This window comes from Streptomyces sp. NBC_01288 (genome assembly GCF_035982055.1).
GTDB lineage: Bacteria > Actinomycetota > Actinomycetes > Streptomycetales > Streptomycetaceae > Streptomyces.
The window spans coordinates 8687251-8742869 of the sequence record NZ_CP108427.1 but is presented as its reverse complement, the minus strand read 5'-3'; the positions used below and the strand labels follow the sequence as shown (position 1 = coordinate 8742869).

Annotated in this window: 55 protein-coding genes and 1 riboswitch (2 of these 56 only partly in view); of the genes, 14 read left to right on the top strand and 41 right to left on the bottom strand. The window is 70.6% G+C overall.

Going from position 1 to position 55619, the window contains the following annotated elements; all coding sequences use genetic code 11:
* The 3 genes from OG194_RS39395 to OG194_RS39385 all read left to right on the top strand — a co-directional run.
* On the top strand, positions 1 to 385 hold the 3' portion of the coding sequence (locus OG194_RS39395) for a glycerophosphodiester phosphodiesterase (protein ID WP_327405502.1). The gene continues 383 nt to the left of window position 1, outside the view; 385 of the gene's 768 nt are visible here — the last part of the coding sequence; the start codon falls outside the window, past its left edge; it ends in the stop codon at positions 383 to 385.
* A 40-nt stretch (positions 386 to 425) separates the two neighbouring features.
* The gene (locus OG194_RS39390) at positions 426 to 1775 is read left to right on the top strand and encodes an MFS transporter (RefSeq protein WP_327405501.1); all 1350 of its coding nucleotides are present in this window, start codon (positions 426 to 428) and stop codon (positions 1773 to 1775) included.
* A gap of 255 nt (positions 1776 to 2030) precedes the next feature.
* Complete coding sequence (locus OG194_RS39385; protein WP_003977404.1) at positions 2031 to 2405, top strand: RNA polymerase-binding protein RbpA; 375 nt, start codon at positions 2031 to 2033, stop codon at positions 2403 to 2405.
* A 131-nt stretch (positions 2406 to 2536) separates the two neighbouring features.
* Here the strand turns inward: OG194_RS39385 and fxsA are convergent, their stop codons facing one another.
* From fxsA to OG194_RS39365, 4 genes are all read right to left on the bottom strand, one after another.
* Positions 2537 to 3094: an FxsA family membrane protein gene (gene fxsA / locus OG194_RS39380; protein WP_327405500.1), complete on the bottom strand. Its 558-nt coding sequence runs from the start codon at positions 3092 to 3094 to the stop codon at positions 2537 to 2539.
* 72 nt (positions 3095 to 3166) lie between these two features.
* Complete coding sequence (locus OG194_RS39375; protein ID WP_327405499.1) at positions 3167 to 3979, bottom strand: polyprenol monophosphomannose synthase; 813 nt, start codon at positions 3977 to 3979, stop codon at positions 3167 to 3169.
* Positions 3980 to 4510: 531 nt separating this feature from the next.
* The gene (locus tag OG194_RS39370; protein WP_327405498.1) at positions 4511 to 6112 is read right to left on the bottom strand and encodes an amidohydrolase; all 1602 of its coding nucleotides are present in this window, start codon (positions 6110 to 6112) and stop codon (positions 4511 to 4513) included.
* A gap of 47 nt (positions 6113 to 6159) precedes the next feature.
* Positions 6160 to 6600: an Lrp/AsnC family transcriptional regulator gene (locus OG194_RS39365; protein ID WP_026150833.1), complete on the bottom strand. Its 441-nt coding sequence runs from the start codon at positions 6598 to 6600 to the stop codon at positions 6160 to 6162.
* Between the two features lie 268 nt (positions 6601 to 6868).
* Here OG194_RS39365 and OG194_RS39360 point away from each other — a divergent pair, with 268 nt between their 5' ends.
* Positions 6869 to 7303: a hypothetical protein gene (locus OG194_RS39360; protein WP_327405497.1), complete on the top strand. Its 435-nt coding sequence runs from the start codon at positions 6869 to 6871 to the stop codon at positions 7301 to 7303.
* 10 nt (positions 7304 to 7313) lie between these two features.
* Here the strand turns inward: OG194_RS39360 and OG194_RS39355 are convergent, their stop codons facing one another.
* Together OG194_RS39355 and OG194_RS39350 are read right to left on the bottom strand one after the other, a co-directional pair.
* Positions 7314 to 8408: a phosphotransferase family protein gene (locus tag OG194_RS39355; protein ID WP_327405496.1), complete on the bottom strand. Its 1095-nt coding sequence runs from the start codon at positions 8406 to 8408 to the stop codon at positions 7314 to 7316.
* A 75-nt stretch (positions 8409 to 8483) separates the two neighbouring features.
* Positions 8484 to 9584, bottom strand: coding sequence for a hypothetical protein (locus OG194_RS39350; RefSeq protein ID WP_327405495.1), 1101 nt, complete (start codon positions 9582 to 9584; stop codon positions 8484 to 8486).
* Between the two features lie 258 nt (positions 9585 to 9842).
* Between OG194_RS39350 and OG194_RS39345 the strand changes: the two genes are divergently transcribed.
* A complete protein-coding gene (locus OG194_RS39345) occupies positions 9843 to 9968 on the top strand; it encodes a hypothetical protein (RefSeq protein WP_327405494.1) in 126 nt (41 codons plus the stop codon).
* 67 nt (positions 9969 to 10035) lie between these two features.
* On the opposite strand, the gene OG194_RS39340 is transcribed toward OG194_RS39345, so the two are convergent.
* The 4 genes from OG194_RS39340 to OG194_RS39325 form a co-directional block, all read right to left on the bottom strand.
* The gene (locus tag OG194_RS39340) at positions 10036 to 11217 is read right to left on the bottom strand and encodes an acyl-CoA dehydrogenase family protein (protein WP_327405493.1); all 1182 of its coding nucleotides are present in this window, start codon (positions 11215 to 11217) and stop codon (positions 10036 to 10038) included.
* 230 nt (positions 11218 to 11447) lie between these two features.
* The gene (locus OG194_RS39335; RefSeq protein ID WP_327405492.1) at positions 11448 to 12107 is read right to left on the bottom strand and encodes a TetR/AcrR family transcriptional regulator; all 660 of its coding nucleotides are present in this window, start codon (positions 12105 to 12107) and stop codon (positions 11448 to 11450) included.
* A 65-nt stretch (positions 12108 to 12172) separates the two neighbouring features.
* A complete protein-coding gene (locus tag OG194_RS39330) occupies positions 12173 to 12319 on the bottom strand; it encodes an SCO1431 family membrane protein (RefSeq protein WP_327405491.1) in 147 nt (48 codons plus the stop codon).
* Positions 12320 to 12435: 116 nt separating this feature from the next.
* The gene (locus OG194_RS39325) at positions 12436 to 13803 is read right to left on the bottom strand and encodes a peptidase C39 family protein (protein ID WP_327405490.1); all 1368 of its coding nucleotides are present in this window, start codon (positions 13801 to 13803) and stop codon (positions 12436 to 12438) included.
* Between the two features lie 236 nt (positions 13804 to 14039).
* On the opposite strand from OG194_RS39325, the gene OG194_RS39320 reads away from it, so the two are divergent.
* Together OG194_RS39320 and OG194_RS39315 are read left to right on the top strand one after the other, a co-directional pair.
* On the top strand, positions 14040 to 14660 hold the full coding sequence (locus tag OG194_RS39320) for a uridine kinase family protein (RefSeq protein WP_327405489.1): 621 nt from the start codon (positions 14040 to 14042) through the stop codon (positions 14658 to 14660).
* 434 nt (positions 14661 to 15094) lie between these two features.
* Positions 15095 to 16960, top strand: a complete 1866-nt coding sequence (locus OG194_RS39315; RefSeq protein ID WP_327405488.1) for an AAA family ATPase — start codon at positions 15095 to 15097, stop codon at positions 16958 to 16960.
* Between the two features lie 204 nt (positions 16961 to 17164).
* Here the strand turns inward: OG194_RS39315 and OG194_RS39310 are convergent, their stop codons facing one another.
* The 10 genes from OG194_RS39310 to OG194_RS39265 form a co-directional block, all read right to left on the bottom strand.
* Positions 17165 to 18241, bottom strand: a complete 1077-nt coding sequence (locus tag OG194_RS39310; protein ID WP_327405487.1) for a hemolysin family protein — start codon at positions 18239 to 18241, stop codon at positions 17165 to 17167.
* Positions 18238 to 19572, bottom strand: a complete 1335-nt coding sequence (locus OG194_RS39305) for a hemolysin family protein (protein WP_327405486.1) — start codon at positions 19570 to 19572, stop codon at positions 18238 to 18240. Before OG194_RS39305 ends, OG194_RS39310 begins: the two co-directional genes overlap by 4 nt.
* Positions 19573 to 19747: 175 nt before the next feature.
* Positions 19748 to 20191 (bottom strand): PH domain-containing protein, encoded by a 444-nt coding sequence (locus OG194_RS39300; protein ID WP_327405485.1) that lies wholly within the window; start codon positions 20189 to 20191, stop codon positions 19748 to 19750.
* A 26-nt stretch (positions 20192 to 20217) separates the two neighbouring features.
* The gene (gene hisG, locus OG194_RS39295; RefSeq protein ID WP_327405484.1) at positions 20218 to 21075 is read right to left on the bottom strand and encodes an ATP phosphoribosyltransferase; all 858 of its coding nucleotides are present in this window, start codon (positions 21073 to 21075) and stop codon (positions 20218 to 20220) included.
* Between the two features lie 72 nt (positions 21076 to 21147).
* Positions 21148 to 21420, bottom strand: coding sequence for a phosphoribosyl-ATP diphosphatase (locus OG194_RS39290; protein WP_018534786.1), 273 nt, complete (start codon positions 21418 to 21420; stop codon positions 21148 to 21150).
* Between the two features lie 34 nt (positions 21421 to 21454).
* Complete coding sequence (gene ribH, locus OG194_RS39285; protein ID WP_019059681.1) at positions 21455 to 21940, bottom strand: 6,7-dimethyl-8-ribityllumazine synthase; 486 nt, start codon at positions 21938 to 21940, stop codon at positions 21455 to 21457.
* A gap of 43 nt (positions 21941 to 21983) precedes the next feature.
* Positions 21984 to 23273 (bottom strand): bifunctional 3,4-dihydroxy-2-butanone-4-phosphate synthase/GTP cyclohydrolase II, encoded by a 1290-nt coding sequence (locus OG194_RS39280; protein ID WP_327405483.1) that lies wholly within the window; start codon positions 23271 to 23273, stop codon positions 21984 to 21986.
* Complete coding sequence (locus OG194_RS39275) at positions 23270 to 23914, bottom strand: nicotinamide mononucleotide transporter family protein (protein WP_327405482.1); 645 nt, start codon at positions 23912 to 23914, stop codon at positions 23270 to 23272. Before OG194_RS39275 ends, OG194_RS39280 begins: the two co-directional genes overlap by 4 nt.
* Complete coding sequence (locus OG194_RS39270; protein WP_327405481.1) at positions 23911 to 24513, bottom strand: riboflavin synthase; 603 nt, start codon at positions 24511 to 24513, stop codon at positions 23911 to 23913. The genes OG194_RS39275 and OG194_RS39270 overlap by 4 nt, the downstream gene beginning before the upstream one ends.
* Before the next feature lie 149 nt (positions 24514 to 24662).
* Positions 24663 to 24796: riboswitch (FMN riboswitch) on the bottom strand.
* 403 nt (positions 24797 to 25199) lie between these two features.
* On the bottom strand, positions 25200 to 26618 hold the full coding sequence (locus OG194_RS39265) for an ROK family transcriptional regulator (protein WP_327405480.1): 1419 nt from the start codon (positions 26616 to 26618) through the stop codon (positions 25200 to 25202).
* Between the two features lie 157 nt (positions 26619 to 26775).
* Here OG194_RS39265 and OG194_RS39260 point away from each other — a divergent pair, with 157 nt between their 5' ends.
* Positions 26776 to 27987, top strand: coding sequence for an MFS transporter (locus OG194_RS39260; RefSeq protein ID WP_327405479.1), 1212 nt, complete (start codon positions 26776 to 26778; stop codon positions 27985 to 27987).
* Here OG194_RS39260 and OG194_RS39255 read toward each other — a convergent pair.
* Both OG194_RS39255 and OG194_RS39250 read right to left on the bottom strand, forming a co-directional pair.
* Complete coding sequence (locus OG194_RS39255) at positions 27947 to 28405, bottom strand: acyl-CoA thioesterase (protein WP_327405478.1); 459 nt, start codon at positions 28403 to 28405, stop codon at positions 27947 to 27949. The two genes, OG194_RS39260 and OG194_RS39255, sit on opposite strands and share 41 nt — an antisense overlap.
* Positions 28406 to 28562: 157 nt before the next feature.
* Positions 28563 to 29846, bottom strand: coding sequence for an alginate lyase family protein (locus tag OG194_RS39250; protein WP_442811699.1), 1284 nt, complete (start codon positions 29844 to 29846; stop codon positions 28563 to 28565).
* Between the two features lie 122 nt (positions 29847 to 29968).
* On the opposite strand from OG194_RS39250, the gene OG194_RS39245 reads away from it, so the two are divergent.
* Entirely contained in the window at positions 29969 to 31384 is a 1416-nt protein-coding gene (locus OG194_RS39245) for a uracil-xanthine permease family protein (RefSeq protein ID WP_327405476.1), read from the top strand.
* On the opposite strand, the gene OG194_RS39240 is transcribed toward OG194_RS39245, so the two are convergent.
* A complete protein-coding gene (locus OG194_RS39240) occupies positions 31366 to 32484 on the bottom strand; it encodes a glycoside hydrolase family 6 protein (RefSeq protein WP_442811822.1) in 1119 nt (372 codons plus the stop codon). The two genes, OG194_RS39245 and OG194_RS39240, sit on opposite strands and share 19 nt — an antisense overlap.
* Before the next feature lie 147 nt (positions 32485 to 32631).
* On the opposite strand from OG194_RS39240, the gene OG194_RS39235 reads away from it, so the two are divergent.
* Both OG194_RS39235 and OG194_RS39230 read left to right on the top strand, forming a co-directional pair.
* Positions 32632 to 33318 (top strand): DUF5995 family protein, encoded by a 687-nt coding sequence (locus tag OG194_RS39235; protein ID WP_327405475.1) that lies wholly within the window; start codon positions 32632 to 32634, stop codon positions 33316 to 33318.
* Between the two features lie 93 nt (positions 33319 to 33411).
* On the top strand, positions 33412 to 34341 hold the full coding sequence (locus OG194_RS39230; protein WP_327405474.1) for an LLM class F420-dependent oxidoreductase: 930 nt from the start codon (positions 33412 to 33414) through the stop codon (positions 34339 to 34341).
* A gap of 25 nt (positions 34342 to 34366) precedes the next feature.
* On the opposite strand, the gene OG194_RS39225 is transcribed toward OG194_RS39230, so the two are convergent.
* Together OG194_RS39225 and OG194_RS39220 are read right to left on the bottom strand one after the other, a co-directional pair.
* Complete coding sequence (locus OG194_RS39225) at positions 34367 to 36079, bottom strand: flavin monoamine oxidase family protein (RefSeq protein WP_327405473.1); 1713 nt, start codon at positions 36077 to 36079, stop codon at positions 34367 to 34369.
* Between the two features lie 62 nt (positions 36080 to 36141).
* A complete protein-coding gene (locus tag OG194_RS39220) occupies positions 36142 to 36930 on the bottom strand; it encodes a carbon-nitrogen hydrolase family protein (protein ID WP_327405472.1) in 789 nt (262 codons plus the stop codon).
* 224 nt (positions 36931 to 37154) lie between these two features.
* Here OG194_RS39220 and OG194_RS39215 point away from each other — a divergent pair, with 224 nt between their 5' ends.
* A complete protein-coding gene (locus OG194_RS39215) occupies positions 37155 to 38054 on the top strand; it encodes a DUF1963 domain-containing protein (protein WP_327405471.1) in 900 nt (299 codons plus the stop codon).
* A 455-nt stretch (positions 38055 to 38509) separates the two neighbouring features.
* Here OG194_RS39215 and OG194_RS39210 read toward each other — a convergent pair whose 3' ends face one another.
* The 5 genes from OG194_RS39210 to OG194_RS39190 are packed head-to-tail and all read right to left on the bottom strand — an operon-like array spanning position 38510 to position 43967.
* On the bottom strand, positions 38510 to 39985 hold the full coding sequence (locus OG194_RS39210) for an HAD-IA family hydrolase (RefSeq protein WP_327405470.1): 1476 nt from the start codon (positions 39983 to 39985) through the stop codon (positions 38510 to 38512).
* A gap of 42 nt (positions 39986 to 40027) precedes the next feature.
* Positions 40028 to 41107: an ABC transporter ATP-binding protein gene (locus OG194_RS39205; protein WP_327405469.1), complete on the bottom strand. Its 1080-nt coding sequence runs from the start codon at positions 41105 to 41107 to the stop codon at positions 40028 to 40030.
* A 3-nt stretch (positions 41108 to 41110) separates the two neighbouring features.
* Complete coding sequence (locus tag OG194_RS39200; RefSeq protein WP_327405468.1) at positions 41111 to 41929, bottom strand: ABC transporter permease; 819 nt, start codon at positions 41927 to 41929, stop codon at positions 41111 to 41113.
* Positions 41914 to 42813: an ABC transporter permease gene (locus OG194_RS39195; RefSeq protein WP_327405467.1), complete on the bottom strand. Its 900-nt coding sequence runs from the start codon at positions 42811 to 42813 to the stop codon at positions 41914 to 41916. The genes OG194_RS39200 and OG194_RS39195 overlap by 16 nt, the downstream gene beginning before the upstream one ends.
* The gene (locus OG194_RS39190; protein ID WP_327405466.1) at positions 42810 to 43967 is read right to left on the bottom strand and encodes an ABC transporter substrate-binding protein; all 1158 of its coding nucleotides are present in this window, start codon (positions 43965 to 43967) and stop codon (positions 42810 to 42812) included. Before OG194_RS39190 ends, OG194_RS39195 begins: the two co-directional genes overlap by 4 nt.
* Before the next feature lie 212 nt (positions 43968 to 44179).
* Here OG194_RS39190 and OG194_RS39185 point away from each other — a divergent pair, with 212 nt between their 5' ends.
* Positions 44180 to 44920 (top strand): GntR family transcriptional regulator, encoded by a 741-nt coding sequence (locus tag OG194_RS39185; protein ID WP_327405465.1) that lies wholly within the window; start codon positions 44180 to 44182, stop codon positions 44918 to 44920.
* Positions 44921 to 44941: 21 nt separating this feature from the next.
* Here OG194_RS39185 and OG194_RS39180 read toward each other — a convergent pair whose 3' ends face one another.
* The 6 genes from OG194_RS39180 to OG194_RS39155 all read right to left on the bottom strand — a co-directional run bounded on the left by OG194_RS39180 (position 44942) and on the right by OG194_RS39155 (position 50707).
* The gene (locus tag OG194_RS39180) at positions 44942 to 45370 is read right to left on the bottom strand and encodes a VOC family protein (protein WP_327405464.1); all 429 of its coding nucleotides are present in this window, start codon (positions 45368 to 45370) and stop codon (positions 44942 to 44944) included.
* A 44-nt stretch (positions 45371 to 45414) separates the two neighbouring features.
* Positions 45415 to 45867: an Lrp/AsnC family transcriptional regulator gene (locus tag OG194_RS39175; RefSeq protein WP_019059706.1), complete on the bottom strand. Its 453-nt coding sequence runs from the start codon at positions 45865 to 45867 to the stop codon at positions 45415 to 45417.
* Positions 45868 to 45877: 10 nt separating this feature from the next.
* A complete protein-coding gene (locus OG194_RS39170; protein ID WP_327405463.1) occupies positions 45878 to 47353 on the bottom strand; it encodes an amino acid permease in 1476 nt (491 codons plus the stop codon).
* A gap of 428 nt (positions 47354 to 47781) precedes the next feature.
* Positions 47782 to 48177: a hypothetical protein gene (locus OG194_RS39165; protein WP_327405462.1), complete on the bottom strand. Its 396-nt coding sequence runs from the start codon at positions 48175 to 48177 to the stop codon at positions 47782 to 47784.
* A gap of 15 nt (positions 48178 to 48192) precedes the next feature.
* Complete coding sequence (locus OG194_RS39160) at positions 48193 to 48717, bottom strand: GNAT family N-acetyltransferase (RefSeq protein ID WP_327405461.1); 525 nt, start codon at positions 48715 to 48717, stop codon at positions 48193 to 48195.
* A 547-nt stretch (positions 48718 to 49264) separates the two neighbouring features.
* Positions 49265 to 50707, bottom strand: coding sequence for a GuaB1 family IMP dehydrogenase-related protein (locus tag OG194_RS39155; protein WP_327407353.1), 1443 nt, complete (start codon positions 50705 to 50707; stop codon positions 49265 to 49267).
* 205 nt (positions 50708 to 50912) lie between these two features.
* Between OG194_RS39155 and OG194_RS39150 the strand changes: the two genes are divergently transcribed.
* Positions 50913 to 52532: an LPXTG cell wall anchor domain-containing protein gene (locus OG194_RS39150; RefSeq protein WP_327405460.1), complete on the top strand. Its 1620-nt coding sequence runs from the start codon at positions 50913 to 50915 to the stop codon at positions 52530 to 52532.
* Between the two features lie 12 nt (positions 52533 to 52544).
* Here OG194_RS39150 and OG194_RS39145 read toward each other — a convergent pair whose 3' ends face one another.
* The 5 genes from OG194_RS39145 to rpe all read right to left on the bottom strand — a co-directional run.
* A complete protein-coding gene (locus OG194_RS39145) occupies positions 52545 to 53156 on the bottom strand; it encodes a hypothetical protein (protein WP_327405459.1) in 612 nt (203 codons plus the stop codon).
* 35 nt (positions 53157 to 53191) lie between these two features.
* Entirely contained in the window at positions 53192 to 53509 is a 318-nt protein-coding gene (locus OG194_RS39140; protein WP_327405458.1) for a barstar family protein, read from the bottom strand.
* Positions 53506 to 53892: a ribonuclease domain-containing protein gene (locus OG194_RS39135; RefSeq protein WP_327405457.1), complete on the bottom strand. Its 387-nt coding sequence runs from the start codon at positions 53890 to 53892 to the stop codon at positions 53506 to 53508. Before OG194_RS39135 ends, OG194_RS39140 begins: the two co-directional genes overlap by 4 nt.
* A 91-nt stretch (positions 53893 to 53983) precedes the next feature.
* Complete coding sequence (locus OG194_RS39130; protein ID WP_200688342.1) at positions 53984 to 55030, bottom strand: sugar-binding transcriptional regulator; 1047 nt, start codon at positions 55028 to 55030, stop codon at positions 53984 to 53986.
* Positions 55031 to 55108: 78 nt separating this feature from the next.
* On the bottom strand, positions 55109 to 55619 hold the 3' portion of the coding sequence (rpe, locus tag OG194_RS39125; RefSeq protein WP_327405456.1) for a ribulose-phosphate 3-epimerase. The gene runs 176 nt beyond the window's last position; only the last 511 of its 687 coding nucleotides appear in the window; the start codon falls outside the window, past its right edge; it ends in the stop codon at positions 55109 to 55111.

The following is a 55619-nucleotide window of genomic DNA, read 5'->3' as shown; positions in this document are numbered from 1 at the left end:
GCGCACCGCCTCCTGGAACCGCGTCCTCGTCGGCTCCTTCTCCGAGAAGCGCGTGGTCCGCGCCCAGCACCTGGCCGGGCCGCGCCTGGCCACGTCGTTCGGCACGCGCGGGGTGCTGAATCTGCGGCTGCGGTCCTGGGGCGCGCCTCTCCCGGTGCGCCGTTCGGCGGTCGCCGCACAGGTGCCCGAGGAGCAGTCGGGCGTCCCTGTGGTTGACCGGCGCTTCGTGCAGGCCGCACACGCGCGTGGAGTGCAGGTCCACGTGTGGACCATCAACGAGGCCGATCGCATGCACCGGCTCCTGGACCTGGGGGTCGATGGCATCATGACCGATCACATCGACACACTGCGCGAGGTCATGGTGGAGCGGGGCGTCTGGGCCTGAGCCCCCGGGGCGACGCGTCCACGGAGAAACGAGGGCACGGGTGGGTACCGACACCCTGCGGTCACAGCCGGCCGACGAGGCCGACGAGCGGCGGCGCGAGCAGCGCGGCTGGTACTTCTACGACTGGGCCTGCTCCGTCTACTCGACGAGCGTGCTCACCGTGTTCCTGGGCCCGTATCTGACCTCGGTCGCGAAGGCGGCGGCGGACCCGGACGGGTTCGTGCATCCCCTGGGGATACCGATCCGGGCGGGTTCCTTCTTCGCCTACACGGTCTCCGCGTCCGTCATCGTGTCGATCCTGGTCATGCCCCTCGCGGGCGCGGCAGCCGACCGTACAGGCCGCAAGAAGCCACTCCTGGCGCTCGCCGCCTATGTGGGCGCGACCGCCACCACGGGCCTGTTCTTCCTGGACGGCGACCGCTATCTCCTCGGCGGCTTCCTGCTGATCGTCGCCAACTCCTCCGTGGCCGTCTCGATGGTCGTGTACAACTCCTACCTCCCGCAGATCGCCCCTCCGGAGGAGCGCGACGCGGTCTCCTCCCGCGGCTGGGCCTTCGGCTACGCGGCCGGCTCCCTCGTCCTCGTCCTGAACCTGATCCTCTTCACGGCCCACGACTCCTTCGGCCTCTCCGAGTCGATGGCCGTCCGCATCTGTCTCGCCTCGGCCGGGATCTGGTGGGGCGCCTTCACCCTCGTACCGCTGAACCGGCTGCGCGACCGCGGCCGTACGACGTCCGAGGCGCCGACGGCGCAGGGCTGGCGGCAGCTCGCGGCGACCGTGCGGGACATGCGCGGCAAACCACTCACCCTGTCCTTCCTGTTCGCCTACCTGATCTACAACGACGGCATCCAGACGGTGATCTCCCAGGCATCCGTGTACGGCTCCGAGGAACTGGGCCTGAGCCAGTCCACGCTCATCACGGCCGTCCTGATGGTCCAGGTGCTCGCGGTGGCCGGCGCGCTCGGCATGGGGCGACTCGCCCGGACGTACGGGGCCAAGCGGACGATTCTCGGCTCGCTGGTCGCGTGGACGGTGACGCTGGCCGCCGGGTACTTCCTGCCCGCCGGGGCGCCCGTCTGGTTCTTCGTGCTGGCCGCCGGCATCGGCCTCGTCCTGGGCGGCAGCCAGGCGCTGTCCCGGTCCCTGTTCTCCCATCTCGTGCCGCCCGGGAAAGAGGCCGAGTACTTCTCGGCGTACGAGATGAGCGATCGGGGCATGAGCTGGCTGGGCCCCCTTCTGTTCGGGGTGACCTACCAGCTGACCGGAAGTTATCGGGACGCGATCATCTCCCTGGTGGTCTTCTTCGTGGTGGGATTCGTGCTGCTCGCGCGGGTTCCGGTGGCGCGGGCGATCAGCGACGCGGGGAATCCTCTTCCCGAGAGGATTTAGCGCTGGAGACGAAAGGGCGGTAGTGTACGCGTTTGGCCTGCCTGGCGTACCGTTACTGCGCGTCAAAGATGACGAATCGCTAGGTGACATCTGCTAGTAGATGTGACAAACCGGGCGCTGGTGGGTACAACAAGGGGCGGCTACGACGGCGACGCATGACCCCGTACGGGAATCTTTACCGCCGACCGGACGTTGACCGGATGACGACGACAGCGACACCTGTCCTGTGGGCGACAAGCCCGGGAGGCACGATTCATGAGTGAGCGAGCTCTTCGCGGCACGCGCCTCGTGGTGACCAGCTACGAGACGGACCGCGGTATCGACCTGGCACCACGCCAGGCCGTGGAGTACGCATGCGAGAAGGGACATCGCTTTGAGATGCCCTTCTCGGTCGAGGCGGAGATTCCGCCGGAGTGGGAGTGCAAGGTCTGCGGGGCCCAGGCACTCCTGGTCGACGGCGACGGCCCTGAGGAAAAGAAGGCCAAGCCCGCGCGTACCCACTGGGACATGCTGATGGAGCGGCGCACCCGCGAGGAACTCGAAGAGGTCCTTGAGGAGCGTCTTGCCGTTCTCCGTTCCGGCGCGATGAATATCGCGGTTCACCCGAGGGACAGCCGCAAGTCGGCCTAGTCCTGAAGGTCCGGAGCGGTTCTACCGCACGAACAAGTACAAGCAAGTAAGCGCGGGCGCCGTACGAACATGTACGGCGCCCGCGCTTTTGCGTGTCCAGGGTCCCGGTGTCCCGGTGTCCGGGAGGAGCGTCAGCGGGTGAGCGGCGGGCGCGGGCCCTGAGGGGCGTCACTGCCGGGCTCGTCGCGGATGACCTCGCCCTGGACGACCTTGCCGTCCGGCCGGTGCATACGGGCCTGCTGGAAGGCGTCTCCCAGGGTGCCCGGGGCGGCCTTGCCGAGCTTCCGCTCGACCACGCGCTCCGCGTAGCGTCCCAGGGCCTTCTGGACCGGCGGGATCAGCAGGAGCAGGCCCAGGGCGTCCGAGATCAGGCCGGGGATCATCAGCAGCAGACCGCCCAGCATCATCAGGCCGCTGCCACCGCCGCTGGCCGGGGCGGTGCCCTGCTGCACGGCCTGGCTCAGGTTCTGGAAGGCCCGGCGGCCCGCCCGCTTGATCACCACGGCGCCGAGCACGAACCCGGCGAGGAGCAGCAGGAAGACCGTGAGACCGCTCGACGCGCCCGCGACCACCGTCAGCAGCCAGATCTCCAGCACCAGCCACACGGCGATGCCCAACGGCAGGAACGTACGCAGCCGGGAACGCGGAGGCCGGGCGGCGGAGGAAGGGGTGGGTGCGCCAGTCGTCATACGTCCAGTGTGCCTGGGCCCGGCTCAGTGCGGGATAAGCGGACGATCAACGAGGCCTGTGAAGTCGTGGGGCTACGGCTGTGAAGGCTTTCTCCCGGGGTTGCCGCGGCCTCGGAGTTTACCGACGCGCTCGCCCACGCCCCACGTAGTGACCCGCCACAGGGCCTCGATGAGGATGTCGCGGCTCATCTTGGAGTCGCCGAGTTCGCGCTCCACGAAGGTGATGGGGACCTCGACGACGTGATAGCCGGCCCGGACCGCGCGGCGGGCCAGGTCGACCTGGAAGCAGTAGCCCTGAGAGGCCACGTCGTCCAGGCCGAGGCCTTCGAGGGTCTCGCGGCGGAAGGCCCGGTAGCCGCCGGTGATGTCGCGCAGCGGCAGGTCGAGGGCCACGCGCGAGTAGAGGCTGCCGCCGCGGGAGATGAACTCACGGGACTTCGGCCAGTTCACCACCCGGCCACCAGGCACCCAGCGGGAGCCGAGCACCAGGTCCGCGCCCTTGAGCGCGGTGAGCAGCCGGGGCAGCTCCTCGGGCTGGTGGGAGCCGTCGGCGTCCATCTCGATGAGGACGCCGTAGCCGTTGTCCATGCCCCAGTGGAAGCCCGCCAGGTAGGCGGCGCCGAGGCCTTCCTTGCCCTTGCGGTGCAGCACCTGGACCTGTTCGTCCTCGGCCGCCAGCTCGTCGGCCAGCTTGCCGGTGCCGTCGGGGCTGTTGTCGTCCGCCACGAGGACATGAGCCTCGGGGACCGACTGCCGCACCCGCCGGACGATGGACTTGATGTTCTCCGCCTCGTTGTAGGTCGGGATGATCACCAAGGCCTTGCCGAGCGGGCCGAACTTCCGCCCCTGGGCCTGTGCCGCGAGGGCTCCGTCGCCGTCGTTCACTGCTGCCCCTTCATGTCCGTACGCAGGCGTCCACCATAGTGGCCGCGGCCTGGCATGACGTGCCACGTCGTTCGTACGGCGGTGTCGATTCGACAAGAACGGGGTAAGAACGTCCTTTTCGGTATCCAGTGCTGCGGATGGGGGCCCGGCGCCCTTCGGGCCGACCTGGGACCCGCCGGCTGCGGGTCGACCAAGGCCGTTGTCTACTGAACGTCCGGGCCCCACCCGGGTCACACCAGCCGACCGGCCGGAACGTTCCCTCGCCGTGGCGCGGGCGCTGAGCCTGGCTCCCAGTTTCGGTGCCCGGTGCGGCACACCGACCCTGACCCAGCGGCGCTTCGGCGATTGCTCGGAGGTTCCCCGGTCGGGCGTCCGGTGGTGGACTCGGACGAACCTACCGGCCCCCTGCGGCCGCCTGTCAACAGCCGTTTGACCTGGCCTTTCTCCCTCAACCGGCTGGTCAGGGCAGAGGATGCGCAGGTCGCGCGACAGGGCGGCGGCCGTGGATCGGGGGCGCGCCACCCCGGGAGATCACTCGCCCGGCCGTACGAACACCGTCCGTCCGCCCACGACGGTGCGCAGGCAGACGGGAAGGTCGCCGCCGGGCGTCAGGTCGGGCAGTCCGGGTGTGCCGGAGCGCGGGTCGGTCGACCAGCGCGCGACCCGGTCGTCGGGCGCCTGCACCACCAGGGCGTCGGTCCGCCAGACGGCGTAGTCGGCGGGTGCGCCCGGCACCAGAACACCCGCGTCGTCCCGTCCTACGGCCCGCCAGCCGCCCCGCGTATGCGCGGTGAACGCGGCCCGCACGGAGACCCGATGTTCAGCCGTCCGGTGGAACGCGGCGGCGCGAACCGTGCCCCAGGGGTCGATCGGCGTGACCGGGCTGTCGGAACCGAAGGCGAGGGGCACACCGGCCCGCAGCAGGGCCGCGAAGGGGTTCAGGGCACGCGCCCGCTCCGCACCCAGCCGCTGGGCGTACATGCCCTCCTCGCCGCCCCACAGCGCGTCGAAGGCGGGCTGCACGGAAGCGGTCAGACCCAGCTCGGCGAAGGCCGCGATGGTCTCCGGGGTGAGCATCTCGGCGTGTTCGACGCGGTGGCGGGCGGCGCGGACGCGGCCCAGGCCGACCTTCTCCGCGGCTGCCCGGAAGCCGTCGACCACCGCGGTCACCGCGGCGTCCCCGATGGCGTGGAAGCCCGCCTGGAGGCCCGCCTCGGCGCACGCGACGACATGGGCGGCGACGGCGTCCGCGTCGAGGTACGCGATGCCGGTGTGCCCGGCGTCGGTGTACGGCTGGTGCAGACAGGCGGTGTGCGAGCCGATGGAGCCGTCGACGAAGAGGTCCCCGGCAGCCCCTACGGCGCCCAGCTCCCGCGCCTTCGCCACGTCCTGCTCGGCCCAGTAGCCGACGACGCGCGGCCCGAGCTCCTCACGGGCGAGCCGCAGCAGGCCCGTGAAGTCGTCCTCGGAGGAGATGTCCGGTCCCGCGCACTCGTGGACCGAACCGACGCCCAGGGACGCCGCGCGGGCCAGGGCGGTGCGCTGGGCCACGACGCGCTGCTCCGGCGTGATGGCGGCCAGCGCGGTGGCGCGTACGGCGTGGTGGGCGTCGGCGGTGAGGGGGCCGTCCGGCGCCTCGAAGCCGGGGACCAGGTCGAGCAGGGCCGTGGTGACGACCGCCGAGTGGACGTCGATGCGGGAGAGGTACAGCGGGCGTCCGCCGGTCGCCGTGTCGAGTTCGGCGCGGGTCGGCGGGCGGCCCCCGGGCCAGCGGGCGGCGTCCCAGCCGTGGCCGAGCAGGACGCGGTCGGCCGGGCGGGCGGCGGCGAAGTCCCGGACGAGGGACAGGGCCGCCTCCAGGGAGGGCGCGTCGGACAGGTCGAGGCCGGTGAGCGCGAGGCCGGTGGCGGTGGTGTGGACGTGTGCGTCCGTGAACGCCGGGGTGACCAGCCCGCCGTCGAGGTCGACCACCTCGTCGACGCCGTCCGCGAAGGCGTCGGCGGCGCCCTCGGAGCCGACCCAGGCGACCTGGCCGCGCTCCACGACCATCGCGGTCGCGAAGGGGTCGGCGGGGCTGTGGACTTCGCCGCGGCGGAGCAGGACGGTCGACGGCTCGGGGGTGCGCTCACTCATGGGGAACAGTCTCGCGCCTCACCGGCGCCGCCCCGAACGCAGGTCCGTCAGATGCGCGGCGGGCGGGCCTCGTACGGCGTCGACAGCACCACGGTGGTCCGGGTCGAGACACCGGCCAGGCCGCGCAGCCGGGCCAGCAGCTCCTCCAGTTCGTGCGGGGTGGAGACCCGCACCTTGAGGATGTAGTTCTCGTCGCCCGCGACGCTGTGGCAGGCCTCGATCTCGGGGACGTCGGAGAGGCGGTCCGCGATGTCGTCGGGGGCGCTGGGGTCGAACGGTTTCACCGAGATGAAGGCGGTCATGGGCAGGCCCACCGCCTCCGGGTCGACGACCGCGGCGTACCCGCGGATGACGCCCCGCTGCTCCAGCCGGCGCACCCGTTGGTGCACGGCCGACGTGGACAGACCCGTGGCCTTGCCCAGGTCTGTGTAGCTCATCCGCCCGTCCTTGACGAGCAGCTGCACGATTTGTCGGTCCAGCTCCTCCATGACGCAAGAACCTACAGTGCGGCTGATCTCCTCCGATACCTAGGCGGCGCAGGTCATACCCGGTTCGTGATGTGGCGGAGGGCGACCCGTACGGCGGCCGGGGACAAATCCGCCGCCTCGGGCATCTGCGGGCGGCATGTGACGAACACCACAGCCCCCGGACGGTCTCCGTGATGGTCTCGTGATTACCGCGGAGACGGGACGGGAAGTGCTTGCTGTGGTCGAGGCCGCAGCGCCTTCACGGCCCAGCCCAGTAGGGGGAGAACCCATGCAGAGTCTTAAGCGCCCTGGACGCACCGCGCCCAAGCGGCCGCAGCTCGTCGTCGACTCCGAGCCGGAGGGCGTCGAATCCGACGATTTCGACGCCGAAGAGCTCGACGCGTACGACACCTTCGAGATGTACCGGGTCATCTGCCCGGACTGCGTGCAGCCCATCGCGCTCCTCGCCGACGAGGAGGTGCTGCCGGAGCACGCGCTGTGTGCCTCGCCGTGGAACCCCTTCGGGCTGACGGTCTGCGCCGGTACGGGTCGTGAGGCGTCCGACGCCCGGTCCGCCGACGAGACGGCGGAGCCCCAGGAGCAGGACACCGCGCTGCTGTTGACGCTCCCTCAGGGCCTCGACTGGCGGACGCAGCCCTTCTCGCACGTCGGTGGCCCCAGCTCGCGCCCGATGCGGGTGCCCGTCATGCGCCCCGCCGCCTGAGCGCTCCCGCTCAACCCCAGTAGCTGCCCTGCACCATGGCCCGCAGGCTGTCGTGGTGCAGGATCAGTGTGTCCGGGTCCGCCGGGACGGTCACCTCGCCGAAGTGCACCTGCCGGTAGGCGATACGGAGCATCACGATCGCGTGCCGCAGGGCCGCGTACAGGGTGTAGAAGTCCATGTCGCGCGGGGTGTGACCGGTGAGTTCGGCATACCGGGCCTCCACCCGGTCCCGGCGGAAGAACTCCGGCAGCCCCGGCTGGCCGAAGGCGACCGTCAGGTCCTGGAAGAAGCGGTGCAGATAGACGGTCCAGCCGAGGTCCACCTCGCGCGGGGCCGGGGCCGCCATCTCCCAGTCGAGGACGGCGACGGGGTCGAACCCGTCGTAGACGACGTTCCCGATGCGCGCGTCGCCCCAGTTGAGGACCGGTTCGCCGGGGTCGGTCGGCCAGAGTTCCGTGAGCCGGTCGAAGGCGCTCTCGATGAGCGGTGAGCGGGCGAGCCCGTCAACCACCCATGCGTAGTAGGCACGTTGGGATGCGACATGACGGTGGAGGGCATCGCCGTCGCCCGGGAGCGCGGGGAACTCGGCCTCGGACAGCGGGACTTGGTCGTGGAGGCGGGCGATGAGCGCGACCGAGGCGGCCTCAAGATGTGCGCGTTCCGCGTCGGTCGCCGCGTGCAGCCAATTCCCCTCGTACGTATAGGGCATGACGTCCGGCGGCACCCGTCCCTCGGCACGCTCCATGACGAAGAACGGCGCGCCGAGCGGCCCCGGGTCCTCCTCCAGCCAACGCACTTCGGGTACCGGCAGATCGGTCCGGTCGGCGACCAGCCGCATCGTGCGGAACTGGCGCGGCATGTCGTAGACCGGGAAGACGGTGTACGCCGCCGGGTCGGCCGCGAGTCTCAACGCGCAGGCGTGGAGCGGGGGTTCGGGGTGCTCGATGTCGAAGAGCAGGGTCTCGCTGGACATGCCGTTCGAGGAGGGGACCCTGACGTCTACCGCCTTGGCGCCGGGCAGGCGGGTGTCGAGCCAGGCGGTGAGGCGGTGGGCGAGTTCCTCCGGGTCGCGGGTGGTGGTGCGGGGGCGGGGTGCTGTCGCCATGTCTCAACTCCCTTACGGGGCGGTCCACATCACCTCGGCTCCCTACGGCGCCGCCGAGATGTCACCTCAACTGCCTTACGGGGCAACCGAGTCGAAGCCGGTGAAGCCGCTCGGGTCGTGGCGGCCGAAGGAGCCGTGCTCGAAGATGCCGTGGCCCACCTGGCCGTCGAGGCGGAAGCGGGCCGCGTGGTCGGTGACGCCGTAGGCGGCGAGCGGGGTGGGCTGGGTGAGGTCGTAGGTGCGGCTGTCGGTCCAGGCTCGGCCGCGCCAGGTGCCGTGTTGCCAGTCGTCGGCGGGTGGGTAGCCGGCGCCGATCGCCAGGGGTGAGGAGGTCAGGATCTCGACGTCGAGTTCCTGGGGTTTGCGTGCGTCGCCGAGGTGGATGAGGGCGCGCTCGGGGTGGCGGGTGCCGGAGCCGTAGGTGATCTCGGCCCGGGGCCAGCCGAGTTGGCGGTCGCGGTGGCCGGGGCGGACGACGGTCGCCTCGTTCAGGGTGCGGTAGCCGTCGGCGTCCTCCTGGACGATGACCATCAGGAAGCGGTCCTCGAAGCGGACCGGGCACCAGATCCAGTGGAAGCCCTCGGTGGGGTGGTCCTCGCCGAGCCGGCCACCCTCCTCGCCCGGGATCGGCCGCACGCCCCAACTCCTGTCACGGGTACCGGTCCAGCCACCGGCGGAGACCCGGAACTCCTCGTCGCCGGCGCGGATCACGCCCTCCACACCGCCCGCCTGGACGAAGCGGCGTCCTTCGAGGGTGAGCCGGTCGCCGCGGTACTGGACGTGGTGGGGTTCCCAGAGGGCTGGGAAGTCTGCGGTCCAAGTGAGGTCGTACGAGAGGGAGTTGTCCTCGCAGCGGAGGCGGAGGCGGTGCAGGGGCTCCTCCACCTCGATGCGCAGCGGGCCGACGGCCAGGTGCATGCGGTCGTCGCCGAGGGCGTCCGAGGCGCGGACCGCGTGGAGTACGTCTCCGGTGCGGAGGGTCGCGTAGGCGTCGATCACCCCGACGTTGGGGTAGACGCCGAGGCCGAGGATGAGCAGGGCGCGGCCCTCGTGGTCGAACACGTGGAAGATGCAGCGGTCGTAGGCGTTCCGGTCGCCGGTCGCGACGTGCTTCATCGAGAGGGGGACCTGGTGCACGGGGTACTCGTCGAGGGGCACGGGACGGTCGTCTGCCACGGCTAACCTCCCCTGGGGACAGTGGAGGTGACGGTACGTCAGGTCGGGTACGGTCGCCATAGCCGTGACCTGTACGCCGGTGAACTCACGCTCGAATACCGGCACCGGTGACTTGTCGACATGCCCTTCCGTTGCCTTGGTATGACCCCCACTTATGCGCCGACCGGGCGTCAGCGCCGGATCTTCGTCCCCGTACCGGCAGAATCGGTTCCGCCTGCGCCTCCGCAGCCCCAGGACCCGCCCATCTACCTTGATCTCATGCGGAGTTGGGCCGACCGGGGCCGCACCCTGCCGGGGCGGCACGACCCGGAGTGGGTGCGGCTGGCGGCGCCGCCGCTCAGGTCTGCCCGGTGGATCAGGTCGGAGGGGATCGACGGCGCCTGATCGGCCATGGGGTTCTCCCGCACAAGGCTGTCCGTGCCAGGGGCGCCGGTAGCCGGCGGCTCAGGCGTCAGCCGGTTCGGTGGGTTTCCGGGCCCGCCAAGTGGCGGGCGATGACCATCCGTTGGATCTGGTTCGTGCCCTCGACGATCTGTAGGACCTTGGCCTCGCGCATGTAGCGCTCGACCGGGAAGTCCGCGGTGTAGCCGTAGCCGCCGAGGACCTGGACGGCGTCGATCGTGGCCTTCATCGCGGTGTCGGTGCAGTGGAGTTTGGCCATGGCGGCCTGTTTGGCGAACGGGCGGCCCGCGTCGCGCAGCCGTGCCGCCGCGAGGTAGAGGGCGCGGCCCGCCTCGATCTGGGTGGCCATGTCGGCGAGCATGAAGCGCAGGCCCTGGAAGTCGGAGATCGGGCGCCCGAACTGCTGCCGGCCGCTCGCGTAGGCCACCGCTTCGTCAAGTGCCGCCTGGGCCAGGCCGATCGCGCAGGCCGCGATGCCGAGGCGGCCCGAGTCCAGCGCGGACAGGGCGATCGCGAAGCCCTGGCCCTCCTCGCCGAGGCGCCGTTCGTCGGGGACCCGGACGCCGTCGAAGTGGACCTGGGCGGTGGGCGAGCCCTTCATGCCCATCTTCTTCTCCGGTGCCGCGCCACTCAGACCGGCCGCGTCGCCGGGCACCAGGAAGGCGCTGATCCCGCGCGGGCCGTCCTCGCCGGTGCGGGCCATGACCGTGTAGAAGTCGGCGATGCCGCCGTGCGTGATCCAGGCCTTGGTGCCGTCGATCACCCAGTCCTCGCCGTCCCGTACGGCCTTCGTGCGCAGGGAGGCCGCGTCGGAGCCGGAGGAGGGTTCGGAGAGGCAGTAGGCGCCGAGGAGGCCGCCGCCGAGCATCGCGGGCAGGTGCTCGACCTGCTGCTGCTTGGTGCCGTAGTTGGCCAGCGCGTGGCAGGAGAGGGAGTGGACGCTGACGCCGAGGCCGACGGTGAGGCGGGCCGCGGCGAGCTCTTCGAGGACCTGGAGGTAGACCTCGTACGGCTGGTCGCCGCCGCCGTACTCCGAGTCGTACGGAAGGCCGAGCAGTCCCGACCGGGAGAGCAGGGTGAAGATCTCGCGCGGGAAGTGTCCAGCGTCCTCTTCCTCGGCCGCCCTCGGGGCGATCTCGCGCTGCGCGATGTCGCGGGCCAGCGAGATCAGATCCCGGGCCTCGTCCGTGGGCAGTTGCCGGTCCACCGGCTGCGGGGCGCGGTCGGGCATGGCGACGCTCTCCTCCCTGTCGGGCACATCGGCGGGCGTACGCCTGGGGTCGAGGCGACGTGGCCGGGTACCGCACGGATGCGGCCGCTGCTCCTACTCCCGGGTCTCGGAAGCGGCTGACCAGCGGCTCTGCGCTGTGAGTATGCCCGATCGAAGGTCCCGCGTCACCAGTTAACGACCGCTTACTTCAAGAATAGCCCGGTCGTCCGGAACCGGCCGGAACCGCTGATTCAGCCGTCCCGGCGGGCGGGCGACGGCGCCGGATGGGCGGGGTCCAGTTCCTCGATGGCGCGCAGGGTGCCGCCGAGGGTCTTCACGAGGATCTCGCGCATCGTCTCGCGGGAAAGGTCGGAGGTGCTGATCCACTCAAGGGTCGCGCCCTCGACGCTGCACACCCAGCCGAACAGGCCCATGCGGGCGATCCGGGAGATGTCGGTGCGGCCGTACGCCCCGTCGGCGATGGTCGCGACGATCGCCGCGCGCACCCCGTCGCGGATGGCGTGCACCTCGGCGTCGAAGCCGACGCCGCCGCTCACGATCGTGCGGTACGCGGCCTGGTTGTGCTCGGCCCAGCGCAGATAGCTGTCCATCGTCCGCTGCACGCGGTCGAGTTGGGGCAGTTCGAGACCGCTCGCCGCGAAGGTCACCAGGTCGGCGACCGAGTCGTTGATGATCGCCAGGTAGTAGCCGCGCTTGGACTGGAAGTAGTAGTAGATCAGCCCTTTGGCGACATGCGCCTGCCGCGCGATGTCATCCATGGACAGCGCGTCGTAGGACGTGTCGGCGAACAACTTCCGGCCGATGGTGATGAGTTCGGCGCGGCGCGCCAAGGAACGCTCGGTACCGCGCGCCCTGGGACGTGGGACGTCACGCTGCTGACTGATTTCCAATTTCGACTCTGGCTCTCCAACTGGGCTGGGTCAACCGCAGTATGGCAGGTCGCGTATGCGTCAGGTCACAGCAGGCCGATTTGGGTCACAAGCATCGCGATCACGACGACAAGGGTCCAGCCCATGACGTGCTCGACGATCTTCGGACCCTCGCCCTTGGGGCCGCCGGTACGGGTACGGGTGCGGGCGGCGCCGGCTGAGTGTGCGGTCATGATGGCTCGCAGAGGTCGGATGTGCGGTGGACTCCCCCGTTTCGTCCACCTTGCCATCCCTGTCGGGTTTTGCGCCGGAGACCTTGGTCACAGGGACCTCGGTCTCCGGCACGGGGTCAGCGCACGCCCACCGCCGCGAGGGCCTTGAGCTGGCGGGCGGTCGGGTGCGCGGGGAAGTAGAGGTAGCAGACGCCGCCGGTACCGGAGGAGAGCTTGCCGGAGGCGTTGTACCGCTTGGTGCGCAGCCAGATGTTCTCCCACTCGCGCCGGTTGTAGACGCGGCGGACGGCCGGATCGGTGGGCGAGTTGGGGTCGTTGGCGATCACGTCACCGTCGGCGGTGAAGCCGATCACGGTCATCAGGTGGCCTGAGGTGCCGTAGCCCGCGCCGGTCAGTTCGGTGGCCAGGAACGACTGGGACGTTATGGCCGGGATGCCCGCCGCGATCAGCGTCTCCAGGTCGCCGAGCGAGCCGAGCCGGGTGACCACGCCCTGGAGGCCCTTGTACGTCGCCGCGTAGGCGGCGTTGAACGGCCAGTTGCCGCAGCCCTCGTACTGGTAGTCGTAGGTGAAGCGGGCCGCGTTGTCGACCTGCGGGTCGGCGAACGCCGGGTCGACCCAGGCGAGTTGCTCCGGGGTGAGGCGGCCGCCCCAGTACTCGATGATCATCTGCGAGGAGGTGGGGCTGCACCAGGCCTCGCCGCCGTTGTCGTACTCCGGGTACTGGCCTACGTGGATCTCCTGCGAGTACCGCGGGACGATCAACTCCTGCGCCAGACCGGGGGTCGACGCCGGGACCGTGAAGCGGTCCGGGATGTCGGAGCCCATCGCGCCGAGCCGCCACACCGTGGGGGTGAGCTTGGTGCCGGGCTTGCGATAGAGGGTCAGGCGGAGTCGGTACGACGCGAGGCGCAGGCCTGTCGTGGCGTCGTCGATCGCGAAGGTGTCCGTCCAGATCGTGGACTTGCCGTCCGTCTGGTCGTCGACGGAGGTCCGCTTGATGTCCTGGTCGCCGGCCGCCCAGCGGCCCATCACGTACCAGGGGGTGTCCGTGCCGTCGGAGTACGTGCCGTGCAGCTCGATCTGGATCCAGGTGCCGGCCGGGGTGTGCGCGTTCCAGGACGCGATGGTCTCCGTGGCCGGGACGGAGAGCTTGTGGACGGGGGACGTCCAGGTCGCGTACTCCCAGGCCGCCGTCTTCTGGGTGTGCGGGTCCGTGTAGTCGACGCTGCCGAGAGCGGCGCCGATCTCCAGACCCGGGCGGGAGCCCGCGACGGCGCGGGTGCCCTGGGCGGCGCCGCGGCGCCAGTCGGCGTACGTGGTCCAGGCGTGGTTGTCGACCAGGCGCGACGGGGCGCGGTCGGGATCGGCGGTGTCGGCGGCGCTCGCGGTGCCGGCGACCGCCGGGCCCGTGCCGCTCACCACGGCGGCGGCGACCGCGGCGGCCAGGACGGTTCTGCGGGACGGCTGTTCGGCTCTGCTCATGGGCGGAAGACCCCCGGGTGTTCCGAGTCGGGACAGATCCAGTCGGGACAGATCCAATGGACGACTGTGCGCCCACTATGAACACACACGGCACTCCGCGGCCAGCACTTCGAACCTCGCCACACCCACCAATATTGGTATCGACCAGTGGTATGAGCTGGGGCGGGAGGCACCGCTCCCTACACTGTCCCGGTGACCTGCGGCAGCACCCGCCCCACGACCTCCCGGGACCAGCCATGCACGACCTCGCCCATCGCCTGAGCAAGCTGCCCCCGTCCTGCGGCCCGATCCGGCTCGTCGGCGTCGACGGGCACGCGGGGTCCGGGAAGTCCACGTTCGCCGGGCAGTTGGCCGAGGCCCTGGGCGGCGCCCCCGTCCTGCACCTGGACGACCTCGCCACCCACGACGAACTGTTCGGCTGGACCGAGCGGCTGCTGAGCCAGGTGATCACCCCGCTCGGCCGCGGCGAGACCGCCCACTACGCCCCCTACGACTGGCACGCCCGACACTTCGCGGCGCCCCGCGCGCTGCCGCCCGCGCCGGTGATCCTCGTCGAGGGCGTCGGTGCGGGACGCCGGACGGTGCGCCCGTTCCTCGCGGGGCTGCTGTGGATGGAGCTGCCCCGGGAGGAGTCGTGGAGACGGGGCCGGCTGCGGGACGGAACGGAGCAGCGGGGCTTCTGGGACGGATGGGTCGAGGCGGAACACGAACACTTCGCCAAAGACCCTTCGCGCCCCCACGCGGACTTCCTGGTACGGCAGTTGGGAAAGGGGTACGAGGTGCTCGCGGGGCCCTCAGGGACGGTTGGACCGGACCATCAGGTCACCCACGGTGACGAACCGCCCGCAGTGTGCTGAACTTGTGAAGACCCTTCCGCTCGAACTTGCTTGAGTGCCTCAACTCGGCTTGACCCAGGGGCCGTACAGGTCTTACGTTCTGAATGCGCGGCCGATTCGAAGCCGCCCAGAGTCGCGAAGCCCCCGGTTGTTCCCCCGTGATCGGGGGCTTCGTTCTGCTCCCAGCACGTTTTCCGGCCGCTACGAGCCGTGATTTGCTCACCCTGGGTCACCGTCCTGAGTGCGCCCCATCTGCTCCCACCTCGTCAAACGGCCTGTGCGGCACCCTTCGATGGGCGACTGCCCCGCAGGTACGATGCCCAGGGTGCGACCGACGGACGGCTGCTTCGCGCACCACGGCAACTCCCGTCCACGGCACAGCGGTTCGACCCAGACTGCCGACGGGCGCCGGCCCGGCGGCGAATCAACGGGGGCACGGTTTGTGGGGGGACGTGATGGACTTCGGCACGCAGGGCCCCGAGGCCCCGGCCGACCTCGCGTGGCTGCGAGGCGTGGACGCCTACACGATGGGCGCCTATCCGCAGGCGGAGGAGGAGTTCCGCACCGCGGTACGGATGGATCCCGGGATGGCCGACGGCTGGCTCGGACTGCACGCGCTGCGCGTCGACACGACGACCGCGCTGCTGCGGATGTACCGGCATCGTGAACGCTTCGGGGAACAGCGCACCAGGCACCGCCGTACGCTCAACTCCTGGTACTGGCTGGGCTGGTGGGTGCAGCCCGTGCTGGAGAGCCCGCGTGATCTGCTGCTCGCGCACGCCTCGCACTGGCTGGACGGCCGTCATGTGCCGGAGCTGGACCGGGCGTTGGCGGGACTGCCGCCCGTGGACACCGATCACCAGGTCCGCTTCCTGCACGCGTGCCGGGCCTATCTGGTCAAGGACTGGGAGCAGCTGGTCCGGCACACTGATCCGCTGATCAACGACCAACTCCTGGGTATCGAGGCCGGGTTGTTCGGCGGGATGGCGCGGGTGCGCCTTGAGATGTACGGCCAGGCCGAACCGCTGCTGTCCTCGGCGCTGATGCGCTGTCGCAGCGAACAGCCGCAGCGCAAGGAGTTGCGGTACTGGCTGGCGCGGGCCCACGAGGGCACCGGGCGCAGTGCCGCCGCGCTCCCCCTGTACCGGGCGGTGCACCGGGTCGACCCCGCGTTCATGGACACCTCGGCGCGGCTCGCGGCGATCACCGACTCCGACGGGTACGACGGGTCCGAGGACGTGACCGACCTCGCGGCGATCACGCTCTCCGGCGGGCAGGACGCGCTGGAGGGGCCGGACGGGCTCGATCCGCTGTTCGGTGCGGAGGGGCGGGATCTGAAGCTGTCGGAGCCCGGTCTGCCGCCGACCGGGCCGTTGCCCGGCGCGGGTGACTCGGTGCGGGAGAAGACCTCCAATCCGGTGCTGCCGCTGCCCACGGGGCCCACCGATCCCGTCTTACTGGAGGAGGCGCTCGACGAGCTGGAGCGCATGGTGGGGCTGGAGCCGGTCAAGCGCCAAGTCAAGGCGCTGTCCGCCCAGTTGAACATGGCGCGGCTGCGGGCCGGGCAGGGGCTGCCGGTTCAGCCGCCGAAACGGCACTTCGTCTTCTCCGGGCCCTCGGGTACCGGCAAGACCACCGTGGCGCGCATTCTCGGGCGGGTCTTCTATGCACTCGGGCTGCTCGGCGGGGACCATCTCGTCGAGGCGCAGCGGGCGGACCTGGTCGGTGAGTATCTCGGCCAAACGGCCGTGAAAGCCAACGAGTTGATCGACTCGGCCATCGGTGGCGTCCTCTTCGTCGACGAGGCGTACTCGCTCTCCAACTCCGGTTACGGCAAGGGGGACGCGTACGGCGACGAGGCCTTGCAGGTGCTGTTGAAGCGGGCCGAGGACAATCGCGACCACCTCGTGGTGATCCTGGCGGGCTATCCGGAGGGCATGGATCGACTGCTGGCGGCGAACCCCGGGTTGTCGTCCCGTTTCACGACTCGCGTCGACTTTCCTTCGTACCGGCCGCTTGAACTCACGTCCATCGGTGAGGTGTTGGCGGCGGAGAACGGTGACGTGTGGGACGAGGAGGCGTTGGACGAGCTGCGGTCGATCGCCGGGCATGTGGTCGACCAGGGGTGGATCGACGAGCTCGGTAACGGGCGGTTCTTGCGGACGCTGTACGAGAAGAGCTGTGCGTACCGGGATCTCCGGTTGTCCGTGTATCCCGGGATGTTGTCGCGGGACGACCTGTCGACCTTGCGGTTGCCGGATCTGATGCAGGCGTATGGAGAGGTGTTGTCCGGGAGAGGGCCGGGGCCCGCTGGGCTGTGAGCCGGGCGCGGCGCGGGCGCACGAGCGCACGGGGTCGGTTGGAGCTGTTGTTTCGCGGCTGCGGGTGCGTGGGGGCTGGTCGCGCAGTTCCCCGCGCCCCTAGGTGGGCACGGGGAAGCGGTGTCGGCCGGGCGCGGCCGGCGCCAGGGCTCAGCGAAGCGACGCCGGCTCCACGCCCCCACCACACGCCACCCGCATCAGACCTCAGCTCGGTACCGCCTGCTTCAGTTCCGGTGTTCGTGGTTGGGTCGGTGCCGGGACCTCTCGGTGGGCCGGGTCTGTGACCTCGCCCACCAATAGTTCGAGGACGTCCTCCAGGGCGACCAGGCCGAGGACCTTGCCGGAGGCGTCCGCGACCTGGGCCAGGTGGGTTGCCGCTCGGCGCATCACCGTCAGGGCGTCGTCCAGGGGGAGTTCGGCGCGGAGGGTTGTCATGGGGCGCCAGATCTGTTGGGGAACCGCTCGTTCGGATTCCTCCAGGTCCAGGACGTCCTTGACGTGGAGGTAGCCCATGAAGGCGCCGGTCTCCGCGGCGATCGGGAAGCGGGAGTAACCCGTGCGGGCCGTGAGAGCGACGATCTCGCCCGGGGTGACCGAGGGGCTGACCGTGACCAGGTTCTCGCGGCGGAGGAGGACGTCGGTGACCGGGCGGGAGCCCAGCTCCAGGGCGTCTTCGAGGCGTTCCTGTTCCTCCGGGTCGAGGAGGCCCGCCTGGCCCGAGTCCTCCACCAGGCGGTTGAGCTGTTCGCTGGTGAAGACGGCCTCGACCTCGTCCTTGGGTTCGACGTGGAAGAGGCGCAGGATGCCCTGGGCGACGGCGCCGAGGGCGATGGTGATCGGCTTGCAGATCCGGGCGAAGGCGACCAGGCCCGGGCTGAGCCACATCGCGGCCTTCTCCGGCGCGGCCATCGCGAGGTTCTTCGGGACCATCTCGCCGATGACGAGGTGGAAGAAGACGACCGCGGCGAGCGCGAGAATGTAGCCGAGGGGGTGGATCATGCCCTCGGGCAGGTGCATCCACTCGAAGACCGGCTCCAGGACGTGTGCGACCGTCGGTTCGGCGACCGCGCCCAGCGTCAACGAGCAGACGGTGATGCCGAATTGGGCCGCCGCCATCATCTGCGGCAGCCGCTCAAGGCCGTAGAGGACCTGTCGGGCGCGGGCCGTGTTGAGGGGTTCGATCTGGCTGCGGCGGACGGAGACGAGGGCGAACTCGGCGCCGACGAAGAAGCCGTTGGCGAGCACCAGCAGGACGGCGAAGAGGAGTTGGAGGACGGTCATCGGGCCGCCTCCATCACGTTCACGGCCGGAATCGTGCGGACGAGGCGGACTCGTTCGGCGCGGTAGTGGCCCACCTGGCGGACCGAGAGCCGCCAGCCCGGGAGTTCGGCCTTGTCGCCGGGGGCCGGGATGCGGCCGAGGAGGTCGGCTACCAGTCCGGCGACCGTTTCGTACGGGCCCTCGGGGACGTCGAGGCCTATGCGTTGGAGGATGTCGACCCGGCAGCTGCCGTCGGCGTCCCAGGCCTGCTTGCCGTCCTCGGGCGGGGCCGCGGCGAGTTCGGGGACGTCCTGGCCGTCGTGCTCGTCGCGGACCTCGCCGACGAGTTCCTCGACGATGTCCTCCAGGGTGACGACCCCCGCCGTACCGCCGTACTCGTCGACTACGACGGCGATCGGCTGTTCGCTGCGCAGGCGGGCCAACAACGGTTGCACGGGCAGGGTCTCGGGGACCAGTACCGGGGACTTGGCGATGCTGGTGACGGACGTGCGGAGTCGGGCGTGCGAGGGGACGGCCAGGGCGTCCTTGAGGTGGACCATGCCGACGATCTCGTCGATCTTCTCGCGGTAGACGGGGAAGCGGGACAGGCCGGTGGCGCGGGTCAGGTTGACCACGTCCTCGGCGGTAGCCGACGACTGGAGCGCGCTGACCTTCACGCGCGGGGTCATGACGTGCTGCGCGGTCAACTCGCCGAGCGACAGCGTCCGTACGAAGAGATCGGCGGTGTCCTGCTCCAGCGTGCCGGCCTGCGCCGAGTGCCGGGCCAGGGAGACGAGTTCGCCGGGGGTGCGGGCCGAGGCCAGCTCCTCGGTGGGCTCGACGCCCAGCGCGCGGACGAGCTTGTTGGCGACGGTGTTCAGCGCGGCGATCACCGGGCGGAACAGGCGGGCGAAGGCGTGTTGTGGTGCGGCGACGAAGCGCGCGACCTGGAGGGGCCGCGACACCGCCCAGTTCTTGGGCACGAGTTCACCGATCACCATCTGCACTGCGGAGGCCAGCAGCATGCCGACGACCACGGCGACGCCGGAGACGGCGCCCTCGGGGATGCCGATCGCGCTGAACGGGCCGTGCAGCAGTTCCGCCAGGGCCGGTTCGGCGAGCATGCCGACGACCAGGGAGGTGATGGTGATGCCGAGCTGGGTGCCGGAGAGCTGGAAGGACAGCTCCTTGAGCGACTCGACGACCGTGGCGGCCCGTCGGTCGCCCTCGGCGGCGGCCTTCTCGGCCTCGGGACGCTCCACGGTGACGAGCCCGAACTCGGCCGCGACGAAGAAGCCGTTGGCCAGAATCAGCAGGATCGCCGCTCCGAGGAGCAACAAGGGGATGGTCATGCCGCCGCCTCGATATGTCGGGAGGGGGCGGCGCAGGTACTACAGGACGATCCGTCCATCGCTGGAGGGAGTCACTCCTCGGGTCGCAGGGTGCCTCTGAGGATCAGGGGGAACTTCGGTGGCGGAGGCGGGAACGAAAAACGCCACCGAGAACAGATTAATCAAGACATGCCCTCTACGGCAGATCCCTCAGGGACCGGTCCTCGGCGAGGGCCCGCAGAGCGCGCGCGTCGGCGATGGCCCGCTCCTTGGCGATACCGGGCTGGATGCCCAGCACGGGCAGGCTGGTGCCGTCGCTCAGGTTGAGGAAGACCCAGGGGTCGCCGGGGCGCAGATTCACCTGGAGGATCTCGGCCCACGCCAGCCGGCGCCTGCTGACGATGTTCACGACGGTGACACCGGACTCGTCGGCGACGACCTTCACCCGGGCGAGCATGGCCAGCACGGCGAAGAGGAGGGCACCGGTGAGGACGAAGCTGAGCTTCTCCCCCGGGGTGAGCTGCTCCAGGAGCATCGCGACGGTCGTGATGACGACGAAGATCGCGACGCCCGCGGTGAGCAGCACGGCACGGGTGCGGCCCGGCCGGAACGTGACCGGCAGGGCGGGGAGTTGAGACATGGTCGGGGTGTACCTCGGTGTGTTCCTCAGAGACGGCAGGCGTGGATGGCCGTCGTCAGGATGGCCCGGGCGCCGATGTCGTACAGGTCGTCCATGATCCGCTGCGCTTCCTTGGCGGGGACCATCGCGCGGACGGCGACCCAGCCCTCGTTGTGCAGCGGAGAGACGGTCGGGGACTCCAGGCCGGGGGTGAGGGCGACGGCCTTCTCCAGCTGCTCGACCCGGCAGTCGTAGTCCATCATCACGTACGTCCGGGCGACCAGGACGCCCTGGAGGCGGCGCAGGAACTGCTGGACCTTGGGCTCGGCGGTGTCGTCGGTCTCGGCGCCGGTGCGCCGGATGACGACGGCCTCGGACTTCATGATCGGGTCGCCGAAGACCTCAAGTCCCGCGTTGCGCAAGGACGTTCCGGTCTCGACGACGTCCGCGATGACCTCGGCGACGCCGAGTTCGATGGCGGTCTCGACGGCGCCGTCGAGGTGGACGACGGAGGCGTCGACGCCGTTGTCCGCGAGGTACTTGGCGACGATGCCCTCGTACGAGGTGGCGACCGTCTTGCCCTTGAGGTCCGCGAGGGTGTTCGCGGCGCCGGGCTTGGAGGCGAAGCGGAACGTGGAGCGGGCGAAGCCGAGCGGGAGGATCGGCTCGGCGCTCGCGCCGGAGTCGATCAGCAGGTCGCGGCCGGTGATGCCGATGTCGAGGCGGCCGGAGGAGACGTAGATCGCGATGTCGCGGGGGCGGAGGTAGAAGAACTCGACCTCGTTGACCGGGTCGACGATCCGCAGCTCCTTGGACTCCCGGCGCTGCTGGTAGCCGGCCTCATGCAGCATGTCCGCCGCAGGTCCTGACAGGGAACCCTTGTTGGGGACGGCGATGCGCAGCATGAGGTCGGCTTCCTTCGCGTGAAAAGTGGTGAGGAAAGGGGTGAACTGTCGGAAACGGTTCTAAAGGGGTTTTTACAGGTGGGCGTAGACGTCGTCCAGCGAGATTCCGCGGGCGACCATCATCACCTGCACGTGGTAGAGCAGCTGCGAGATCTCCTCGGCGGCCGCCTCCTTGCCCTCGTACTCGGCGGCCATCCAGACCTCGGCGGCCTCTTCCACGACCTTCTTGCCGATGGCATGGACGCCCTTCCCGACCAGTTCTGCGGTGCGGGAAGTGGCGGGGTCGCCGGTGGCGGCCTTCTGCTGGAGCTCGGTGAACAGCTCCTCGAACGTCTTATTGGACATGGTGCTGCCCACCCTATTGCAAACAATCGTGGGCTTAACGCCACGGTTCAGATACTGAGCGGAGCGTGGCCGCCGTCGCGACGGCCGCGGTCACCGCCTCGTGTCCCTTGTCCTCGTTCGAGCCCTCCAGGCCGGCCCGGTCCAGGGCCTGCTCCTCGGTGTCGCAGGTCAGGACGCCCATGCCGACCGGGACGCCGGTCTCGACCGAGACCTGGGTGAGGCCCTGGACCACGCCCTGGCACACGTACTCGAAGTGCGGGGTGCCGCCCCGGATGACGACACCGAGGGCGACGATCGCGTCGTAGCCCCGGCCCGCCAACACCTTTGCCACGACCGGGAGTTCCCAGCTGCCGGGGACCCGGAGCAGAGTCGGCTCGTCAATCCCCAGGTCGTGCAGGGCGCGCAGAGCGCCGTCCACCAGACCGTCCATCACCTTTTCGTGCCACTGCGCCGCGATGACGGCGACCCGCAGGTCTCCGACGTTGCGTACGGACAGTTCCGGTGCGCCCTTGCCGCTCACGTTCTCTGGTCTCCTCAAAGTGCGATGAAGTACGACTGCTCGACTACTGGTTGCCGCAGGTGGACACGGGGGCCGTGTCCAGCCAGGGCAGGTCGTGCCCCATCCGGTCCCGCTTGGTGCGCAGGTAGCGGAGGTTGTGCTCGCCCGCCTGTACGGGCATCGGCTCCCGGCCGATGACCTTGAGCCCGTGCCGGACGAGCGCGTCGGTCTTGTCGGGGTTGTTGGTCATCAGGCGCAGGCTGTGGACGCCGAGGTCCTCCAGGATCTGCGCGCCGGCGCCGTAGTCCCGGGCGTCGGCGGGCAGGCCGAGTTCCAGGTTGGCGTCGAGGGTGTCCCGGCCGCGCTCCTGGAGTTCGTACGCCCGGAGCTTGGAGAGCAGGCCGATGCCGCGCCCCTCGTGGCCACGCAGGTAGACGACCACTCCCCTGCCCTCCTCCTGGATGCGCTCCAGGGAGGCCTCCAGCTGGGGGCCGCAGTCGCAGCGCAGGGAGTGGAAGACGTCGCCGGTGAGGCACTCGGAGTGGACGCGGACGAGGACGTCCTCGCCGTCGCCGATCTCGCCGTGGACGAGGGCGACGTGCTCGACGCCGTCGACGGTGGAGCGGTAGCCGTAGGCCGTGAACCGGCCGTGGCGGGTGGGGAGTTGGACCTCGGCCTCGCGGCGGACGGTGGGTTCGGCGGCCTGGCGGTAGGCGATCAGGTCCTCGATGGAGATGATCGTCAGGCCGTGCTTGCGGGCGAAGGGGATCAGTTCGGGGAGGCGGAGCATACGGCCGTCCTCGCCCGCGATCTCGACGATCGCGCCGGCCGGGCGCAGGCCCGCGAGACGGGCCAGGTCCACGGCGGCCTCGGTGTGGCCGTTGCGGACCAGCACGCCGCCGGAGCGGGCGCGCAGCGGGAAGATGTGGCCGGGGCGGACCAGGTCGTCGGGCTCGGCGTTGCCGCTCGCGAGGACCTGAAGCGTGGTCGCGCGGTCGGAGGCCGAGATACCGGTGGTCACACCGTGAACCGGCGAGGCGTCCACGGACACTGTGAACGCGGTTTTCATCGACTCGGTGTTGTCCTCGACCATCTGCGGGAGCCGGAGCCGGTCCAGCTCCTCGCCCTCCATGGGGGCGCAGATCAGGCCGCGGCACTCGCTCATCATGAACGCGATGATCTCGGGGGTTGCCTTCTCGGCGGCGATGACGAGGTCGCCCTCGTTCTCGCGGTCCTCGTCGTCGACGACCACGACGGGGCGGCCGGCCGCGATGTCCGCGACGGCCTGCTCGACCGGGTCGAGGGAGAAGTCCTCGAAACCGTCGGTGCTGTACAGGATCGGTGCCGTTGTCATGCCGGCGCTCCTTCCAGGACGGGCTGCGGGGCCTTGCGGGAGCGCAGCCACCAGTCGCGCATGCCCCACAGGACGAGTGCGCCGTAGATGACGTAGACGAAGCCGGAGAACGCGAAGCCGTTGGCGAAGTTGAGGGGGACGCCGACGAGGTCGACGAGGAGCCAGGCGAACCAGAACTCGACCATGCCGCGGGCCTGGGCGTACATCGCGACGACGGTGCCGACGAAGATGTAGGCGTCGGGCCACGGGTCCCAGGAGAGCGAGGGGTACGCCTTGAAGAGGGCGGCGACCGCGACCGTCCCTACGGCGGCGGAGCCGGCCAGGATCGCGCGCTCGCGCCAGGTGGCGAAGCGGGGTGTGATGTGGCCGTCGGCGGTGCCGCCCTTGCCGCGGTTCCACTGCCACCAGCCGTAGACCGCGACGACCATGACGACGACCTGCTTGCCGGCGCTGCCGGAGAGGTGGGCGGTGGCGAACGCGGCGAAGAGGATCACGCCGGAGACGAACTGGGTGGGCCAGCTCCAGATGGACCGCCGCCAGCCGAAGGCGAGGCCGATCAGTCCGATGACGTTGCCGATCATGTCCGACCACTTGATGTGCTGGCCGAACAGGACGAAGGCCTCGGAGTTGAGCCAGTTCACGGGGTCACCTCGCGCGCGCCCATCAGCCGCTCCACGTACTTGGCGATGACGTCGACCTCAAGGTTGACCGGGTCGCCGGGCTGCTTGAGGCCGAGCGTGGTCAGGCCGAGCGTGGTGGGGATGAGGCTGACGGTGAAGTAGTCCGGGCCCGCGTCGACGACGGTGAGGCTGATGCCGTCGACGGTGATGGAGCCCTTCTCGACCACGTAGCGCGTGAGGTCGGCCGGGAGCGAGATCTTGACGATCTCCCAGTTCTCGGACGGCTTGCGCTCCAACACCGCGCCGGTGCCGTCGACATGGCCCTGCACGATGTGTCCGCCGAGGCGGGCGCCGAGGGCCATGGGGCGTTCGAGGTTGACGCGGGAGCCGACGGCGAGGACGCCGAGGCTGGAGCGGTTCAGGGTCTCGGCCATGACGTCGGCGGTGAACTCGTCACCCTCGAACTCCACGACGGTGAGACAGACGCCGTTCACGGCGATGGAGTCGCCGTACTTCGCGCCCTCGGTGACGATGGGGCCGCGCAGACGAAAGCGGGACGCGTCGTCGAGATTCTCGACGGCGGTGACCTCACCCAGCTCTTCGACGATTCCGGTGAACACTTCCCGGGTCCTCCTGCCTCATAGGGCACGGACTCCGGGGCCTGTCGAAGACGACAGAATGAAACGGACGAAAACACCGGGAACGACGCCGGACAGAACCCGTCCACACAGGACGAGCCGATACGGCGGCGCGCACGAATGCCCGCCCGCCGCGCACTGCCTCCCATCCGGACTTTAACCGTCGGTCCAGGAATTCCACCTGGTCAACCGGCCGCTGAACAACACGGACGGGTCGCGGACTGTAACCGCCGGTTCGGACTTTCACCGACCCCGGAGTGCGCTGCTTCTGGTACACGGCCAGTGTGCCACGCCCGGCAAGGGTCCATCCAGGTGAAGGGTGTGGGCTGGCTCACAGACAGTGCCGCTGGACTTCTCAAGGGGGCCCTACCTGCTGGATCATATGGTCTAGTCCTTTTCGGATCTCCGGAGGGGACACCCCTGGACCGGTCCGGCGGTGGTGACGACGGCCCTTGCCCACCGCCGGGCCACTCAGCGCGCCGCGTCGCTTCTGGCGATGCCGGTCGGCGTGCTGTCGTTCGCGGTGCGGGGCGGGTTGATCGGGGGCGTGCGGGCTGTGGTGAACCCGGACAGGCCGGGGTTCACCCGAGGGCGGTCGGCCGGGGCGTGGCGGCCCCGCCGAACACCGGTGACCACCAAGAAGCGGGCTCCGCACGGCAGTTGAGGGACTATCCGAACAACTCGCCCTGCGCGCCGTCCTGTGCCGTCAGCAGCGCGCCGCGCAACACGGCGGCGCCACCGAGGGCGCTTGGGCGCACCTCCGCGGGCAACGGGGACATGCGGACGATCCGCTCGGCGACCCGTACGGCGAGTTCGTCACCACCCGCCTGCCCGACCTCGCCGCCGAGGACCACGCACCCGGGGTCCAGCAGCGCGACGACTGACGCGACACCGAGGGCGAGACGGTCGGCGAGGGCGTCCAGGAAGCGGGCGGCGGCAGCGTTGCGGGGGCCGACGTCTCGCGTGGGGTCCGGACGACCGGCGTCGACGCTCGCATCCGGGTCGTTCCCGGCGTCGACACCGCCGCCCAAGGCACCCGCCTCGCGCTCACCCCTGGCATCGACGCCAACGTCCCAGTCACCCGCATCGGACTCACCCCCGAGACCGACGCCGACATCCGAGTCACCCACATCGGGCCCACCCCCGACACCGACGCCCGCGTCACACCCGACACCGATGCTGCCCACCTCTACGACAGCCCACCGCACCACCCCCGACGCACCGGTCCCCTCCCCCGCACCCTCCGCCCCCAACACCCCGCACTCCCGGGCCAGTTCAAGCACGGCCCCCGCCCCCGCCAACGAGTGAAAACCCCCCTCGCAGTCCGTCGCCGAAGGGAACCCCCTAGTCCCCGGCACCGGCAGGAAACCGATCTCGCCCGCACCCCCCGACGCGCCCCTGCGCAACACCCCGTCCAGGACCACCGCCGCACCGATCCCCATCCCCAGCCACAGCAGTACGAACGTGTCCCGGTCGTGGGCCGCGCCGTCGCGCTGCTCGGCCAGCGCCGCGAGGTTCGTCTCGTTCTCGGCGACGATGCGGGTGTCGGGGAGGCGTTCATGGAGGGCGGCGACCAGGCGGCGGTGCCACGCTGGGAGTCCGGTGGTGTTGCGGAGTTCTCCGGTGGCCGGGTCGATGAGGCCAGGGGCGCCGACGCACAGCGTGTGGAGGTGTTCCGCGCCCGCCTCCTTCGCCGCCCGTTCCACCAGGGCCACGGCCTGTTCGACCGCCGGGCCCGTGCCCGAGTCACCGTCGATCGGAACCGACGCCTCCGCCAGCACCCGGCCGACCAGGTCGGAGACGAGGACGGAGACGCCCTCCATGCGGACGTCCAGCGCGGCCAGGTAGGCGCGGTTGCCGACGATGCCGTACAACCGGGCGTTCGGGCCGCGCCGTTGCTCCCCGGTCTCACCGACCATCTCGATCAGCCCGGAGGCCGTGAGGCGTTCGACGAGGTCGGCGACGGTCGGCCGGGAGAGTCCGGTGAGCTGCTTCAACTGCCCTGCCGTCAGCGGGCCTTCGTGCTGGAGCAGGCGCAGGGCGAGCCGGTCGTTGATGGCCCGGGCGGTGCTCGGGGATGCGGGCATGCCGGGAATCCTCCCAGATCGAGGGGGTGCGGCGGGCGGCCGGTAATTCTCTTTCTATCAGGCAGGGTTCCTGATAGTTTACCCGGCGCGAGCGGGACGAGAACGCGCGAGCAGGGATTTTGACGGCGGGGACGCGCACAGCAGGAGGGGCCGGACAATGAGTGAAGTGGTCTACGACCGACGCGAGGTGAAGCGTGCCCGGTACGCCGTGGCGGCCGTCTTCGCCGTGCACGGCGCGGTCACCGGCTCGTTCGCGACCCGGGTGCCGTGGATCCAGGAGCACGCGCACGTCGCCGCCGGCTGGCTCGGGTTCGCCCTCGCCTTCGGGGCGTTCGGCGCCTCCTGCTCGATGCCGCTGGCCGGCTGGATCACCCACCGCTTCGGCAGCCGGACCGCGCTGCGCGGCCTGATCGCCATGTGGACCATGTCCCTGGTGCTGCCCGCGCTCGCGCCCAACCTGGTCACCCTGTGCCTGGCGATGTTCACGTACGGCGCGAGCGCGGGCATGGCCGACGTCGCGATGAACGCGCTCGGAGTCGAGATCGAGCGCCTCCTCGACAAGTCGATCATGTCGAGCCTGCACGGCATGTGGAGCGCGGGCGCCCTGATCGGTTCGGCGGGCGGCACCCTCGCCGCGCACCTCGGCTCGGACGCCCGCGTGCACCACCTGATCGCCGCCGTGATCCTCACCGCGCTCGGCGTGACCGCCTGCCACTGGGTGCTGGACATCCCCCCGGGCGTGGAGGAGGAAGCGCCGCCGCGGTTCACGCTGCCGCCGAAGTCCGCGCTGCTCATCGGCGCGGTCGGCTTCTGCGCGGTGTTCGCGGAGGGGGCGAGCCTGGACTGGTCGGCGGTGTTCCTGAAGGACCAGTTGGGTACGTCGGCCGGGCTCGCGGCGGCCTCGACGACCGGGTTCATGCTGACGATGGCGGTGGCCCGGCTGGTCGGCGACGGAGTGGTGAACCGCTTCGGTTCGGTGCGTACGGTCCGCGCGGGCGGGGTGCTGTCCGTGTTCGGCGGGCTGCTGATCGTCCTCGCGGAGAACCCCGCGCTGACGATGGTCGGCTTCGCGCTGCTCGGTCTGGGCATCGCCGTGGTCGTCCCGCTGTGCTTCGCGGCGGCGGGCCGCAGCGGCCCCAACCCGAGCCAGGCCATCGCGGGCGTCGCGACGATCACCTACACCTCGGGCCTTGTCGCGCCGAGCCTGATCGGCGGGGTGGCGCAGGCGACGAGCCTGGTCGTGTCGTTCTGCCTGGTCACGGTGTTGGCGGGCGGGCTCGTGGTCTTCGCGGGCGTGCTCCGCGCCGGGGACCGCGACCGTCCCAAGGTCAGCCCGCCGAGCGCAGCAGTGTCCGGCCCACGGCCCTGAACCCCTCGCTCCAGGGCGCGGGGCGCAACGTCCCCGCGTCCAGCCGGACCAGGACCCGGGTACCGGTCGCATACGTGGTCACCCCGTCCGCCGAGCAGAACCGGAAGCCGTACGTCAGGCCCGTCGTCCCCAGCCGGTCCAGCCAGAGGTGGACGGCGTACGCACCCGTCCTCGTGACCGGCGCCTCGTAGCTGATCAGCAGTTCCTTCACCACGTTGCAGGCGTCCCCGGCGCTCGCCCAGTCGCCGTCGAAGCGGACCCCGTGCCCCTGCCACAGCTCGGTCCACGCCCGCTCGACGAGGAGCGGGTAGCGGGCGTTGTGCAGCATGCCGAGCGCGTCGAGGTCGTCGAAGTGCACGGTGACGGCGACGAGTTGACCGTAGGACAAGGCGGTGGCGGGCGGGCTTTCGACGGTCACGGCGGGACTCCCGAGCGGTGCTGGTGGGGCGGTGGAGACTGTGGGGACCGCCCCATTCTAAGCGACCGCTCAGGAGCCCCTGTCGAGAAGGCCCTGCTCGGACGGGCCTACGGGGAAGGCCTACGGGAGGCCCTCCGCGCCCTCCGGGGTGGGCCGGTCAACCGGCGATCGAGTCCAGCTGCTCGGCCGCCGGGCGCAGCGCCCACAGGTCACCGCCGGGCGGCGCCTCCAGCTTCGGCACGGCGGCCTTCGCCTTCACGTCACCCGCGTCGGCCGCCGCGTGGACGACGTCGCTCGCCGCGTACCGGTAGAACTCCAGCTCCGGATGCGACCACGCGGCGGCCCCGGTCGCGGCCGGCAGCAGATAGTCCACCGCCTTCAACAGGCCCTGCCCGTCCGGCCCTTGATAGGTCCACAGATTCACGCCGACGTGCCGGCCGATGGCGGCGAGCCGGGTGTACGCGACCAGGTCGAAGGTCGAGTAGTGCCAACTCCGGGTCCGCGCAAGCTCCTGCGGCTGGCTGCCGTCGCCCGCGATCTGCGGGTCGATGCGTTTGGCGCGCGCGTCCAGGACGGTCCGCTTGGCCAGTGCCGTGTCCCCGGTCGCGTAGGCGAGGGCGGCCAACTCCATGTCGTAGAAGGTGCCGTGGTTGTTGGCCGCGGCTCCCTCCTCCTTGCCGAAGGCGCTGTTCTTCAGCCAGCCGAGGAAGTCGGAGTTCCAACCGGCCATCGCCGTACGGTCGTTCCTCGTCCAGCCGGGGGCGCCGGTGCCGAGGATCGCGATGGCGTCGACGACGCTGGTGTACGACTGGGAGAAGTCGATGATGCCGATGGCGCGGCCGTCGTACTTGCACGGGATGAACTGGGCGTGGTCCAGGTTGGGGTTCATCTTCGTGGCCGGGTCGAGGAACCAGGTGCGCAGGACCTGGTCGGCCTTGTGCGCGTAGCGCTTGTCACCGGTGTAGTACCAGGCGAGCGCGAGGTCGTAGGTCGAGTCGAAGACCTTCTCCACGTCCTGGCGGTCGGTTCCCGTGTCGACCTCGGGGTTGCGCTGGCCGTCGCGCTGAACGTACGGGCAGCCCCAGGGGTTGTCGGCGGTCGGGGTGGTCGTGGGCCACCAGTAGGGCGCCTGGCTCAGGTAGTCGTGAACATCCCCGCCAGGGGCGGGCTTTGGTTTGTCCACGACCGTCCAGGGGCCCTGGTTCAGCCAGTTGTCGGCGCGGGCCGTCAACTGCTTCACCGCCCGCCGGAGTTGAGGGTCCCCGCGGTCCAGGCGCAGCTTGGTCTGCTGGAGGCGGGTGCCGTCGAGGACGGCGGTGTGGGGGACGGCCGGCGCCGCGTGCGCGGAGGCGGAGGCGGAGGGGATGACGACGGCCGTGAGCGTGGCCACGGCGGCGAGAAGGATGCCCAGTCGGGATCTGGCACTCGACCTTGCACTCACCGATCAACTCCGATCAGGTATGTGAACACTGTTCATGAGTGGAACCGTGCGAGCGTAGAACCGCCAGGTAGCCGTGACAATGGTCCGGACCGATTTCACGTACAGAGAAAGCGAACCCCACCATGGACCTCGGCGTGCGCTGGAAGCTGCACGGTGACGGGCGGACGCCCGCGCCCGGAGCGGTCGTCCGCCCCGACGAACGCCTCTCCTGGCCGCGCACGATCGGGCTCGGCGCCCAACACGTGGTCGCGATGTTCGGGGCGTCCTTCGTGGCGCCGGTCCTGATGGGCCTGGACCCCAACCTCGCGATCATGATGTCCGGCGTCGCGACCGTGATCTTCCTGCTCGCGACCAGGGGCCGGGTGCCCAGCTACCTCGGCTGTTCGCTGTCCTTCGTGGGCGTGGCCGCGGTGATCCGCGCGCAGGGCGGGACCAGTGCGACGGTGACCGGCGCGGTGTTCGTCGTCGGGGTCGTGCTGTTCCTGGTCGGGGTCGCCGTGCAGCGGTTCGGGGCGCGGATCATCCACGCCGCGATGCCGCCGATCGTCACCGGCGCGGTGGTCATGCTGATCGGCTTCAACCTCGCCCCGGTCACCGCCGCGACGTACTGGCCGCAGGACCAGTGGACGGCCCTGCTGGTCATGGCGTTCACCGGTCTGGCCGTCGTCTGTCTGCGTGGTTTCTGGTCCCGCGTCGCGATCTTCCTGGGCCTGGTCTTCGGCTACGGCGTCTCCTGGGCGTTCGACCGGATCTTCGGCCGCATCCACTCGATGAGCGCGAGCGGCGAGGTCACCGACCACTGGCGCCTGAACCTCTCCGCCGTCGGCAGGGCCGACTGGGTCGGGCTGCCGTCCTTCCACGGACCGTCCTTCCAGTGGTCGGCGATCCTGGTCGCGCTCCCGGTGGTGATCGCACTGGTCGCCGAGAACGCCGGGCACGTCAAGGCAGTTGGCGAGATGACCGGCGACTCGCTGGACGACAAGCTGGGCACCGCGATCTCGGCGGACGGCGTCGCCTCGATGCTGTCGACCGCCGTCGGCGGCCCGCCCAACACGACCTACTCCGAGAACATCGGCGTGATGGCCGCGACCCGCGTCTACTCCACCGCCGCCTACTGGGCCGCCGCCGGCTTCGCGCTCCTCTTCGGCCTCTGCCCCAAGTTCGGCGCCATCGTGGCCGCGATCCCGGGCGGGGTGCTCGGCGGGATCACCGTCATCCTCTACGGCATGATCGGCCTGCTCGGCGCGCAGATCTGGCTCAACTCCGGTGTGGACCTGCGCAATCCGCTGAACCTGGTACCGGCCGCGGCGGGCATCATCATCGGCGTCGGCGGCGTCACCATCAAGTTCACCGACAACTTCACCCTCAGCGGTATCGCCCTGGGCACGCTCGTCGTCATCACCGGCTACCACGCCCTGCGCTTCCTCGCGCCCGCCCACCTCAAGACGGACCAGCCGCTGCTGGACGAGGGGACGTCGGCGTACGACTCACCGGGCGAAGCCGACACTGGCCAGCCGGGTCAGCGCGCCAAGTCGTAGGCGTACGACGCCGTGAACGTGCCGGCCGCGCCCCGGCAACCGTCCGACTCCCCCGGCAACTTGACCCACAGATAGCCGTCGATCCGCGCCTCCCCGGTGTTCAGCGTCGGCGCCCGGCCGATCTTCCGGCCCGCCGGATCGCACCACTGGCCGTCGGCCGGGGAGCCGTTGCCGTTGCGGCTGGTGTCGATGACCGCACCGAGACCCGCGGGACCGCCGAGGGCATCCAGCACCTGCCGGTCGTAGGCGATCTCGGCCGAAGTGGCGTGGAAGTTCGAGACGTTGCTGTAGATCCCGTCGGAGGAGTCGGCGGAGGCCGCGCCCGCCTGCTTGAGCAGGGCCGCCTGTTGAGCGGCCGGGTTCCAATCGGAGTGGCCCGCGTCGTAGTACACGCGGACCTTCGGGTCGGCGGCCTTCAGGACGCGGCCCGCGCGGGCCAACGCCTCGAAGCGGTCGGCGCGTTGGGCCTCGGAGAGGCAGTCGGCCTGGGCTATCGAGTCGGGTTCCAGGATGACCACGACCTCCCTGGAACCCAGCCCCGCCGCGAAGCTGTCGATCCACCCGTCGTACGCGTCGAAGTCCGAGGCCCCGCCCTCGGACGCCCCGCCGCAGTCGCGGTCCGGGATCGCGTACGGCACGACCACCGGCACCCGGCCCTGCGCGGCGGCCCCCGAAGTGACCGCGCGGACCCGGGAGGTGATCGTCGACGGTGTGAAGTCCGCGAACCACACCGCCGCCGGCTGATCGGCGATCCGGGACTCTATGACCTCGGTACGGGGGTCGTCGGGGTGAGCGCGGACCCAGTCGAGGACCTGGGACTCGGGGTGGCGGTAGAGGCTCGGGGAGACGGCCGCCGACTGCTTCCCGCCGGTCTTCGCGGGAGACGGCGAGGCGGTCTTCTTCGGCCGGGCGGAGGTGGAGGCCGAGGAACTGGCCTTTGCGGACACGGGTGTTGACGGCACGTCAGGCAACGGCACCAGCAGTGTCGCCCCGGTCCCGTCGGGCCGTGCCTCGTTCGCACCGCGCTCGTCGTCCAGCGCGTTGATCATCCCGGTCACGGTGCCGACCGCGACCACGACCGACGCGGCCACGACCAGCACGCTCCGTCGGGCGACCCGCCCGCGCCGCCGGCCCCGTGAACCTGACACGCTGCCGCCCCCTCCCGCGCACCGGACCCGTTCCCCCGTTCTGGGGAAGTGTCGGGCCCGGCGGCACCTCGGTCAGCCTAGGGCTGGGACGCTGCCCCCATGGGGCAATTGGCACACTTCACCACACCCGTGGACAAGGTCGTCTCCCGGCTGCGCGCGCTCGACGAGGAACTGCCCGCCCGGGACGGGATCGCGGTGTTCAACCGCGTCTATCTCGCCGTCACGGAGGCGGTCGACCGGAGCGTCGACGCCGGGCGGTTCGCGGACGCGCGGGCCGCGATCACGCTGGACGTGCGGTTCGCGGAGCGATACCTGGCGGCCGTGGACACGGCGGCCGACGGGCGCCGCCCGCCCGCCTGTTGGCGCCCGCTGTTCCAGCTCCGGCGCCATCCCGGGGTACGACCACTGCAGTTCGCCCTGTCCGGCATCAACGCGCACATCGGCCACGATCTCGCGCTCGCCGTCGTGGACGCCTGTCGCACGCTCGACTGCGAACCGGCCGAGCTGGAGGACGAGTTCGACCGCGTGGGCGATCTCCTCGTGTCGCTGGAGGAGCGCGTCCGCGAGGAACTGATGCCGGGGCCCGACCTGTTCCAGATCGCCGATCCGCTCACGCATCTGCTCGGCTCGTGGAGTCTGGAGCGGGCCCGCGAGGCCACCTGGACGGCGGCGCGGGCGCTGTGGGCGCTGCGTGGACTGCCGGATGTCGCCGAGGAGTTCACCGAACGGCTGGACGCGGCGGTGGGGTTCGCGGGCCGCATGATGCTCACGCCGCTGCCCGACTGAGGTGGCCTGATCCGGTCGACGCGCGAGCCGCCTCGGAATCCTCCGGTGATCGCCCTACGTTGACGGACGCACCCGACGCGAAGGAGCACCGGTATGACGACTCGGCTCGGCCTCAGCCTCCCCCAGATGCACCAGTACACCATCGGCACGGACGTTCCCGACGTGGCCCGCGCCGCCGAGGAGATCGGCTACGACAGCCTGTGGGTCTTCGAGCGGGCCCTCTTCCCTGAGCCGGCCACCCAGGGCCTGTACGGCATCGAGGGCCTCCCCTGGCCGGACGCGTACCGGAACGTGGCCGAGCCCCTGGTCACCCTCACCCTCGCCGCCGCGGTCACCGAGCGGGCACGGCTGGGCAGCAGCGTGCTGGTGGCGCCGCTGCACACTCCCTTCCAACTCGCTAAGTCACTGGCCTCGTTGGACGCGGCGAGCGGCGGCCGGGTGATCGCGGGCCTGGGCACCGGCTGGTCGCTCGACGAGTACGCCGCCTCCGGCATCCGGCCGTTCGCGGAGCGCGGCAAGGTCCTCGACGAGCTGATCGAGGTGTGCCGGGCGGTCTGGGGCCCCGACCCGGTGACGTACGACGGGCAGCTGACGAAGATAGCCTCCGCCGTGGTCGGCCCCAAACCCGCCCGGCCGATCCCGATCATGCTGGCCGCGGGCAACAAGAAGGCCCAGCGGCGACTGGTCGACCATGCCGACGGCTGGCTGCCGGTGGGCATGGGAGCGGAGCAACTCGCCGCCCAGTGGCGGGATTTGCAGGACCTGGCGGCCGAACGCGGGCGCACCGAACCGATCCAGACCGTCATGCGGGTCAACACCGTGTACACGGCGAAGCCCTACGACGGACCGGACCGCCAGCCCTTCCAGGGCAGCGCCGACCAGATCGTCGAGGACCTCGTGGCCCACGCGGCGGTCGGCCTGGAGGAGATCCTGATCGACCTCCAGACCACCCCGCGCGATGCCCAGGAGCTCAAGGACGTCGCCGCGGAGGTGTACGAGAAGGCACGGGCCGCCGGGGTCTGAAGAACTCCGGCTGACTGAACTCCCGTCAGTCCTCCGGCAGTTCGACCGGCGCGATCGTGTCGTAGACGTCCCCGGGACCGGGGTTGGTCGGGTCGGTCGTGCCGCCGAGTTGGTGCATGACGCCCCAGACCGCGTTCAGGGCGGTCTGGACGGCGCCCTCGGCCCAGCCTGCGGTCCAGGAGATGTCGTCGCCGGCGAGGAAGACGCCCCGCTTGTCCTCCGGCAGCCGGTCCTGCATGAAGTGGGTGAACAGGCGCCGCTGGTAGCGGTAGTGGCCGGGCAGGTTGGCCTTGAACGCACCCATGAAATAGGGCTCGTTCTCCCAGGAGACGGTCACCGGGTTGCCGATGACGTGCTTCCTGATGTCGACCTTCGGGTAGATCTCGCCGAGCGACTTCAGCATGACCTCCATCCGCTCGTTCGCGGACAGCGGCAGCCACTTGAGGCTGTCGTCGCACCAGGTGTACGAGAGGCAGATGACGGCGGGCCTGTCCGGGCCGTCGTCGAGGAGGTAAGTCCCGCGTGTCATACGGTCGGTGAGGGTCATCGACATGACGTCCCGCCCCGTCGGATTTCCCCTGTCGTCGACGGCCTTGTCCAGCCAGAACGGCCGGTCGACCGGAACGAAGAGCTTGCTCGACTCCATGTAGTGGGTGCGCTCGATCGCGGTCCAGTGGTCGATCGGGAAGAGCGAGTCGTCGCAGGCGATCTTGGAGAGCAGCATCCAGGACTGGGCGGTGAAGATCGCCGCCTGGTAGGTGCGGATGTCGCCGTTCGCGTCCGTCACCGTGATGCCGTTGCCTGCCGTGCGGTGCAGCCGGGTCACGGCGGGGCGGGGTTCGCCGCCCACGTGCAGCGAGGCCAGCGAGGTGCCGTAGGGCCAGTGGACGATCTTCTGCGGCTCGCGGTCCCAGAGGCGGAGCGGGAGTTGCTGGGAGCCGCCGACGATGCCGCGGTGGTGGTCGTCGGCCTCGGTGTAGACGACGCGCAGGATTTCGAGGATCGAGTTGGGGAAGTCGGTGTCCCAGCCGCCGGTGCCGAAGCCGACCTGGCCGAAGATCTCGCGGTGCCGGAAGGACTTGAAGGACGCGGAGTCGCAGAGGAAGCCGTAGAAGGTCTGGTTGTCGAGTTTCTCGACGAGCTTCGACCAGATCTCGCGGATGCGCGGGACGTCGCGTTCGCGCATGGCACGGTTCATGTCGGAGAAGTCGGCGCCCTCTTCGAGGCAGGCGTTCCAGGCGTGCATCACGTCGCGGTAGACCTGCGGGAGGTCGTCGACGGTGGTCGCGTAGTGCGACTCGCCCTTGAGGTCGACGACCGTCGAAGGGGTCGCCTCCGCAAGGGGGTTGGGGAACGGCCGGGTCTCAAGTCCCACCAGGTCGATGTAGTGCTGGAGGGCGGTGGAGGAGGGCGGGAAGCGCATCGCGCCCATCTCGGCGGTGAGGGAGGGGTCGCACCCGTCGAAGCCGACGGTCCGCAGCCGCCCGCCGATCTGGTCGGCCTCGTAGACGACGGGCTTGAGACCCATCTTCATCAGCTCGTAGGCGGCCACGATGCCGGACAACCCGCCGCCGATCACCGCGACTTCGGTGCCGTGCTCGGTCGCGGGTATCTGACCGAGGCCCGCCGGGTGGGCGAGGAAGTCGTCGTACGCGTACGGGAAGTCCGGCCCGAACATGGTGATCGGCGGCTGCCGCTCGTCGGCGTGCTGGACGGCGTTGGGCACCGTGGACGTCATGGGGTACGGACTCCTAGCGACAAAGCTTTGAAAGCTTTAAAGGGAAGGCGAAGGCTGGGGGTTCAGGCGAGGGACCCGTAGAGGCCGGGGCGACGGTCCGTCAGATACGGGTTCGCCGCACGGGAGTTGGCCAGGAACTCGGGGTCCAGGTCCGAGAGGAGGAGTTCCTCGCCCCGGCCGGCGCGGGTGCGGGCCACTCCGTCGGGACCGGCGAGGGTGGAGAGGCCGAAGAAGTCGAACTCCCCTTCCTGGCCGATGCGGTTGATGTACGCCACGTACATCTGGTTCTCCCAGGCCCGCACCGGGACCAGGGCCTCGGCGACGAACTGGAACGGGTGCATGTTCGCCGTCGGGACGAGGAGCAGGTCGGTGCCGGCGAGGGCGTGGGCGCGGACGGGCTCCGGGAACTCGACGTCGTAGCAGATCATCAGGCCGACGGTCAGGCCGTTCAACTCGGCCTGGACGACCGGCTGTTCGCCCGGTGTGAAGTGGGTGCGCTCGAAGTCGCCGAAGAGGTGGGTCTTGCGGTAGTTGGCGAGGCGGGTGCCGTCGGCGGAGATCAGCTGGGCGGAGTTGTACACGCCGTCGCCGTCGCGCTCGGGGTAGCCGTAGGCGATCGCGAGTCCGTGGCGGCCGGCGATGTCGGCGATCGTGTCGGCGGAGTCGCCGTCGGCGGGCTCGGCGAGGCGGCCGATGTCGTCGCCGATCGCGTATCCGGTGAGGAACATCTCCGGCGCGGCGAGCAGCGCGGCACCGCCGGCCGCGGCCCGGCCCGCGGCCTCGTCGAGGACCTTGAGGTTCTCGACGACGGAGCCGGGGCGGCCGGAGCTCTGGAGGAGGGCGGTGCGCATGTGTGTTCCTCACCGGTACGAAAAGGTTGAAGAGCCACCTATCGGGGCCCACCTAGACGGTACGGCTGCGGGGCCGGGCCGGACAAGAAGGAGCCGTTGCGCGCCGGTGAGCTGTTCGTTGCGTGCGGGCGGGGCGGAGCGGCGATTCGTTGCGTGCCTGGCGGGAGCCGGCCGTTCCCGGTGCGGCGAACCGGTTGTCAGACCCCGGGCGTAGGTTTCCGCCCATGAATTCTGACCTGATCAACCGGCTCGCACCCTTCCGCGCGGAAGCACTGGGGCGCGGGATACCGCCCGAGGACGTCGAACGGTGGATCGCCACCGCCCGCCCGTCCGGGACCCTCGTCACCGGCGGGGACGGGCCGGTCGCCGGCAGGTTCGGCGGACCGCTGCTGCTGCCCGCCGACGCACCGGACCCCTGGTTCCCGTTACTCGCCACCCTCGACTGCGCGGCCCTCCCCGAGGAGACGACAGGCCTCCGACTGCCGCCCGACGGCCGCCTGTTGCTCTTCGGCTTCCCCGAGATGACGTACTACGGCGGTACGGCCGGCGAGGTCGTGTACATCCCCGAGGGGACACCCGTCGAGGAGCGGAACACGAAGTACCCCTGCGTCTACGGCGAGGAGGAGGACACGTCCTTCGACGGCGCGACGCTCGCCGTCTACGAGCAGTTCCCGCGGGAGGAACTGCGGCTGGCGCCCGATGTCTCCCTGCCGTTCCACTTCCTGGCCCCGTCCCCCGAGGGCGGCGACGAGACCGTCACGCTCCCCGGTCATCCCCGCGCCTGGGACCTGGCCGAGGTGTGGGAGGAGACGTACGGCGACATCGTCGTCGACGGCCCGCTGCACATCGGCGGGTACGCCTCCCACGAGTGCACGGAGACGGACCCCGTCACGGACGCGGCGGCGGAGGCGGAGCAGGCGCGTCGGCACCGGGCCGCCGAGGCGACACCCGGGTCCGTCGACGCCACGGAACTGCCCGCCCCCGAGGAGTGGACCCTGCTCGCCCAGTGGGACATCGGTCTCAACGGGCGGGAGGGCGCCACCCTGCACTGGGTGATCCCGAAGCAGGATCTGGCCGAGCGCCGCTTCGACCGGGCGCACGTGTCGTTCTTCTGGAACCCCTGATGGTGCTCCGCTGGAAGGCCCGTGCGTCGACTGCGGGTCCGCTGTGGCTGGGCGCGCTGCCGGACCGCTTGTGTCACTTACGACGTGGTGTGCGATTGAGGGCTGGGGGTGCCGGCCTGGCGGTTCGGCTGGTGGGTGATCACCTCTCGGCGGCGCGGTCGAAGACCAGACCGTGGATCAACGCTGTTGCCGCATTGCTTCCTCGACCCTTGCCCTGGTCCGCTTTATCGTCCATGGGCCGGCTATCGGGACCGCAAGAGCAACCACACCCGAACTGACCAAGGTTTCGGTCCACGGTGTTCCGCTCTGCCTCCACACCACGATCGCCGACGCGGTAGCCACAGCGTCGACCCCGAGCAGGACTGCCCACAGGCGGCTCGTTGACATCGATCTATCAGACATAGGCCGTACCTTAGGGCTCGTAGAGGATCAACGTGTCGCTTCTCTACGAGCTCTTAACCGCGGGGCATCGCGAACACCGTAAGGACGGCCGCGTGGTCCGACGGCCAGCAGTTGGCGGACACGTCCGGCCATGGGCTCGGCGCGCCGACGACGAACGTCCGGGAGTCGAGCACGGTGAGCCCCCGGTGCAGGACGTAGTCGATGCGGTCCTGCGGCTCGGCGCGACCGCTGCCGTCCTCGTTCACCGGGTGGATCGGCGACCACGTGTGCCCGGGGTCCACGGCCGGATCCGGGTGGGCCTCCCGGTACGAGTCGCGCAACCCCGCCTCCGCCGCCGCCTTCGTCACCGGCCACTCCACGTCCGGCCAGTCCAGGTGCGAAGGGCTGTTGAAGTCGCCGACCAGGATCACAGGGACGACGTCGTCGGCCACCTCCGCGATCCTGCCGAGGGCATCCCGCATCAGGGCGAGCCGTACCTCCTCGTGGGCGATCAGCTCGGCGGCCGGAAGCCCGTCGTAGGCGGACTCGTAGGGGCCGTAGGGCGTGCAGTCGAGGTGGCAGGTCCACAGGTCGATCTCGCGGCCCTCGGCGACGGCGATCCGGACCCCGGCGGCGCCGTAGAAGCCGACGGCCGGGTCGCCGAAGCGGGCGGTGATCGGGTGGCGGCTGATCACGCCGAGGTTCTCGCCGGCGCGGTGGTGGTGCCAGCCGAGCGCCTCGGCGAGTTCCTCGGCGGCGGTGCCGCCCGTCTCCTGGAGGCCGACCACGTCCGCGCCGGTCTCCGTGATCGCCTTGAGCTGCTTGGTGCGGTGGTCGTCGACCTCGCTGCCGCCGAGCCAAAGGTTCCAGGTCAACACGCGTAGCTCGTACGGCGGTTGGTGCGTCACCATCGCGCGCAGGTCCGCCGGGGTGACCCCGACGAGACTGTCCCGTACGGTCCGGCCGGGGGCCGCGTCGATCGGGGCCAGCGACGGTACGGCGAGGACCGCGCAGCCGGCCGCCTCGGCGGAGCTGACGCCGGTCTGGGTGTCCTCGACGGCCACGCAGGCCGCCGGGTCGACGCCGAGGGCGCGGCAGGCGGCGAGGTAGGGGTCGGGGGCGGGCTTGGTGAGCCCGGTGTCGTCGGCGGTGACGGAGACCGCGAAGCGGCCCGCGCCGAGGGCGTCGAGGACGGTGTCGGCGACCGCGCGGGGGGACGCGGTGACGAGGGCCGTGGGGACGCCGTCGCGGGCGAGGGCGTCGAGGAGGTCGAGCGCGCCGGGGCGGGGCACGATGCCGGTGCGGACGCGGGTGGCGAACTCCCGGTGCAGGGCGGCCGCGAGGTCCGCCGCCGACCCGCCCGTGGCCTGGGCGAGCCAGTCGGCGGTGTGCTCGACCGGGCGGCCGAGCACCTCCGGCTGGTCCGCGTCCGTCAGGGTTCTGCCCGCGACCTGCTCGACCGCCTCCCACCACAGCCGCTCGGTGTCGACGAGCGTTCCGTCCATGTCGAACAGGACGGCCTGGAGCGGGAGTTGGGCGTGGGGGGTCACGTTTCTCTCTTTCACTGCGGGTTCACAACGGGCCGGTGGGCCCTACGGGTTGACGCGTTCTGCCACGAGGACCGGCCGTTCCGGCAGCGACACGCGTACGGCGACTCCGGCGCCCAGCGTGGTGGCCTCGTGCGTGGGCAGGTCGGCCTTGACCTCGGTGCCGTCGCCGAGTCGCACGCTGACGCGGACGACCGCGCCGAGGAACGCGGTGCCGACGACACGCGCGTCTCCGGCCTCGTCGGCGTGCACATGGATCGCCTCGGGCCGTACGAGCACGTCGACTTCGGGTCCGGCCGGCGCCTCGCCGTCGACCGGCAGCCGCTGGCCGAGGACCTCCACGACCCCGTCCGAGAGCTGCCCCGGGAGGCGGCTCATGGTGCCGACGAACTCGGCGACGAAGGCGGTCGCGGGCCGGCCGTACAACTCGGCCGGTGCGGCGCACTGTTCGAGCTTTCCGGCGCGCATGACGGCGACCCGGTCGGCTATGGACAGGGCCTCTTCCTGATCGTGCGTCACGAAGAGGGTGGTGATGCCGAGTTCCTGCTGGAGGCGGCGGATCTCCTCGCGCAGGGACAGCCGTACCTTGGCGTCGAGCGCCGACAGCGGCTCGTCCAGGAGCAGCACGCGCGGGCGTAGGGCGAGCGCGCGGGCCAGGGCGACGCGCTGCTGCTGGCCGCCGGAGAGCTGGTGCGGGAAGCGCTCGCCCTTGTCGCCGAGCCCGACGAGGTCGAGCAACTCGGCCGCGCGGGACCGCCGTTCGGCCGTACGGACCTTGCGCATGCGCAGGCCGAAGGCGACGTTGTCGAGGGCGTTGAGATGCGGGAAGAGGCTGTACGACTGGAAGACCATTCCGGCGTCGCGGCGATGGGCGGGGACGTCGGTGACGTCCTTGCCGTCGACCAACACCTCGCCGGAGGTGGGGTGTTCGAAGCCGGCGAGCATGCGCAGGGCGGTGGTCTTGCCGCAGCCGGAGGGGCCGAGCAGGGCCAGGAACTCGCCGGGCTGGACGGTCAGGTCGAGTCCGTCGAGGGCGATCGTGGGGCCGAACTCCCGGCGCAGGGCCCGGAATTCAACCGTGGCCGCGTTGTCCGTGGCGGTCTTCTCAAGCGTGGTGGCGGTCATGGTTCATCCCCGGGACGAAGCGGTTTTGTCGCGCCCGCCGACACCGGCGAGCGTGAGGAGGAGTGCCCAGGTGACGACCAGGCTGAGCACGGAGACGGCGACGGAGAGCTGGGCGTTGGACCCGCCGACGCTGTAGATCCACACAGCGAACGGCTGGAAGCCCAGGAGTTGGGCCACGGTGAACTCGCCGAGCACCAGGGCCAGGGTGAGGAAGGACGCGTTGAGCAACGCCCCGCGCAGATTGGGCAGTACGGTCCGCACCAGCGCCTGCGGCCAGTTCGCGCCGCAGCTGCGGGCGGCCTCGACGAGGGTCTTCACGTCGATCGCCCGGAGCCCGGAGTCCAGCGCCCGGTACACGAAGGGCAGCGCCATCACGACGTAGGCGAGGACGAGGATGAAGGGGAAGCTCGGGTTCTGGATGGCGACGAAGGTCTCGAACAGCGGGGTGCGCGAGAGGTAGTCGGGGCCCCACTTGAGGACGGTGGCGATACCGGCGACGAAGGCGATCGGCGGCACCACCAGCGGCAGCGAGCAGATCACCTCGACGACGGGGCGCAGGCGGGGCGCGCCGAGCCGTAGCGCGACCATGGCCGGGACCATCAGAAGCAGCACTATGGCGATGGTGGCGGCGGCGAGTTCCAGCGAGAGCACCAGGCTGGAGGTGAAGCCGTCGGCGGAGACGATCTGGGTGTAGGCGTCGAAGGTGACGCCCTCCCCCGGCACGTCGACCGTGAAGACCACCGACGCGGCGAGCGGCACCAGGAAGTACAGGGCGGCGAGGCCGAGGACGACCCACCGCCAGAGGTTCAGGCGTCCAGCCATCGCGCGCTCCGTCGTTGCAGGGGCAGGTACACGGCCATGACCAGGCCCGCGACCAGGACCATGTCGAGGCTGAGGGCGAGGGCGACGTTCTCCTGGCCGACCAGCACGTTGCCGGAGATCGCGTCGGCTATCTGGAGGGTGACCAGCGGGACCGAACTGCCCACCATGGCCGCGGCGGTGGCGTACGCGGCGAACGCGCTGCCGAAGAGCAGCACGAATCCGCCGAGCAGGGACGGCGCGAGGACCGGCAGGGCGACGTGGCGCCAGTACTGCACGCCGGTGGCGCCGTTGTTCTGGGCGGCCTCGCGCCACTGGGTGCGCAGGCCCTCCAGGGCCGGGGTGATGGTGAGGACCATCAGCGGGATGAGGAAGTACAGGTAGACGAGGACCAGGCCCCAGAAGCTGTAGAGGTCCCAGCCCTTGTCCTTCAGGCCCAAGTGGGTCGTCAGGACACCGGCGTTGCCGAGGGTCGCGACGAACGCGAAGGCCAGCGGGACACCGCCGAAGTTGGCGAGGACGCCGGACGCGGTGAGCACGGCCTCGCGCAGCGCGCGGAAGCGGGAGGTGACGACGACCTGGGCGAGCGGCAGCCCGAGCAGGGTGCCGAGGGCGCCCGCGAGGGCGGACAGCTTGACGCTGCCGATCAGCGCGGTGAGGTAGGCGCCCTTGAGTGATTCGGTCAGGTTGGCGGTGGTGTACGAAGTGGCGCCCGTCGTCTGGTTCTTGACGGTGAAGGCGCCGTTCAGCATCGCGACGGCGGGCACCCCGAAGGCGACCGCGACGAACACGAGCAGCGGGACCACGGCGATCCAGCTGGGGACGCGGCGCCGCCGCTTCACAGAAGCGGCGGCACCCACGTCGGCCCGCGTGAGCGTGGCCGTCATCCGGAGACGGCCTTCGCCCAGCCGGACGCGATGACCGTCTTGGCCTTGCTCTGCTGGGCCTCGGTCGGGAAGGACGGCGTGCCGGAGACCTGCGGGAGCTTGGCGGCGGCGGTCTTGTCGAGGGTGCCGGCCGACTCCATGGAGGTCATCAGCGCCGGGCGCGCGTACCCCTTGAGCCACAGGTTCTGGCCCTCGGCGCTGTACAGGTACTCCTGCCACAGCCGCGCGGCGGCCGGGTGCGGGGCGTCCTTGTTGATCGCCTGGGAGTAGTACTGCGAGAACTGGCCGTCGCTGGGCACCGACACCTTCCAGTCGACGCCCTTCGACTTGAACTCGTCGGCGTAACCGGCGTTCAGGTAGTCCCAGTCGATGGAGATGGGCGTCTCGCCCTTCTCGACGGTGGCCGGGGTCGACTCGACGGGCGTGTAGTTGCCGTTCTTCTTCAGCTTGGCGAAGAAGTCCAGGCCGGGCTGGATGTCGTCGAAGGAGCCCTTGTTGGCGAGCGCCGCCGCGTACACGCCGCCGAAGGCCGAACCCGACTTGGTGGGGTTGCCGTTGAGGGCGACCTGACCCTTGTACTGCGGCTTCAGCAGGTCCGCGAAGGTGGTCGGACAGGTCGTCACGCGCTTGGCGTCGCAGCCGATGGAGATGTAGCCGCCGTAGTCGTTGAACCACTGCCCCTTCGGGTCCTTCTGGCCCGCGGGGATCTGGTCGAAGGAGGCGACCTTGTACGGCGCGAGCAGGCCCTGCTGGGCGGCGCTCAGCGCGAAGGAGGAGCCGAGGTCGAGGACGTCGGGCGCACGGTCCTGGCCCTTGCGGGAGGTCACGGCGTTGATCTCGTCCTGGCTGGAGCCGTCCGGGTTCTCGTCCGTGATCTTGATGCCGTACTTCTTGGTGAAGCCGTCGATGAGGGCACCGTAGTTGGCCCAGTCGCGGGGCAGCGCGATGGCGTGCAGCGTGCCCTCCTTCTTGGCCGCCTTCACCAGGGCGGCCATGCCGCCGAAGTCGGCGACGGAGGTGGCGGTGGCGGCGTTCTTGCCGTCGGCGGTGGTCGACGAGTTGGTGGGAGCGGCGCCACAGGCGCTGAGGGCAAGCGCGGCGACGACGGCGAGGGATCCACCCAGGACGGCGTTTCTCGGCGGGGACACGGTCACGGTCTCTCCAGGGGTGCGCACGACGGTTTGAGCAGAGCGGAGAACTTGTCTGAACAAGTTGGCCTCAGTACGCCCGCCGATGGTGTCTTGTTCGTAAACATTGGCGAAACCGTGACCCCTTATTCCCTGCACACTCCTGGCTGACACGGATCACCGAGGGAACTCGACTACGCTGCTCACGCTGTGCACAGTGGCCAACTCGGAGGGGAAGCATGACGGCGCGACACGAGGAGATCGCCGACGAGCTGCGCAGGGCCATCGACCGCGACGAGTACACAGTCGGCAGCCTGCTGCCCGCGGAGACGGACCTCGCGGCGCAGTACGGCGTCTCGCGCGGCACGGTCCGCCAGGCCGTCGCGGCCCTCACCGCCGAGGGGCTGATCGGCTCCCGCCAGGGCGCCCGCCGGGTGGTGCTGGCCAGCCGCCGCAGCCAGAGTTTCGCGGAACTGCGCAGCTTCGCCGAGTGGGCCCGCGCGATGGAGCGCGAGGCCACCGGGCACGTGATCGCACAGGAGTACCGCCCGGCCACCGCCGAGGACGCCGTACGTCTCCAACTCACCGCGGGAACCCCCGTGTTGCACGTCCTGCGGGTCCGCGGCCTGGACGGCGAGCCGGTCCTCCTGGAGCGGACGGTGTACGCCGACTGGATCTCCCCCGCCGTCGAGGCGATCGAGCCGGAGTGCCCGTCGGTGACCCAACGCCTGTACGACGACACGGGGTTGGTCTTCGCCTACGGCGAGCACGTCATCGACGCCGTCGCCGCTGGCGCGCAGGACGCGGAGCTGCTGGGCATCCGCCGGACCAGCCCGCTGCTCCGGGTCCGCCGGGTCACAACGACCCGTGAAGGGCGCCCGGTTGAGTGGTCGGACGACCGCTACCGCTCGGACGCGGTGAGCTTCAGCGTGCACAACTCGATAGGGAACAACGCGCTGGCACGCAAGACGGCGGAGTGAGCCCGGGGGCGGTTCGGGTGCTCAACCGGCCGCCACGCAGAACTCGTTGCCCTCGGGGTCGGTCATCACCACATGGTGTCCGTCGAACTCGGTGAGCACCCGGCCGCCCGCTTCCACCAGCCGCGCGGCCTCGGCTCTGATCGCCGCCCAGCGCTCCTCCGGGCCGCCGCGCACCGGCACGCGGATGTCCAAGTGCAGCCTGTTCTTGGCGGACTTGGGCTCGGGAACCTTGAGGATGGAGAGGCGCGGGCCGACGCCGTCGGGGTCGCAGAGCCAGGCGCCGTCGTCCTCGGAGTCGTCGTCCACCGGATCGAACTGCGCGGCCCACTCGGCACGCGTGGCGAAGGGAGCGGGCGGTGGCTCGTCGACGTAGCCGAGGGCCGTCTTCCAGAACGCGGCGAGGAGCGGGGCGTCGTCGCAGTCGAGAGTGAGATCGATCCGTGCTGCCATGCCCTCGACCGTACGGCGCGCCACTGACAGTCGCCCCTGCGCGCTTACGTCGGCGAGCCCGACGAGAATCGCCGGAGCAGCGGCGACAGCACCAGCACCGACTTCGTCCGCTCCACGAACGGCTCCCCCGCGATCCGCTCCAGGACCCGCTCGAAGTGGCGCATGTCGGCGGCGAAGACCTGGACGACCGCGTCCGCGTCGCCGGTGACGGTGGAGGCGGCCACGACCTCCTGGTAGCGCTCCAGGCCGCGTCGGATGGTGTCCGGGGAGGTGTTGTGGCGGCAGTAGATCTCGACGAACCCCTCGGTCTCCCAGCCGAGCGCCGACGGGTCCACCCGTACGGTGAAGCCGGTGATGGCGCCGGTGGCCCGCAGCCGGTCCACGCGCCGCTTCACAGCGGGCGCGGACAGGCCGACGAGCTGCCCGATGTCCGCGAAGGAGCGGCGGGCGTCCTCGGCGAGGGCGTGCACGATGCGTTCGTCGAGTTCGTTCAGCACGGTGGATCGATCACTTCTCGGGTGGTGCGGTGGGTGCCAGGCGGGAGCGGCGGTGGCCGTATACGAAGTAGAACACGAGCCCGACGGCCATCCAGATTCCGAAGACCACCCAGGTGACGGCCGAGAGGCTGCCCATCATCCACACGCACAGCCCGAAGCCGACGGCGGGCAGCACCGGCGACAGCGGCACGCGGAAGGTGCGGGACATGTCGGGGCGGGTCCGGCGCAGCACCACGACGGCGATGTTGACCAGCGCGAAGGCGAAGAGCGTGCCGATGCTGGTCGCGTCCGCGAGCCGGCCCAGCGGGATGGCGGCCGCGAGGACCCCGCAGAACAGGGACACGATGACGGTGTTGGCGCGCGGCGCCCCGGTCTTCGGGTGGACCTTCCCGAACACCTTGGGGACCAGCCCGTCCCGGGACATCGCGAAGAGGATGCGGGTCTGGCCGTAGAGCACGGTCAGGACGACGCTCGCGATGGCGATCACAGCGCAGGCGGCGAGGAGAGTCCCCCAGAAGGACTGGCCGGTGACGTCGCGCATGATCTGGGCGAGGGCGGCCTCGGAGTCGTTGAAGCGGCGCCAGGGCTTCGCGCCGACGGCGATGGCCGCGACGAGGACGTACAGCGCGGTCACGATGACGAGGGACAGCATGATCGCGCGGGGCAGGTCGCGCTGCGCGTTCTTCGCCTCCTCACCGGCCGTGGAGGCGGCGTCGAAGCCGATGTACGAGAAGAAGAGCGTCGCACCGGCCGCGCTGACGCCGGCCATGCCGAGCGGCATGAAGTGGTCGTAGTTGCCGGACTTGAAGCCCTGGATGCCGATCGCGCAGAACAGCACCAGGGCGGCGATCTTCACGCACACCATGACCGTGTTGGCGCGCGCGGACTCCTTGGCGCCGCCGAGCAGGAAGGCCATCGCGAGGAGTACGACGATCAGCGCCGGGAGGTTGAAGACGCCGCCGTCGCCGGGCGGGGCGGACAGCGCGTCCGGGATGGTGACCCCGATCGTCCCGTCGAGGAGTTCGTTCAGGTACTCGCCCCAGCCGACGGCGACGGCGGCGACCGAGACGCCGTACTCCAGGATCAGACACCAGCCGCAGATCCAGGCGATCAGCTCGCCCAGGGTGGCGTAGGCGTACGAGTACGAGGAACCGGCGACCGGGATGGTGCCCGCGAGTTCGGCGTAGGAGAGGGCCGAGAACAAGGCGGTGAGGCCGGCGATCACGAAGGAGAGGGTGACGGCGGGACCGGCCTTGGGGACGGCTTCGCCGAGGACGACGAAGATGCCGGTGCCGAGGGTGGCGCCGATGCTGATCATCGTCAGCTGCCAGAGCCCGAGCGAGCGCCGGAGCGAGCCGCCCTCGCCCTGGCCGCCCTCGGCGACCAGCAGTTCCACGGGCTTGCGGCGCATAAGACGCGCACCGAGCCCCGGGGACGGCTCGGCGGTCTGGCTGCGGTGGTGCGGGGGTGCGCCTTGGTCGAGCACGCGGGGGCTCCTTGTCGCTGCCGGGCATGGCGGCAGGGACCGGCGGCACGGGGATCCGCCGAGCGGGGGTCCTGCCGCGCTGGGTACAGCGCTTGACCCTACGAGCCCGGGCGTCCTGGTCGTAATGAGGCAACCTTGCGCGTCTTCGCAAGATCGTTGCGTTCGTGGGACGCGGGTGTTGATTCGTTGCGCGGTGGGTGTGGGGCGTTGCGGGGTGGGTTGCTGGGCGGTGGCGGGGGCGGGTTGCTAGGCGGTGCGGGCGTGGGTTGCTGAGCAGTGGCCTGGTGCATTGTGAGCGGTACGGGCGTGGGTTGCTGAGCCAGTGCGGGGTGACTATTGGCCGTTTCGCGAGGCCTCTCGCGGAACCCCGTTGCGACGCCCTGGTCAGCCCTCTCCCCTGCCTGGTTCGGCTTTCGGCGATGCCCTGTTCAGCCCTCGTCCGGCTCCCCCGCGAGGGCCCGCGCCGCGGCCAGGTCCTCCTCGTCGAACCCGATCCGCCCCGGCTGTCCGAACACCTCCGCCTGCGCGTCGATCCACCGCGTGTGCGCCTCCCACGCGGCCTGCTTGCTCATGCCGAGCGCGGCCCCGATCTGCGTCCAGGACGCACCGGCCTCACGGGCCGCGCGGACGGTGAGCTGACGGCCGTAGGCGGCCTTGCGGGCGACGACCTCGCTCAGGGCGAGCAGTTCCAGCGTCTCGGTGCGGTCGAGGGCTTCCGCGTCGCTGCCGAAACCTGCCAGGGACTCGCGGCTGCGGAGGTGGTCGAGGCGGGAGACGGCGGTGAGGAGGGTGTGCTCGGGTTCGACGCTCTGGGGTGTGGTCATGGATGCAGCGTTACGTCAGGGCTGCTTGACGTCAAGGGGGCCTGACGGCAGCTCCTTGGTGAGGAAGGTGCAGGGGTCGGCACACTCGCGTATCGCCCCGTCGCTGTCCTCGTACGACCAGCGGTCCACGTAGTCCGTCAGGGGCCGGTAGCCGAGGCGGGCGTAGAGGTCCGCGGCCCTCGGGTTGTCGGCCGCGACGCCCAGGCCGAGGACCGTACGGCCGTGCTCCCGGGCCAGCTCCTCGGCCCGCCGGATCAGCGCGCCGCCGATGCCGCGCGAGCGCAGCTGTGGGGGCCATACGGCGAGACCGTTGAGTTCCGGGCAGCCGGGCAGGGCGGCCCGCACCTCGGGAGCCGCGCAGCCGTCCCAGATAACCTCCGCGTGACCGACGGGCAGGCCGTCCAACCAGGCGACGAGATACGTGCCCCCACCCGTTCCCTGCCGCGCGAACCGGCGGGCGTGGGTCGAGACGGCCCCCGGCGAGCCGATGTACTGGTCGAGCAGCGCCACGTCGGCGGCCCGGCACACGGCGATCTCCATGCGCCCGACGGTAGCTTCCGGGCCACGCCGACGGCCTCCGAATATCCCGGGGGCCGGGACAACAGGGGTCACAGAGAAGGGAGTTGATCGCTCCGGCCCACGTGCTGCGGCTCGCCCCAGGACAGTGACCGCCGCAGCACGCCGACAGCCCCCGACACACCACGGCGCGCAGAACAACAGGAACCGCGCGAAAAGGAGTTGGTCACCTCCAGCCCACGCGTGACGACTTGCCCCAGGGCGACAAGTGCTGCGGCACGCCATCGACCCCCCGAAGCACCCGGGACGCCGGGACAACAGAGGCCGCACGAAGGGGAGTTGGCCATCCCCAGCCCATGCGCAACAGCTCGCCCCGGGACGACAACCGGCGCCCTACACCCATGCCCCCGAAACATCCCGACGCCGGGACAACAGAGGCCGCAGAGCAGGAGGTTGACCACCTCCAGCCCACGCGCGACGCCTCACCCCAGGACGACAACCGCCGCCCCACTCCCACGCCCCCGAAACATCCCGACGCCGGAACAACAAAAGCCGCAGAACAGGGAGTTGGTCAGCTCCAGCTCGCGTGCAGCGGCTTGCCCTCCGCGTAGCCCGCCGCGCTCTGGATGCCGACGATCGCGCGCTCGGCGAACTCCTCCAGGGAAGCGGCGCCGGCGTACGTGCAGGAGGAGCGGACGCCCGCGATGATCGAGTCGATCAGGTCCTCGACGCCCGGGCGGGCCGGGTCGAGGAACATGCGGGAGGTGGAGATGCCCTCCTCGAACAGTGCCTTGCGGGCGCGGTCGTAGGCCGACTCGTCCGACGTGCGGTTGCGGACCGCGCGCGCGGACGCCATGCCGAACGACTCCTTGTAGAGGCGGCCGTTGGCGTCCTGCTGGAGGTCGCCAGGGGACTCGTACGTGCCCGCGAACCACGAGCCGATCATCACGTTCGACGCACCGGCGGCGAGCGCCATGGCGACATCGCGCGGGTGGCGGACCCCGCCGTCGGCCCACACGTGCTTGCCGTACTTCTTCGCCTCGGCGGCGCACTCCATGACGGCGGAGAACTGCGGCCGGCCGACGCCGGTCATCATGCGGGTGGTGCACATCGCGCCGGGGCCGACGCCGACCTTGATGATGTCGGCGCCCGCCTCGATGAGGTCCTTGACGCCCTCGGCGGCGACGATGTTGCCGGCCACGATGGGGACGTGCGGATCGAGGGCGCGGACCTGCCTGATCGCGCTGATCATCGACTCCTGGTGGCCGTGCGCCGTGTCGATGACGAGCGTGTCGACGCCCGCGTCCAGCAGCTGCTTGGCCTTCTGCACGAAGTCGCCGTTGATACCGACGGCGGCGGCGATGCGCAGCTTGCCGTCCGCGTCCACGGCGGGCGAGTACAGCGTGGCGCGCAGGGCGCCCTTGCGGGTGAGGATGCCGGCGAGCTTGCCGTCCTTGTCGACGGCGGGCGCGTAGCGGCGGTTGGCGGCGTCCAGCCTGTCGAACGCCTCGCCCGGGTCGATGTCCGCGTCGAGCAGCAGCAGGTCACGGGACATGACCTCGCCGAGCTGCGTGAAGCGGTCCACACCGGTCAGGTCCGCGTCGGTGACGACACCGACCGGGCGCTGGTCCTCGTCGACGACGACACCGGCGTTGTGCGCGCGCTTGGGCAGCAGGGCCAGCGCGTCGGCGACGGTCTGGTGCGGGGCCAGCCGGATCGGGGTGTCCAGCACGAGGTGGCGGCTCTTCACCCAGGACACGACCTCGGTGACGACCTCGATCGGGATGTCCTGCGGGATGACCACGAGGCCACCGCGCCGGGCCAGCGTCTCGGCCATCCGGCGCCCGGCGATGGCGGTCATGTTGGCGACGACCAGCGGGATGGTGGTGCCCGTGCCGTCCGGGGAGCTGAGGTCCACGCCCTGACGCGATCCGACCGCGCTGCGGCGCGGCACCATGAAGACGTCGTCGTACGTCAGGTCGTACGGGGGCTGGATGTCGTTGAGGAAACGCACGTGCTGCACATCCCAGTCGATCAGAGGTGGTCCCCGGACAGGTCAGCCAGGGGGAAGAGCACGTACTTCATTGTCCCATGTCGGGCGTAGTGCCATGCCTCGGATCATCGTCCAGGCAGGTCGAGGGCGCCCCTGGAGGAACACCCGAACGAACCTGTGATGCAGATGTGGGCAACCTTCGGGACACCTCACGTATCGAACGGGCATGACCTTCCACCGCACGGTGCTCGGGGCGGCGCTCGCCGCCGTGGTGCTGGCCCTCGCGCCGGGAACCGCGGCCCTGGCCGCCGGCCCCTCCCCCCTGCCGACGCAGCCCTACGCCGTGATCGACGCGGACAAGCAGCTCAACGTGGGTGCGGCGGCGCAGTCGGTCCACGTGGGCTGGACGTTCTACGACGGCGGGGCGAACGTTCCCGTGCAGACGAACGAGACGCTCGTCATCGATGCCCGGGACCTGTCCGGCGTCGCGAGCGTCGCGGTGGACGACCCGAGGTGCACGACCGCCGGGCAGCTCCTCACCTGCGTCGACAAGGACACCGCCCAGCAGCCCTACGTCGACTTCACCGTGCGGGCGGACAAGGGCGCCGCCGTGGGCGCCACCGGCACGCTCAAGTACACCGTCTCCGCCGACCACGGCACCGGCGCGACCGCGGAGGCGAAGGTGGTCGTCGGCGTCCCGGATCTGGTCGTAGGCAAGGTTCCGGACGTGACGCACGCCAAGCTCGGCTCCCGGATCGAGCTTCCGCTGCGGCTGCGCAACACCGGGGATCTGGCCACCGACCGGCGCATCGTGCTGCGGTGGGAGTCGACGGGCGGGCTGGTCTTCGACCGGAAGTTCACCAACTGCGCCTACGGCGACGGCGACGACCCCGTCGAGCCCGGCAGCCAGGCGTCCGTCACCTGTGTCTTCACGGCCCCCGTGGCCGCGGGCGCCACCGTCGAACTGAGCAGCCCGCTGACCGCGACGGTCGGCGAGCACGTCCTGACCGCCGTGACCGACTACTCGGCCGAGCTCCTGAAGCCCGGCGTGGACCCTGGTGGCGGCAGCTACCCGGGCACCGGGCCCGCGCTCACCCTGGTGCCCTCCTCCGGTGCGGGGGACGGTTTCGAGAGCGGTGCCACGGGCCGGGTCGACGTCTCGACCGACAGCTCCGCGGATCTCGCGGCCACCGCAGCGGTGACGCCCCGCCGCACGGCCGACGAGTGGACCCTGACCCTGAACGCCGTGAACCACGGCCCGGCCTCCGCGTACGGCGTCGGCAACAAGGCCGTCGCCCTGGTCGACGTGGTCCTGCCCAAGGGCACGGTCGCGACCGGCAACGCCTTCGAGGAAGGCGAGGACGGTCCCTACGGCGAGTGCTTCCTCTGGGTCGGCGACACCAGGACGGCACCCTTCGCGGCGGGTCACCGGCACTACGTGTGCCCCGTGCCGCGCGGTGTCGCCGCCGGGAAGAGCCAGCTGTTCGTCCTGTGGGTGAAGGCGGCCAAGGACTACACCGGCGCCAAGGGCACGGCGACCGTACGCCCCGGCCCGGCGGGCATCGTCCTCAACGACCGGAACGCCGCCGACGACAGCGTGACGTTCGCCTTCGACACGGCGGGCGCGTCACCGACGTCGAGCACGTCGGCGTCCTCGCCGACGTCCGGCACGCCGGGACCGTCGGACGGTGCGTCGGCCACACCGACCGCGACGGCCGCGCCCGGCGGCACGCTGCCCCACACCGGCACGGGTCCCATGGCCCTCATCGCCACCGCGGCGGGCGGGGCCGTGGTGCTGGGCTCGGCGGCGCTCCTCGTCGCCCGCCGCAGGCGCAACTCCTGCTGACTCAAGGGCAGTTCAGTACAGGAAGCGATGCAAGGGAGCCGACTCGGTCAGCAGCATCGTGAGCCGGTGGGCGAGGCGCTGCCACGCCTCGTCCTGCCCGTAGCTGAGTCGCACGTCCTCACCGCCCGCAGCCTCGACCGCCGCGAAGAGCGTGGCCGTGTCCGCGTCGGGCGTGAGGTCCACCAGGGACAGCACCCGCGCCAGCGCGCCGACCAGACCGACAGCGGTCTTCTCGGGGGTCAGGACGGTGGTGCGGACGGTGGCCACGACGCCCGAGGGGTCGGGCAGGTCGGGCGGTGCCACGAGGAGTCCGGACAGCTCGCGCAGCAGCGCGTACAGCAAGTCCGTGTCCTCTGTGGGCAGTTCGACGATGCGCAGGCCCTCGTGTTCCCAACGGCCGTTCGGCGACCACACTTTGGGCCCCCGCGCCACCGCGTCGGCCAGTGCCTCCCGCACCCGCCTGAAGACGGCGAGCCCGTCCGCGAACAGCGCGTGCCCGCTCGCCCCGCCCACGGACTCGGCCAGGGGCGCCAGCAAGTGCTCTTCCACCCGGTCGCACTGCGCTTCGAGGTCCGGGTCCACGACCACGAGACGAACCGACGTGCGCTGCTCCTGTTGCTCCATACCGACCACTCTGCCAGCCGCCTCGGACAATCGGGCTAGGGCTTGGTTCCGCCCAGCGCGAGCACGACCGAAAGCTCCGGTGTGCGGTCGACCGCGTCGCCGAAGACGTCGACGGCGGTCTCCCACTCGTCGGGCCGTGCCTTGGCGTACGACTGCCAGTTCTCCACGACGACCAGCAGCCCCTGTTCCACCGCGCCCTCGGGCCACACGGTGTGGTCGCCGAGGCTGTCGGCGAGGGCGTCCCAGTTCCGGCCGAACCAGTCGGGCAGGGACAGCGCACGGGCACAGCGGTCCATCAGGCCGGCCTTGTCCGTGACCCCGTCGAGGTCCAGCGTGACCGCGAGCTGCGTCATCTCAGTACCGTCCTGAACGACTTGTAGTGATCATCGGTGTAGTAGATCTCGGCGTCCTGCCCGGTGACAATGCGCCGGGCCCCGCGATCGCGCGAGCCCGGCGTCCTGACGGTGTATTCGTGGTAGTAGCCGCGCTTTTGCTGGGGCAGCAGCTTCTCGTAGTTCCCGAAGACGACCCCGTCCTTGGCGTACGGGAAGGGGCCGCCCTCGTCGATGAGAGCGACGGTCCGCCGTGCCTCGGCGGGGAGTTGAGAGAGCTTGACCGTCGCGGTGCCGGTGCCGCTGGTGGCCGTAGAGGAACAGCCGACCGGCAGCAGGACGGCCAGACAGACGAGAAGAACCCGGCAGGCGAGCAACGCTCGGGGGACGAACCGCAGCAGCATGCGCCCGATGCTGCCACGGCCGTCCCCGTACGACCCGTTGTCAGGACCCGTCGGGGTCCGTCGGTGTCCGTCGGTGTCCGTCGGGGTCGGTTCAGATCCCGTCGGGGTCCGTCCGGCTCAGCGCCGACTTCGGCGGGGAGCCGGCCGTCATCAGATAGTCGGCCGCCGCGGTGTCCGTCACCAGGCTGGTGACCAGACCGGACCGCAGCACCGCGTCGATCGCCGCCGCCTTCCGCTGCCCGCCCGCGATCGCGACGACCTCGGGGATACGGCGCAACTGGTCCGCCTTGACGGTGATGCACCGCTCGCCCAGGTCCCGGCCGACCCGGCGGCCCTCGGCGTCGAAGAGGTGCGCGGAGGTCTCGGCGGCGACACCGAGGGAGGAGTAGTGCGCCCGCTCCTCGTCCTTGAGCATGTCGTAGACCGTCGAGATGCCCGGCTCCCAGGAGCCGATGGAGACGCAGGCGACCGTGACCTTGTCGAAGTACTCGAAGGCCCGCGCGATCCCCGTCTGGTGGCGCAGCGCCTCCGCGGTGGCCGCGTCCGGCAGCAGCATCGGCGCGTAGATGGGGTGCGCGTCACCGCCCGACACCTGCGCGGCCCGCCGTACGGCCTCGACCGAGCCGCGCTCGGCGGTCCCGGCGTCGTACACGCCCGTCAGCTGGACCACCGTGCAGGGCGGCAGCCGGTCGAGGGCGGCCGCCATGTGGATGGTGGACCGGCCCCAGGCCAGGCCGAGCACATCGCCCTCGTTGACCAGCTCGCCGAGCAGGTCGGCCGCGACCTCCCCGAGGTTCTCGGGATCGGGCGACTCCTCGCTGACCTCGGCCGGGGACTCGACCACGACGGCGTGCCTCAGGCCGTACCGGGCACGCAGCGCGTCCGAGCGCTCCGCGTCCAGTTCGGCCGGTACTCGGATCTCGATCCGTACGAGATCCCGTTCGAGAGCGGTCTCCAGGACCCGGGCCACCTTGAAGCGGCTGACGCCGAACTCCTCAGCGATCTGGATCTTGGACTTGCCCTCAAGGTAGAAGCGGCGGGCCATGGCCGCCGCCTGCACCAGCTCAGCGGGTCCCATCCGCATGGCTGACCGGCCCGCCGACATACCCGACACGGCGTTCTCCTCACTGCTGTTCACACTCTGGGTTCGCCGTTCATCCTCGCAGATCCGGCGTACTTGATCAGCCTCGATGGCCGCCGTTCACATACCTGCCGCTCAGTGGTCGCACGCCCAGGATGCCTTGCCGGTGGCCCCCTCCGCCTGCGTGCGCAATGCACGTACCGCCGCGGCCGGGTCGGATGCCCCGTAGACCGCCGAACCGGCGACGAACACGTCCGCGCCCGCGTCCGCGCAGCGCTCGATCGTCGAGGCCGAAACTCCCCCGTCGACCTGGAGCCACAGCTCCAGTCCGTGCTTCTTGATCAGCTCCCGGGTACGGCGGATCTTCGGCAGCATGATGTCGAGGAACGACTGGCCGCCGAAGCCCGGCTCCACGGTCATGATCAGCAGCATGTCGAGTTCGGGGAGCAGATCCTCGTACGGCTCGATGGGCGTCGCGGGCTTCAGCGCCATGGACGCGCGCGCTCCCTTGGCCCGGATCTCGCGGGCGAGCCGCACCGGCGCGGCGGCCGCCTCGACGTGGAAGGTGACGGAAGAGGCACCCGCCTCGACGTACTGCGGCGCCCAGCGATCGGCGTCCTCGATCATCAGATGGCAGTCCAGCGGG

Excerpts from the sequence above, each read along its gene's own strand:
- OG194_RS39260 (WP_327405479.1), top strand. The coding sequence starts at position 26,776 with ATGAGTGAAGTGGTCTACGACCGACGCGAGGTGAAGCGTGCCCGGTAC.
- OG194_RS39215 (WP_327405471.1), top strand. The coding sequence starts at position 37,155 with ATGAATTCTGACCTGATCAACCGGCTCGCACCCTTCCGCGCGGAAGCA.
- OG194_RS39230 (WP_327405474.1), top strand. The coding sequence starts at position 33,412 with ATGACGACTCGGCTCGGCCTCAGCCTCCCCCAGATGCACCAGTACACC.
- OG194_RS39290 (WP_018534786.1), bottom strand. The coding sequence starts at position 21,420 with ATGTCCAATAAGACGTTCGAGGAGCTGTTCACCGAGCTCCAGCAGAAG.
- OG194_RS39385 (WP_003977404.1), top strand. The coding sequence starts at position 2,031 with ATGAGTGAGCGAGCTCTTCGCGGCACGCGCCTCGTGGTGACCAGCTAC.
- OG194_RS39315 (WP_327405488.1), top strand. The coding sequence starts at position 15,095 with ATGGACTTCGGCACGCAGGGCCCCGAGGCCCCGGCCGACCTCGCGTGG.
- OG194_RS39320 (WP_327405489.1), top strand. The coding sequence starts at position 14,040 with ATGCACGACCTCGCCCATCGCCTGAGCAAGCTGCCCCCGTCCTGCGGC.
- hisG (WP_327405484.1), bottom strand. The coding sequence starts at position 21,075 with ATGCTGCGCATCGCCGTCCCCAACAAGGGTTCCCTGTCAGGACCTGCG.
- OG194_RS39360 (WP_327405497.1), top strand. The coding sequence starts at position 6,869 with ATGCAGAGTCTTAAGCGCCCTGGACGCACCGCGCCCAAGCGGCCGCAG.
- OG194_RS39235 (WP_327405475.1), top strand. The coding sequence starts at position 32,632 with ATGGGGCAATTGGCACACTTCACCACACCCGTGGACAAGGTCGTCTCC.
- OG194_RS39305 (WP_327405486.1), bottom strand. The coding sequence starts at position 19,572 with ATGACCATCCCCTTGTTGCTCCTCGGAGCGGCGATCCTGCTGATTCTG.
- OG194_RS39145 (WP_327405459.1), bottom strand. The coding sequence starts at position 53,156 with ATGGAGCAACAGGAGCAGCGCACGTCGGTTCGTCTCGTGGTCGTGGAC.
- OG194_RS39340 (WP_327405493.1), bottom strand. The coding sequence starts at position 11,217 with ATGCCCGACCGCGCCCCGCAGCCGGTGGACCGGCAACTGCCCACGGAC.
- OG194_RS39345 (WP_327405494.1), top strand. The coding sequence starts at position 9,843 with ATGCGGAGTTGGGCCGACCGGGGCCGCACCCTGCCGGGGCGGCACGAC.
- OG194_RS39245 (WP_327405476.1), top strand. The coding sequence starts at position 29,969 with ATGGACCTCGGCGTGCGCTGGAAGCTGCACGGTGACGGGCGGACGCCC.
- OG194_RS39140 (WP_327405458.1), bottom strand. The coding sequence starts at position 53,509 with ATGACGCAGCTCGCGGTCACGCTGGACCTCGACGGGGTCACGGACAAG.
- OG194_RS39135 (WP_327405457.1), bottom strand. The coding sequence starts at position 53,892 with ATGCTGCTGCGGTTCGTCCCCCGAGCGTTGCTCGCCTGCCGGGTTCTT.
- OG194_RS39165 (WP_327405462.1), bottom strand. The coding sequence starts at position 48,177 with ATGACCACACCCCAGAGCGTCGAACCCGAGCACACCCTCCTCACCGCC.
- OG194_RS39310 (WP_327405487.1), bottom strand. The coding sequence starts at position 18,241 with ATGACCGTCCTCCAACTCCTCTTCGCCGTCCTGCTGGTGCTCGCCAAC.
- OG194_RS39150 (WP_327405460.1), top strand. The coding sequence starts at position 50,913 with ATGACCTTCCACCGCACGGTGCTCGGGGCGGCGCTCGCCGCCGTGGTG.
- OG194_RS39160 (WP_327405461.1), bottom strand. The coding sequence starts at position 48,717 with ATGGAGATCGCCGTGTGCCGGGCCGCCGACGTGGCGCTGCTCGACCAG.
- OG194_RS39185 (WP_327405465.1), top strand. The coding sequence starts at position 44,180 with ATGACGGCGCGACACGAGGAGATCGCCGACGAGCTGCGCAGGGCCATC.
- OG194_RS39205 (WP_327405469.1), bottom strand. The coding sequence starts at position 41,107 with ATGACCGCCACCACGCTTGAGAAGACCGCCACGGACAACGCGGCCACG.
- OG194_RS39200 (WP_327405468.1), bottom strand. The coding sequence starts at position 41,929 with ATGGCTGGACGCCTGAACCTCTGGCGGTGGGTCGTCCTCGGCCTCGCC.
- OG194_RS39265 (WP_327405480.1), bottom strand. The coding sequence starts at position 26,618 with ATGCCCGCATCCCCGAGCACCGCCCGGGCCATCAACGACCGGCTCGCC.
- OG194_RS39355 (WP_327405496.1), bottom strand. The coding sequence starts at position 8,408 with ATGGCGACAGCACCCCGCCCCCGCACCACCACCCGCGACCCGGAGGAA.
- OG194_RS39370 (WP_327405498.1), bottom strand. The coding sequence starts at position 6,112 with ATGAGTGAGCGCACCCCCGAGCCGTCGACCGTCCTGCTCCGCCGCGGC.
- OG194_RS39330 (WP_327405491.1), bottom strand. The coding sequence starts at position 12,319 with ATGACCGCACACTCAGCCGGCGCCGCCCGCACCCGTACCCGTACCGGC.
- OG194_RS39220 (WP_327405472.1), bottom strand. The coding sequence starts at position 36,930 with ATGCGCACCGCCCTCCTCCAGAGCTCCGGCCGCCCCGGCTCCGTCGTC.
- OG194_RS39280 (WP_327405483.1), bottom strand. The coding sequence starts at position 23,273 with ATGACAACGGCACCGATCCTGTACAGCACCGACGGTTTCGAGGACTTC.
- OG194_RS39300 (WP_327405485.1), bottom strand. The coding sequence starts at position 20,191 with ATGTCTCAACTCCCCGCCCTGCCGGTCACGTTCCGGCCGGGCCGCACC.
- OG194_RS39195 (WP_327405467.1), bottom strand. The coding sequence starts at position 42,813 with ATGACGGCCACGCTCACGCGGGCCGACGTGGGTGCCGCCGCTTCTGTG.
- fxsA (WP_327405500.1), bottom strand. The coding sequence starts at position 3,094 with ATGACGACTGGCGCACCCACCCCTTCCTCCGCCGCCCGGCCTCCGCGT.
- OG194_RS39325 (WP_327405490.1), bottom strand. The coding sequence starts at position 13,803 with ATGAGCAGAGCCGAACAGCCGTCCCGCAGAACCGTCCTGGCCGCCGCG.
- OG194_RS39180 (WP_327405464.1), bottom strand. The coding sequence starts at position 45,370 with ATGGCAGCACGGATCGATCTCACTCTCGACTGCGACGACGCCCCGCTC.
- OG194_RS39365 (WP_026150833.1), bottom strand. The coding sequence starts at position 6,600 with ATGGAGGAGCTGGACCGACAAATCGTGCAGCTGCTCGTCAAGGACGGG.
- OG194_RS39225 (WP_327405473.1), bottom strand. The coding sequence starts at position 36,079 with ATGACGTCCACGGTGCCCAACGCCGTCCAGCACGCCGACGAGCGGCAG.